The sequence below is a fragment of the Heyndrickxia sp. FW510-T9 genome (assembly GCF_058781025.1).
In genome coordinates this window covers 1-57671 of sequence record NZ_JBYSWK010000002.1, presented here as the reverse complement: position 1 = coordinate 57671, position 57671 = coordinate 1, and the positions used below count along the sequence as shown (strand labels likewise).

Here is a 57671-nt window from a genome sequence, read left to right as displayed (position 1 = left end):
TTTAAAAATAGATGTAGAAAAAAATAAACAAGCGTTACAAGAATTTTTAACAGATAATCCACAATAATATCTACTATTGTATTTGGATTTCGGGTACGACCATCATTCAGTAGGGACTGTTTTCGAATGGATTGTATAAAATCCCAAAGCCGATTTTTACCAATATATGGTTGTTATCTTTAGATTTCGTTTACAAAAGCAACAATGTTTAAGAAAAGAGCCTTAGTAGGAGTTTAACATGAAGACTGAAAATGATTTTTTGAAAAGATTGGATCCAACAATAATTTTTATAATTTTTCTGTTTGCTGTTTTTAGCATAGTTTTTATCCATAGTAGCCAACAAACCGGACAATATGGAAATGATAATTTTGCTTTGAAACAAGGTATTAATTATGTGATAGGCTTCATCCTCTTATTTGCTATTGCATATTTGGATCCAGATCAAATCCAAAGATTAGGTTGGCCACTATATATTATTGGTTTTGCATCGATTGTTATCCTTGCATTGCCTTTGCCGGATTCCATTGCACATCCAATTTTGGGGGCTAAGAGATGGTATCAGATTCCAGTCCTAGGATCTATACAACCATCCGAATTTTTTAAGCTCCCCTTGTTAATTGTAACTGCAAATATTGCGATGAAACATAATTCAAAGTATATTCAAAGAACAATTCTTTCCGACTTATTGTTGATTGGTAAAATTTTCTTAGTGACGATCCCACCATCATTATTTGTATATCAACAGCCTGACACTGGAATGGTGTTCTTGTATCTTGCAAGTATTGCAAGTATCATCTTTCTTGCTGGTTTAAATAAAAAATTGGTTGTAGGATTAATTATTGTCCCATTAATTCTATTGTCTAGTATTATATATATTTATTTTCAACACCCCGATATATTATTTAAAGATTTAATTCCAATGTTAAAGCCCCATCAACAAGAGCGTTTGACTGGATGGCTGGAGCCGGATCAAAATCCTAATCAAGGTTATCAGACGAAAAAGGCAATTCTAGCGGTAGGAAGCGGTGAATTGTACGGAAAAGGCATCGGCCATGGAGATGTTTACATTCCTGAAAAGCATACCGATTTTATTTTTGCTACTGTTGCTGAAGAAGGCGGTTTTCTTATGGCCTCTATAGTGATTTGTCTGTTTTTTCTTCTTATGTATCGATTGATTATTATAGGTAACAAAACGAATACTCCTTTTGGAACTTATTTTTGTATTGGAATTGTTGCAGAACTATCGCTGCAAATCTTTCAAAATATTGGGATGATGGTTGGCTTAATGCCTGTGAAAGGAATTTCCTTACCGTTTTTAACGTATGGAGGAAGCTCGTTATTTTCCAATATGCTATTGTTTGGAGCTGTACTATCCATCCGTAAAATGTATGGGAAATACATGTTTGAGACGAAAAGCTAAAAAAAACACGACCAGATTACCTGGTCGTTTTTTTTTTAGTCTCTATCTAGCTCCAGTGCCTATCGGCTAGTGGATTTCTCCATCTCCTCCTTACTATAAGAGGGAGTCAGGTGAAATTGTGAGTACAAATTTCACTCATTCGTACGCTAGAGCTGCGGCACTTGCGCTTTTCTTATTGAGCGTCAAGAAATTCTCTTACTTGTTCAGGTGATTTTGCGTTAGCGCTGTGTAAATGTGCTAGCTTTTCTCCATTTTGGAATATGAGTAAACTAGGGATGCCCATGACGGAATATTTTTCAGCAAGCTCTGGGAAGTTATCACGATTAATTTCATACCATTCATACTGGTTGTAATCCTTTATGACATCGTTAATAAACATATCCATTCTCGTACAATCTGGACACCAACCAGCGAAAAATTTCATGATGACTGGTTTGTCATTAGCTATTAGCTTTTCGAATGTTTCTAGATTTTTAATTTCTTCCATGAAAAATCCTCCTTATTTAAAAGCCTAGTATTTGGCTTTACATTGTTTTCATTAGTATTGTATTCGTTCTAACTATTTCATTCAAACATTTTGTTTAGCAATGACAATCCACATTTTGTGACTTTGTAACATTGACATCCCCCTGTATAATGTTATTATGACTATACTTGTTAAGAATTGAACAAAAAGTTTTTTGAAATGGTAGGAGACGAAACCGTATGACTTCTCAAACAACTAAAACTTCTCAAACAATTAAAACTTCTAAAATAGATTATGGGCTTGTTCTAACATTAATGCTTATGTGCGTAGCTAGTTTAGTGGCTGTTTATAGTGCACAAAAATCTGGGCAGTATTCCGATAACTTTGTATTAAAACAAGCTATTTGGTATGTAGTTGGAATAGGAATTATTGTGTTTGCCATTCGACTAGATTCTGATCAATTAAAAAAATTATCTTGGTATTCCTATGGATTTGGAATTTTATTGTTATTCCTGCTAGTCATCGCTCCAACCTCAATCGCTCCAGATATTAAAGGCGCAAGAAATTGGTTTAAAGTGCCGTTTCTAGGAACATTTCAACCTTCAGAAATAACAAAAGTGTTTTTTATCCTTGCTTTATCAAGATGCATATTAGATCATCATCAAAAATTTATTGTGAAAACATTGAAAACTGATTTTTGGCTTTTAGTGAAGTTAGGAATTATTACAGCTATTCCATCAGCTTTGATTATGTTAGAGCCGGATCTCGGTACCGTATTAGTTTATCTTGCTATTTTACTCGGGGTTATTTTTACATCTGGAATCACATGGAAGTTGCTGATCCCTATATTCGGAGGATTTTCGACACTAGCTGGCATACTTCTATATTTTGTTATATGGGATCCTCAGTTTTTAAGCAAATATTTACATGTGAAACCTTATCAATTCGGTAGAATTTATTCCTGGTTAGATCCTTATAATTATCAAAGTGATTCTGGCTATCAATTGATCAAGTCACTTTTGGCAATCGGATCTGGAGAAACAGTAGGGAAGGGAATTAACAAAATGGATGTCTATTTGCCCGAGAGTCAAACAGACTTCATTTTCAGTGTGATCGGCGAACAATATGGTTTTATTGGCGCAAGTATTGTTGTTAGTTTATTCTTCATGTTGATTTACCATATTACAAAAATAAGTCTTGAAACAAAAAACGACTTCTATTCTTATATTTGCTCTGGTGTCATTGCAATGATTACTTTCCATGTTTTCCAAAATATCGGAATGACGATTGGTCTTTTGCCAATCACTGGGATTCCTTTACCATTCATTAGTTACGGAGGAAGTTCGCTGATGGGGAATATGCTTGCAATCGGTTTAGTGTTTTCTATGCGATACCATTACAAAAAATATATGTTCTCTACTAAAATTTAAGATCATTAATAAAAACAGCCTGTTAATAAGAATTTTCTTATTAACAGGCTGTTTTCATATAATAGTTTTGATAAATAATATTGTCGGCTGGAAATCAACAATAATCATTAACAAAGCAAATGTAAAAAATAGATTGTTGGTCATTTGCATAAACATGTCATAGTTTTGTGCAATAAAAGCAAAAGAAGAGCTCATGAGACAATATATTACTCTCGAAAGGAGCTCATGATAGTATTATTTACTCAACTGTACCACTTTCTACAATTGTTACTTTTGGAATCACTTTAAAGGTCACATTTTTGTAATTCGAATTCCACCATCTATCCCAGTCGAAATGCCTTGATACGTTTTCAACTCGCTCTCCAACTCCAACAGGGTCAATTTTATGTTTTTGAAAATCCACTAATAAGGCTTTCGTTTCTTTTTTTATTTTTTCATTAAATGCCTTTTCAAATTTATCCATTATTTCATTAGTAATCTTTTCACCAGTATATTCACGAATTATGCCTTCAATATTGATATGAACAATAATTTCGTAAGGATTCTTTTTTTTATTTACTTTAATGGTATTACTAGAATTAATACTTCTAACCACAACTTCTTGATTTTTCATTTTGACTGTTTGGTTTCCTGCACTATGCCTATCAACTAAAAGCTTAAAATAGAACATTTTACTTGGAGGGATATCCATGACAAGCCTTTTGGAATTAAATAGGGCTATCCCATTAATTTCTAGTTCGTTTTTATTTACCTGTTTAATAATAGGTAAATAAGTAGTTCTTCCTTTTTCAAATAGATAGGCACTAAATAAATGTAAGTTTTGCCTTGGAACATCAAGATACTTCATATTGTGATCTAGAAGGTCTTTAATATATATCCCATTCCCCGTACTCCCATACGTCCCCATCAAAAGATCAGAAGTTCTACCATCCACTACAGCTAGATGTATCCGCGAACCAATGTTAGGATCTCTCTGCAAGGAATCGATTAAATGAAAGAATCCACGTTTTGCAATATCCTTTCCGAATAACACGACTTGAAGACTTCCAGTCACTAGCGGTTGATCCGATTTCTTTTCAAGCTTCTCCAAAATATCACGGCTAACCTTAGCATTTGTAATAAGAATATTATTCGTAACACTTTTATCCGGCATATAAGTTGGATAAAGGACAGTTCCTTCAATTTTTCCGTCTGTTAAGTCAAAGCCAACTGCTGTTTCAATATTTTGTTTATCGATGATTTCTTGCTGGACACATCCACTTAAAAAAATACTCATAATAAGGTATAGTATAGAGATTTTTTTCATGAATTTTTTTTCACCTTCCTTACGATTGCTACAAAAAGAAACAGAATCGGTAGATATATGAAATTGATGAGAAATCCTATATTGCCAACGACGTTTTCTAGCATTTCCAAATGTAATCTTGTCTTAAATATAGGACAACAAATAAGGATAATGCCACTTAATACCCAGACACCATATTTTTGTTTCAAATTAATGGTTCTTTTTAACAAGCGACTCGCACTCCAAAGTGATATACAAACATTTGGCAAAATAACTAAGCACCAGTTAGCAATCCCAATATATTCGAAACGTTCCAAGACAGGAAGGTGTACTATTTTAAAAATTGTTAATGTGGACCAAACATCCTTTTGCAACTGCTCTAGTCCGTAAAAGGAAAAGGAAATAATTGTAATATAAAAATAGAAAAGGGTTGTAAATAATAACGCCATTTGTGCACTCTTTTTGGATTTTTTCGGTTCTTTTATATAAGGATAATAAATCATGACGGTTTCATAGCCCGTAAATGTTAAAGACATTGTTTGGGATGCTTGTAATACATCTTTAACAGAATGATTAAAGAGTGGCAAGAAATGTCGAAAGTCAGCAAAAGGGATAGCAAAACCAAAAATATAAATGATATAAAAGGGAAGTACAAAGGAAAAAAAAGCAATCCCTACAACCGTTCGGATACCGCCAGTAATAATATAAATGCATAGTAAAAGATAAAGAAATGCGAACCAAAAGGTACTTAAATCGGGAAACATCCATACTTGAATTACCTCGATATAAGTACGCAGAATGGTTGTAACTAAAATGGAAAAATAAAATATAAAAGACAGATTCAGTATTTTTGTTAGCCATTTGCCAAACACAAATTGATGAATATCATGAAGATCCCCATCGACTACTTCCAATTGCTTATATATGAACCACATCAATATATTAGTTGCAATTCCAGCAAGAATTACTGATTGCCATGAATCATAACCGGCAGTTTGTACAATATTTCTTTGGAAACCAAGAGCCCCAATTCCAATCTGCATGGAAGCAATAGTGAAGAATAAAAAATATGGGGAAAACTTCCTGCTCTCCGGAATGGATTGAGGTTGCATACCATGACCTCCGACTCCTATTAGCTACTCATCAATATCTTTTTTCCGGTTTCCTTCTTTTGGTGGAAAGCGTTCGGTGTCTTGCGTTTGCAAATAAACCGGGCGAAATACTTGCTTATTAAAGCCTAAGCGGACAATTGTATCTTTCAAATCAGGAAAGCGCAAAGGATATAATGGCTCAAGAAATGGCCTTCCTAAAGATGTTAAACGAATCAAATGTGTTAAAAGAATACAAAAACAAAATACAATTCCTAGCAGTCCCCATAACTGTGCAAAAAGTAAAAACGGAAAACGAATGGTACGAATGGTGTTACCAATTTTGTAAACAGGTGTCGTAAAGGATGCTAGTGCTGCTAAGGCTACTAAAATAAGAAGAACATTACTCGTAAATCCTGCATCCACTGAAGCCGTTCCAATAACGATACCGCCCACGATACCGATTGTTTGCCCGATCTTCGTAGGCAGTCGTGCTCCAGCTTCTCGCAAGAGCTCAATCGTTAGTTCGAGAACAAGTGCTTCTAAGATAGGTGGAAAAGGGACTCCTTGGCGTGAACTAATTAACGTCGCCATTAGGTTGGTTGGGATTAAATGATAATGATACGTCAACGCTGCCACATATAAAGGTGTGACCAAAATGGAAAATAGTACGGAAAAGATCCGTAAAAGCCTAAAGAAGGTAGCAATGCCCCAGTTAATATAATAATCTTCGAATGATACAAAAAATTCGACAAGGGTGGTTGGCCCAATTAAGGCATGCGGTGACCCATCTACTATGATGACAGCTTTTCCCTGACTTAATACTCCAGCAGCCCGATCTGGTCTTTCCGTATCCAAAAAGGTCGGAAAGGGTGATGAATGATTATCAGATAAAAGCTGTTCGATAAAGGAACTATCACTAATCGCATCAAAATCAACTGCTTTTAATCTCTGTCTAATAGTCTCAACATTTTCCGAATTTGCCGTTCCATTTATATAAAGCAGGGCTATTTTGGTTTTTGAAAGTGTGCCAACTTTATATTCCTCGACAATAAGATCCTTAATGGGTAATCTTTTTCTTATTAAGTTTAGGTTTTGGTCAATCGATTCAATAAAAGCTTCTTTTGGTCCGATAACACTGAACTCAATTTCAGGTGCACTAACTGCGCGCGTAACTTCCTTTTGTGCAGAAATAAAAGCAAACTTGCTGTCTCTCTCATTCTCTGTTCGAAGTAATACATATCCATTAAATAATTTTTGCTCAATTTGATTTATATCGGTACTTATTTCTATATCCGCTACGGGGATAATTTTATTAATATCATCGATTTTTTCAAACCATTCTTCTAATAAATATGGCAGTACATCTTTTTGCAAAATTTCCTCATCTGTTAAAGTGGAAACAAAATTCAAAGAAAAATGTAAATTTGTTCGAGCGTTAAAATATTTCGCTTCTTTAATATCTTGGGACTTAGGTTGATTATCTTGTGCGTTTTGTTGTTGCTGTTGATTGTTATTCGTTTCTTCTTTCTTTTTTCTTCTTTTTTTAAAAAAGTCCATAACTGTTCACCCGTATTTAATATTGTATGTCACTGAAATATAAGAGAAAATCCAGCCATCCTATCGAACATAGTCTTTACCAATAAAAGGTGTAATATGTAAAAGAAGTGAAAAGAGTAAAAATAGCGGGACTGGAAAAAAAGAATAGTGTCCTTCACAAGGTTCATGAAGGACAAAAAGAAGTGGAGGAAGGATGGAAGTGTCCTTCACAAGGTTCATGAAGGACAAAATGAAGTGGAGGAAAGATAGAAGTGTCCTTCACAAGGTTCATGAAGGACAAAAAGAAGTGAAGGAAGAAAGTGTCCTTCACCAGGATCATGAAGGACAAAAAGAAGTGAAGGAAGGAAGGAAGTGTCCTTCACCAGGATCATGAAGGACAAAAAGAAGTGAAGGAAGGAAGAAAGTGTCCTTCACAAGGTTCATGAAGGACAAAAAGAAGTGGAGGAAGGAAGAAAGTGTCCTTCACAATAATTATGAAGGACAAGATTCTAACAAAAATTAATTAATGCATTTGATTTCCATACGGGAATTGCGAAGAATATTCCTGATGCTTCTGATACGATTGCTGCATTTTTTGCTGGTCAGCTTCTTCAAGCTTATACCAGCCTTTGCGATACATTAGATTATAAATCTCACGCTGTTCATTTTGTGTTTCATTAAAAACGGATAATAGGTCTTGATAGAGGCCTTGGTGGCTAGCTTCATTAAGAGCATTATTATAGGAAGCTGTCATATATTTTTCCATCGATAATAAATCATTCGCAAAATCACGATCATTCATGCGAGGGGTTTTCGGAACCTGTGTTTGCGGATTTATAGCCTTTTGTTGGTTTTGCATTCTATCTCCTCCTGAATTACATCATTTGTTGCTGCTGTTTTCACAATAAATCCAAAAGCCGAGGTTAACCTGTTGTTTTTTATCACTGGTTATTCATTCTAAGTAGTCATGATTTCAGGGCATATTTTTTTACTACATTTTACCCCAAATAAGATTGTACCTAGAATTTCGTATTCAATGGTTTAAGAAAAGAGCCCTTGTTGATTTTGCTGTAATGATTGATTAGCTTGGTTTTGCTGAAAAGCCTGATCTTGATGTTGAAGATGATGCCCGAGATGCCCAAGAATTTGGCTATAGTGGCGTTGGTGCATCTCCCCACATTTTTCACAGGCAGCTTTCATTTCTTGGTCTTGACAGTGCTCAGCTGCAAAATGTGCTTTTTTCATCGCAAGTAAATTCCAAGCTAACATATCATCAATGTAAGACAAATCCTTTGTAGAAATAATGCTTGGTGGCTGATTCATGACTGTTTGCTGATTTTGTTGTTGAAATGGTTGTTGTTCCATAGAAAACCCTCCTTTTTATCGATTTAACCATGTGTATAACTTTTGAAAAGTTGTCTGCGCCTAGCTTCAGGTGAAATTTGTACTTCAATTTCAATAGCGCCTATCGGCTAGTGGATTTCTCCGTCTTCTCCCTACGATAAGTCAACATCAGGTGAAATTGGTACTTCAAATTTCACTCGGTGAAAATGGTAGTTCAATTTTCAATAGCTCGTGAACTACCTCAGCACGGTTTCCTTTATCTCAGTCGATGACTACTCAGGTGAAATTAAACTGCAAATTTCACTCATCCATACGCCGATGGGCAAGGCGCTTACGCATTTGTTTTTTATCGTTTTTTAAATTGGTTATTTTGACTATTCACTTTGCCCCCACCGTCGTTCTCAATCGTAGGGCCAGCGTTACCTTTCACACTGGCAGCACTTACACCAGCTTTGGATGGATTTTTTTTGAGTCTTGCCATTTGTCCTCACCTCCCATATTGATTCTAAAGGTTAGATTCCCCATAACCGATTGAAATATTAGAGAAAAGATAAATAGAAAAATCATTTATTTATAGAAAATGGAAACTGTCTATCATGGGCTAGTCCTGCTTTAGAACTTAAAACCTCAAAATTTTTTGAAAATAAAATATTGATGAAATTTGAATATTCATATATATTAGAAATAGTAAAACTCATTCGTGAGATATTTTTTTGGCAATAAAATGAATGAGTATTCATTCAAAAAAAGTCGTCGAAGGGGGAAATAGCATTGGGTTACAGTATTAAAAAAGCTGCTGTATTAGGTTCCGGTGTCATGGGATCAGGTATTGCTGCGCATTTGGCGAATATTGGGATTCCAACTTTATTGTTGGATATTGTACCGAAAGAACTAACGAATGAAGAAATCACAAAGGGCTTAACATTAGAAGATAAAGTGGTTCGAAATCGTTTGACCAATAATGCGGTCCAAAAATTATTAAAACAAAAACCAGCTCCGTTAACGACAAAGGCAAGCTTAGCATTAATTCAGCCTGGAAATATAGAAGATGACTTAGTGAAGCTTTCAGAAGTAGACTGGGTTATTGAAGTAGTAGTAGAGAACTTGAATATTAAAAAGACTGTTTTCGAACAAGTTGATAAATATCGCAAACCTGGAAGCATTGTAAGCTCCAATACATCAGGAATATCTGTCGAAGCAATGGCAGAAGGTCGTACAAAAGATTTTCAGAAGCATTTCCTAGGTACACACTTCTTTAATCCGCCTAGATACTTAAAATTATTAGAAATCATTCCAACTAAACAAACAGATGAAAATGTTCTTGAGTTTATGAAAACATTTGGTGAAGATGTTCTTGGGAAAGGCGTAGTGCTTGCGAAGGATACGCCGAACTTTATTGGAAACCGGATTGGAACATACGGACTTCTTGTAACCGTTCAAGAGATGCTAAAAGGTGGTTACAGCATTGGCGAAGTTGACTCTGTTACGGGTCCACTGCTTGGTCGTCCGAAGAGTGCAACATTCAGAACGCTAGATGTTGTAGGATTAGATACCTTTATTCATGTAGCTAACAATGTATATGAACAAGTGGAGGGAAAAGAAAAAGAAGTATTCGCCGTTCCTGAGTTCATGAAAAAAATGTTTGAAAATGGCTGGTTAGGAAGTAAATCGGGGCAAGGCTTCTATTTAAAAAAAGGCAAAGAAATATTAGAACTTAATCCAGAAACCTTTGAATATGAAGAACGCAAAAAACTTTCCACACCTTCCATGCAAATGGCGAGCCAACAAAAAGGAACAGCAGCAAAAATGAAAGCGCTTATCTATGCGAAGGATCGAGTAGGCTCCTTACTTTGGAAAACAATCGCTCCAGTTCTTGTCTATTCGGCTGAATTATTGGATGTCATTGCGGACGATATTGTTTCCATCGATAATGCAATGAAATGGGGATTTGGCTGGAAGTTTGGTCCATTTGAAACATGGGATGTAATCGGGGTTGAAAAGTCCGTCCAGCTTATGGAAGAATCCGGATTAACTGTGCCAGCATGGGTAAAAGAAATGCTAGGAAAAGGTATTACTTCCTTCTATAAGGAAGAAGATGGCATCCAATATTATTATCATAATGGTGAGTTCAAAAAGGTTGAACGCAATCCAAAAATAATTGATTTAAGCCAGCTGAAAAAACAAGGTAAGCTGATCAAGAAAAACACAGGTGCCAGCCTCATTGACATAGGTGATGGAGTTGCACTATTAGAATTCCATTCACCAAATAATGCAATCGGTCTCGATATTGTTCAAATGATTAATTTCGCCATTGATGAAGTGGAGAAAAATTACAAAGGACTTGTAATTGGAAATCAAGGTAAAAATTTCTGCGTTGGCGCCAATTTAGCACTTATGCTAATGGAAGCTCAAGATGATAACTTCTTTGAATTAGATATGGTCGTCCGCCAATTTCAAAATGCGATGATGAAAATTAAATATAGTCCAAAGCCAGTTGTAACCGCTCCTTTCCAGATGACCCTCGGCGGCGGAGCAGAAGTTTGTCTTCCTTCTGCACATATTCAAGCAACGATGGAAACATATATGGGGCTTGTAGAAGTAGGTGTTGGTTTACTTCCAGGTGGAGGCGGAAATAAAGAGCTTTACATCAAACATTTGAAAAACATGCCTAATGGTGTTGAGTTCGATTTACAAAAGGTAGCTAATAAAGTATTTGAAACCATTGCAATGGCTAAGGTTTCAACATCTGGTGAAGAAGCGCGCTTGAATAATTTCTTAAGTAAAGTGGACGGAATAAGTGTCAATGCTGATCACCAATTATATGACGCAAAACAAGCTGTTTTAGCACTTCATGCACAAGGCTATAATGCACCTATTCGTATGAAAGTACCAGTAGTAGGAGAAACAGGATATGCAACGCTTTTACTAGGTGCACAAGCAATGCATTTGTCCGGTTATATTTCCGAGCATGACATGAAAATTGCGAAGAAAATAGCTTATGTGCTTGCTGGGGGTAAAGTGCCATACGGAACAGAGGTAGATGAACAATACTTGCTGGATCTAGAAAGAGAAGCATTTCTAAGTCTAATTGCAGAAGGGAAAACACAGCAAAGAATGCAATATATGCTAACAAAAGGAAAACCATTAAGAAATTAAATTTGATTTCTTAAGGATACGACTAAGTGATTTGCAATCATATAGAAAGAAGGGAAGAAAATGCGTGAAGCGGTCATTGTAGCTGGTGCAAGAACACCGGTTGGAAAAGCGAAAAAAGGAACACTTGCCCATGTTCGTCCAGATGATTTAGGTGCTCTAGTCGTAAAAGAAACATTAAAAAGAGCGGGAAACTATGAAGGGAATATCGATGACTTAATAATTGGGTGTGCAATGCCAGAAGCAGAACAGGGATTGAATATGGCTCGTAATATTGGTGCATTAGCTGGCCTTCCGGATACAGTGCCTGCTGTAACCATCAATAGATATTGTTCATCAGGCTTGCAATCGATTGCGTATGGAGCAGAAAGAATTATGCTTGGTTCTTCAGACACAATCATAGCAGGTGGGGCGGAATCTATGAGTCTAGTACCAATGTTTGGGCATACTGTCCGTCCCAATGCAATTTTAGCTGAGACCGCCCCCCAATATTACATGGGGATGGGACATACTGCGGAACAAGTAGCAACCAAGTTTGGGGTTTCACGTGAAGACCAAGATTCCTTTGCAGTTGGAAGTCATCAAAAAGCAGCTAAAGCGATCGCGGAAGGAAAATTCGTGGATGAAATAGTTCCGGTCGATGTAACGCATAGATCAATAGATACCAATAATAAATTAATAGAAAAAAAGGTTTTATTTACAGAAGATGAGGGAGTACGTCCTGAGTCAAATGTAGAGGTTCTAGGAAAGCTTCGCCCATCCTTCTCTGTTACAGGAAGTGTAACAGCAGGTAATTCCTCGCAAACAAGTGATGGGGCGGCAGCTGTACTGTTAATGGATGGGGAGAAAGCAAAATCGTTAGGTTATCAACCAATGGCAAAATTTCGCTCCTTTGCTGTAGCGGGAGTCCCACCTGAAATTATGGGAATCGGTCCAATAGAGGCAATACCAAAAGCTTTAAAAATTGCAGGTCTAGAATTATCGGATATAGGGTTATTCGAATTAAATGAAGCTTTTGCATCACAATCCATTCAAGTAATTCGCAAGCTTGGCTTAAATGAAGAAATCGTTAATGTAAATGGAGGTGCAATTGCTTTAGGACATCCGCTAGGCTGTACTGGAACAAAATTAACGCTTTCATTGATTCATGAAATGAAAAGAAGGGGCGTACAATTTGGTGTAGTAACAATGTGTATTGGTGGTGGAATGGGGGCAGCAGGAATATTCGAACTGATCTCATAAGGGGTCTATATTTTTACAAAATAAATTATGGGAGGAAAAAACAATGTCAAATCAAACAGAGAAATTGATTAAAGGCGGTAGTTTCTTAATAGAAGATATATCGTATGATCGAATTTTCACACCTGAAGATTTTTCTGATGAACAAAAAATGATTGCAAAAACAACCGAGGAATTCATTGATAATGAAGTATTACCACAAGTGGAATACTTGGAAAAACATGAGTTTGATCGTTCTGTCAAATTATTAAAGGAAGCTGGAGAACTTGGCCTACTAGGTGCTGATGTTCCAGAAGAATATGGCGGTCTAGACCTAGATAAAGTTAGTTCTGCACTTATTGCTGAAAAAATGGCAAAGGCAGGTGGTTTTTCTATTTCTCACGGTGCACATGTAGGGATTGGCTCTCTTCCTATTGTTTTATTTGGAAATGAAGCGCAAAAGCAAAAATATTTACCAACACTTGCAACAGGTGAAAAAATCGCTGCCTATGCATTAACAGAACCAAGCTCGGGATCTGATGCTCTTGGTGCAAAAACAGTAGCAAAATTAAATGATGCTGGCACACATTATATTTTAAACGGTGAAAAACAATGGATTACCAATGCAGGCTTCGCAGATGTATTTGTAGTATATGCCAAAATCGATGGGGATAAATTCTCCGCATTTATCGTAGAACGTGAATTTCCAGGGATTTCAACAGGTTCAGAAGAAAAGAAAATGGGCATCAAAAGCTCCTCTACACGTACATTAATTTTAGAGGATGCAGAGGTTCCTGTTGAAAATCTATTAGGAGATATTGGTAAGGGACATAAGATTGCATTTAACATATTAAATATTGGGCGTTATAAACTAGGAGTAGGTACGGTTGGCGGTGCAAAAAGAGCTTTCGAAATTACGGCAAAATACGCTAACGAGCGTAAGCAATTTAAGACACCTATTTCACAGTTCAATTTAACAAAAGAAAAATTGGCAACAATGGCGTCCAAAATCTATGCTTCGGAAAGCTCTGTTTACCGTACAGTCGGTCTCTTCGATGAAAGAATGAGCCAGCTAACGGAAGAGCAATCCAGGAATGGTTTAGAAGTAGCTAATTCTATTGCAGAATATGCGATTGAATGTTCCTTAAACAAAGTATTTGGAACAGAAGTTCTTGACTATGTCGTAGATGAAGGTGTCCAAATTCATGGCGGATACGGTTTCATGGATGAATATGAAATCTCAAGAGCATACCGTGACTCTCGCATCAACCGTATTTTCGAAGGTACAAATGAAATAAATCGTTTGATAGTGCCTGGCACATTCATGAAAAAGGCACTTAAAGGCGAATTGCCACTACTTCAAAAAGCTCAAAGCTTACAAGAAGAGTTAATGATGATGATGCCTGAAGAAGTGAGTGATGCACCATTAGAGCAAGAGAAATATTTAACTCGCCATGCGAAAAAGGTAGCTTTAATGATTGCAGGTCTTGCAGCTCAAAAATTTGGTACGGGTTTAGAACAAGAACAAGAAATTTTAGTTAATATAGCAGACATTGTTTCCCTTGCTTATTCTATGGAATCTGCCGTTCTTCGTACGGAAAAAGCGATTGCGAAGGATGGTGCAGAGAAGAATGCTCAAAAGCTTCTATATACTCAAATATTCTGCCAAGAATCCTTCAATGAAATTGAACTTTTGGCAAAAGAATCATTAGTAGCCATTGAAGAAGGTGACACATTAAGAATGATGTTATCTGCATTACGCAAATTAACACGTCATACACCTATCAATGTTATTGCGAAAAAGCGTAAAGCTTCTGTAAAACTAATTGAAGCGGAAAAATATATTTTATAAGAAATATAAAAGGGCAAACAAATTCCGATTTGTTTGTCTGTTTTTTTGGGAAAATTTTTCATTCTCAACTATAAAAATCAGGACAATCTAATAAGAAAGACTTTTTCTTATTGGGGGCTCTGATGAAATTTACAAACTTGAATCCCATTAGAAGCTTGCAATCAAAAATCTATTTATCGGTGTCTTTTAAGTTTTGGACTAGCCATGCACTAGCACTGCTCTGGATGTTATTCTCCATATATCTTTCCATTCCTTGGATAAGGGACCTTGGCCAGCTGATTACAATACCGATAGCAATTGTCTTAATTTCAGGGATATCCTATATTCCAGGTTATATGAATGCCTTTTTAGTAGTGAGCTTGTTATTTGATCGGCAGCCTCTTTTTAAAGAAGAATATCCTAATACACCAGTTACGATTATTATTGCTGCTTATAATGAAGAAAAAGGGATATATAGCACGTTAAATTATATTAAAAATCAAGATCATAATGGCGATATTCATATAATTGTTGTAAATAATGCATCGAAAGATCGCACCGTTATGGAGGTATTAAGAGCAAAGAAAGAATTGCATTTACATTTAACATTATTAAATGAAGAAAAACCAGGTAAGTTCCACGCTTTGAACAAAGGTCTTCGGTATGTAAAAACAAAAGACGTAATCACCCTAGATGCAGATACAATCATTCATAAATCAGCGGTAAGATATTTAATGGCAAGAATGATAAGCAGCCCACAGGATGTGGTGGCGGTAGCAGGTTCGGTACTTGTTCGCAATAGCAGAGAAAATATTTGGACGATGATTCAAGAGTGGGATTATTTTTTAGGAATTGCCTCTATTAAACGATTACAAGGCTTATATCAGGGTACTTTGGTAGCCCAAGGAGCTTTTAGTTTGTATAAAACAAAATACATTCTAGAAGTTGGGGGATGGCCAGATGCAATCGGAGAAGATATTGTCTTAACTTGGAAGCTATTGGAGAAAAAGAAGAGAGTATTCTTCGAACCATTAGCTGTAGCTTTTACAGATGCACCATCATCCTTGATTCATTTTATACGCCAACGCTCTCGTTGGGCGCGGGGAATGATTGAAGGGTTAAGAGAGATCAAACCGTGGCAGCAGCCCAGAATTTATACAAAGTATTTAACCGGAATTAATTTTGTCATGCCATATTTAGATTTGTGTTACACGCTATTTTGGATTCCAGGTTTGATTTTATCTTTCTTTGGATACTTTTGGATTGTCGGCCCGATGACCCTATTTGTATTACCGTTAACCTTTTTAAGCTTCGGTATTCTGTACTTATATCAAAAAAAGATGGTATTCGGCCCCCTTAATTTGAAAATACGAAAGAATATTATTGGTTTTATTTTATTTATTTTGACCTATCAGATGATTATGTCTCCTGTTTCTACATATGGATATTTGCAAGAATTCTTTCAAGTTAAGCGGAAATGGAAATAGATATAATCATATGATTTGCTTTCTAATTGGAAGGTGAAATAAAATAAATGTCGAATTGCTTCATAGCAACTAGTTTTACTATATATAAGAAAGGTGTGAAACTCAGATGACTTTGACATTTTATTGGTATCCAAAATGCGATACTTGCCGAAAAGCAAAAAAATGGCTAGAGCATCATAGGCTAACGTTTGAAGAAGTACATATTGTCGAATCACCGCCATCAAGACAAGAAATAGAAAAGCTTTACCACATGAGCGGTCTTGACTTGAAAAAGTTCTTTAACACTAGCGGGCAAAAATATCGTGAGCTAGGAATAAAAGATAAAATAAAGTCTGCTACTGAAGAAGAGCTAATAAATATATTAGCATCTGACGGCATGCTAATAAAACGTCCTCTTATTACGGATGGTAATAAAGTAACTGTTGGTTTTAAGGAAGAAGATTTTGAACAAAAATGGCTTTAACATAAAGTATTTTCTTGATTTACATACAGCTTTTATGTAAATATTAACATGATAATGTAATTTGTCATGAGTTCGATGATCGACATTCGTGAGTCAGGTTGGATGGGTACATATTTTTATGGAACTTTCACCTGTAATTTTGAACATTTTGATGGAGGGATTTTTCAATGAGTTTACCAAGTGAACTACGTTATTCAGAAGAACATGAATGGGTGAAAGAAGAGAGCGGCAATGTTCGTATTGGGATTACAGATTTTGCACAATCTGAACTAGGTGACATTGTTTTCGTTGAGCTTCCTGAGGTAGGAGCCGAAATACAAGCAAACGAACCTTTTGGTAGTGTTGAATCCGTTAAAACAGTTTCTGAGCTTTATGCACCAATAAGTGGAAAAGTTGTCGCTGTAAATGAAGATTTAAGTGACAGCCCTGAATTTGTTAACGAATCTCCATATGAAAAGGCATGGATGATCGTGGTTGAACCATCTAATAATGATGAAATCAATGAATTATTAACCGCAGAACAATATCAAGAAATGATTAACGAAGAATAATGAAAAAACACCTTGGGCCACCAGGGTGTTTTTAACATTAGATAGGATGATTGTAAGTGATAGAAATAACGAATGAAGAAATAAGACAGTTGATGGAGAAAAAAGATACATCCTGTGCCCTTTACTTATATACTCCTCTTTGTGGGACATGCCAAATTGCAGGAAGAATTCTTAGTGTAGTCGAAGACCTTTTACCCTCCTATCAAATGTACAAAATGGACTTAAATTACTCTCCAAAGCTTGCAAAGGATTTTCTAATAGAGAGTGTCCCGTGCTTACTTCTCTTTCAAAATGGGAAACTCAAGGAAAAAATCTATGCCTTTCATTCCGTGCCCTTTATTTATGAAAAATTGATTGCTCTTAATAACTAGGATAATAGCAAAATTAGTCAAAAAGTTACATATTTCTCGGGAAATAAGGAGGACAACAGTCATAATTTGATGATTGTTGTTCTTTTTTGTTCTTTGATGCGAAAGTTGTGGATAAATATTAGAAGGAATTTTTCTACATCTACAGTATTTTATTTGTAAATAAAGAACATTTTTGCATTTGTAATCGAGAAACTTATGAATATTTCCTATTAGTTTTAGAATAGATAATCCAAATAAGAAAAAATGCATCGAAACTAAACTATTTACGAAAAGGAACAATTAAAACGAAAATAGCCTAATAAAAAGTTTGGATAGGATGATCTTAATGGAAGTATGTTTAAGTCAATTAAAGTACCATTTTGATTCCCGTAATCATTTACAATCGTTATTACCGAATGAGCCAATTACTTTTTGTATCTGTACGGAAAAGGAAACATGGATAGTAAGTATTTCAAAAAACCAATTTTCATTTGCGAAAAGCGACAAAAAGGAAGATATTTACAGCACGATAACGACTGTAGAATCAGTCGCATTGGTTCTATTAAGTGGCATCATACGTTTATCAACATTAAAAAAACATAATGAAATTGTTTATGAAGGATCATTTCGGAATTTTCTGCTATTAGAATCTATTTTTTGGCTTTGCCGGGACTATAATGAGCATGTTGAGGCTGTAGCCTATTAATGATTCCTCAGAATATAATTTCAAAAGCACCTGTAAAAAAATCTAAGTAGTTCGGTTTTTGTGGAGAAACATTGTAAATAGCATATGTATTAACATACCGTTTATCACAGTAAATTGTATAACCGTTTTCGTTGATATAACAATGTTTTCTAAGAAAATAGACTTAAAATAGCATAGTAAATAGCACCCAAAATAACATATTGACAATAGATATTGTCATCTTGTGAATTAGCGTGCTATTTCACATGTTATTTGGTATGTCAATTTTAGTCTGTTATGAGAAAACACAAGGATTTTTATTATTTGATGGTAAAATAAAGATAGGATTTAGAAAATTTAGTTCTTAAACTAACGGAGGAGCAGGTTACAAAACCAAGATACAAACGAATTATCTCAAAAAAGGAGGGGATTCATTGCATCCAATTGAATTAATTGAATTGATGATAGCCAGTGGAATTTTACTCGTTATTTTATCAGTATCTTTCATTTTGAAAGGAAAATGGAGGAAAATTATTCAGGGATTGGCTGTTGTTTATCTGATTTCTTTTAGTATCTTTTATGTAGTACGTCCATACTGGATTGATTTGCAAATTGAAAATAAAGTAGGTTATTTACAGATGCACTTGGAACAACAGTACCCAGAGGAAACGTGGGTATTTTGGACAGTGCCACATCGTGAGGATGGATATGAAAGTATGATTCCATATACCATTGGTGTAACATTTGATAATGAAGGAGAAGTGGAGTACAAATATTTTGTTCGGAATAAGGATGATATTATTCAAACGGGCTATTCGTCTCAAAACAAATTACAAAGCAACTTATTACATTTAGAAGATGAATAAAAATCTTTTTCAATTGGCATTCCAATGGAACTAAATATTATACTTTATATTCCTATTAACTAATCGATAGCCCCTTAAATTAAATAAGAACAACTCATTAAAACAAAAAGCTTGGGAATATCCCAGGCTTTTTTGCGTGCTAATTATATTGTTGATTCACTTACAATTTAGATTGCAAAATCGTGTGATATTGGGCTGTGTTTTCTGATTTTCTCCACGTTATCTGAACTACTTAAAAAAAATCAAGGTGCTTTTTTTCATACAATCCACCTTTATAGAGCATTTGGAAATATTTCTAAGAATTACTACTATATAATATTGCTTTTAGCGTGGCAGAAGTGCATGTAGTATTTAATGGAACGAAATCGTCTTTGTTATATTATTTTTTTCTTGTTAAGATGAACATCGACAATAAAAAGAAAGGATTGGTTCATTATTAACTCTCTTGAAATCAAGTACACGAATGACATGGAGAAAGCATTGCACAGTGCACATGGTATAGGGTACGAGGTGTACAGACGGGAAGCTCGAGTGAGGATGCAAATCGAGGAGAAAAGAGAGAGAGAGTATATTAACTCTGGGCGTATAATAGCCGATCTTGGACGCAAATTAAATACAGGAATATTTTGACTTCAAAAAGCTGGCGATTTATACGCTGGCTTTTTTGATTACGTCGAAATTAAATGGTAAATTAAATGGTATTAGCAATATACTACAATATTTTTTAATACCGTTCTTGGTTGTTTTTACTTTTAATTTGTTATAAGATTAGAATGAGAATAGATTGAGAATGAGATGTAGAAATTTTTATATACAACGGAGGTATAATCATGGCAGGTTCAACGTTAATTATTAAGGATCTTCATGTTGAAATTGAAGGGAAAGAAATATTAAAAGGTGTTAATTTGGAGATTAAAGGTGGAGACATCCATGCGATCATGGGTCCAAACGGTACTGGTAAATCCACTTTATCTTCTGCGATAATGGGACATCCTAAATATGAAGTAACACAAGGTTCTATCACTTTAGATGGTGAAGATGTATTGGAAATGGAAGTAGATGAGCGTGCACGTGCGGGTCTATTTTTAGCAATGCAATATCCAAGCGAAATTACTGGTGTAACAAATGCTGACTTTTTACGTTCGGCTATCAATGCTAGACGTGAGGAAGGCAATGAAGTTTCATTAATGAAATTTATTCGTGAATTGGATAGCAAGATGGAATTTTTAGAAATGGATCCAGACATGGCACAACGTTATTTGAATGAAGGATTTTCAGGCGGTGAGAAAAAACGCAATGAAATTCTTCAATTAATGATGATTCAACCTAAATTAGCGATTTTAGATGAGATTGACTCTGGTCTAGATATTGATGCCTTGAAGGTTGTTTCAAAAGGAATTAATGAAATGAGAAGTAGCGAATTTGGTTGTTTAATTATCACACACTACCAACGTTTACTTAACTATATTACTCCTGACTTTGTTCATGTTATGATGCAAGGCCGTGTGGTTAAATCTGGTGGTCCTGAGCTAGCACAACGTTTAGAGGCAGAGGGATATGACTGGATCAAGCATGAATTAGGAATTGAAGACGAAACTGTCGGCCAAGAAGCGTAAGATTAGGAGGATTAACATGACTGTAGAGACAAAACTATCCGTGAGTCAGGATTATGTCAGCTCTTTTTCAAAAGAAAAGGGCGAGCCAGAATGGTTTACGAAGCTCCGTGTTGATGCCTTCCAGAAGGCTGAAGAGCTTCCAATGCCAAGACCTGATAAAACAAGAATAACAACTTGGAACTTTACCGGGTTTACTAAGCACGCAGTTGAAAGTGATATGTATACTTCACTAGAATCTTTACCGGAAGATGTCCGTGCTTTAATAGAATTAGAAAACAAGAGCAAGAATCTTTATATTCAACACAATCAAACACCAGCTTATCTTTCTCTTTCCGATGAATTAAAAGAGAAAGGTGTTGTTTTTACAGATATTATCACCGCTGTAAAAGAACATTCCGAATTGGTGCAAAAATACTTCATGCAGGATGCAGTTAAGATTAATGAACATAAATTAACAGCTTTCCATGCAGCCTTAATGAATGGCGGGGTATTTTTATATATTCCAAAAAATGTTGAAATTAAAGAACCAGTACAAACTGTATATGTACATGATCATGACGAAGCTCCACTGTTCAATCATGTTTTAGTTGTGGCGGATGATAATAGTTCTGTAACACTCGTTGAAAATTATGTTTCCACAAATGATAAAGCTAGCGGTATTGTGAATATCATTACCGAATTAGTAGCAAATCCAGGATCAAAAATTTCTTACGGCGCCGTTGATACTCTTGCGGAAGGTGTGACTACTTATGTAAATCGTAGAGGATCGGCAAAACGTGACGCACATATTGAGTGGGCACTTGGAATGATGAACGATGGTAATACGATTTCGGACAATACAACTAACCTTGTCGGTGATGGTGCATTTGCACATGCCAAAACAGTAGTTGTTGGACGGGGTAAGCAAATTCAAAACTTCACGACTCAAATTACTCATTTTGGTAAAAATACAGAAGGTTATATTTTAAAACATGGTGTTATGAAAGATGCTGCATCTTCTATTTTCAATGGAATTGGAAAAATTGAGCATGGTGCATCTAAATCGAATGCTGAACAGGAATCACGCGTTTTAATGCTGAGCGAAAAAGCTCGTGGTGATGCCAACCCTATGCTCCTCATAGATGAGGATGATGTAATGGCAGGACATGCTGCTTCTGTTGGCCGTGTAGATCCAATCCAGTTATATTATTTAATGAGCCGTGGAATCTCACGTAAAGAGGCTGAACGACTAGTTATCCATGGTTTCCTTGCACCTGTTGTTAATCAACTACCAATTGAAGGCGTTAAAAAGCAGCTAACAGAGGTAATTGAAAGGAAAGTAAAATAATGAATGCTAAAGAGATCCGTAAACTGTTTCCAATCCTTAATCAGGAAGTAAACGGACATCCACTAGTCTACTTAGATAGTGCGGCAACATCTCAAAAACCACTTTCCGTTATTGAAGCTGTCAATGAGTATTATCGTCTAGATAACTCGAATGTTCACCGTGGTGTTCATACCCTAGGAACAAGAGCAACGGATAAATATGAAGGCGCTCGTGATAAAGTGCGCAGGTTCATTAATGCAACTTCGAGAGAGGAAATAGTATTCACCCGTGGGACGACTACTTCCATCAACATGATCGCTACAAGCTTTGGAAATGATAATGTCAAAGAAGGCGATGAAATTGTGATCTCCTATATGGAACATCACAGTAATCTCATTCCTTGGCAGCAATTAGCGAAACGAAAAGGCGCCATATTAAAATATGTGCCAATGCAAGAAGATGGTACACTTCGTATGGAAGATATCGAAAAAACGATAACAGACCAAACGAAGATTGTGGCGATTACCCTTGTTTCAAATGTGCTTGGTACGATGAACCCAATTAAAGAAATTGCGAAAGTTGCTCACAGGCATCAAGCTTATATTGTTGTGGATGGTGCACAGGGCGCTCCACATATGAAAGTAGATGTTCAAGATTTAGATTGTGATTTCCTAGCATTTTCAGGTCACAAAATGTGTGGCCCAACAGGTATTGGTGTTATGTATGGCAAGAAACAACTGCTTGAAAACATGGAGCCTGTTGAATTTGGCGGCGAAATGATTGATTTTGTTGATTTATATGATTCAACGTGGAAAGAACTTCCGTGGAAATTTGAAGGTGGAACACCTATAATTGCAGGGGCTATTGGTTTAGGAGCTGCAATTGATTTTCTTGAGGAAATCGGCCTAGATCATATAACAGATCATGAGCACAAGCTAGCAGAATATGCATTGAATAAAATGTCTGAAATAGAAGGTATAGCGATTTATGGACCAAAAGACCCTGCAAAACGTACCGGGCTTATTACCTTTAATATAGAAGTAGTACATCCACATGATGTCGCAACTGTTTTAGATGCAGAGGGGATCGCAGTTCGTGCAGGCCATCATTGCGCCCAACCATTAATGAAATGGTTAAATGTAAGCGCAACTGCACGTGCAAGCTTTTATCTATATAACACCGAAGAAGATATTGACAGACTAGTAGCTGGTCTTGTTAAAACGAAGGAGTATTTTAGCGATGTCCTTTAATAATCTAGATGCATTATATCGAAGAGTTATTATGGATCATTATAAAAATCCAAGAAATAAAGGCAGTTTAGAAAACGGAAATCTTACCATTGATATGAATAATCCAACTTGTGGTGATCGGATTCATTTAACGATGAATGTGGAAAATGGTGTCGTAACAGATGCGAAATTCGACGGAGAAGGATGCTCCATTTCGATGGCATCAGCCTCCATGATGACCCAAATGATTAAAGGAAAAGATGTTGAAACGGCGGAAAAGCTTTCGCATATTTTTTCTGAAATGGTTCAAGGAAAAGAATATGATGATGAGTTTGATTTAGGCGATATGGAAGCACTTCAAGGAGTTTCAAAATTTCCAGCACGCATTAAATGTGCTACATTAGCTTGGAAGGCAATGGAGAGAGGTTTAGGGCAGGAGAATGAGTAAGTAGCTAGAAAAGTGGAAGCGTCTTTCTCATCGGCGTACGGATTTCGTAGTCTTCGACTGAGATAAAGGAAACACGACGAGGGACGAGTCGATGTTGACTTATCGTAGGGAGGAGACGGAGAAATACGCTAGCCGATAGGCGCTGTAGCTAGACAGAGTCAAGGAGGAATGATTGAAATGGCAAAGAAAATGCCTGAAATCGGCGATTACAAGTATGGCTTTCATGATAAGGATGTTTCGGTATTCCGTTCTAAACGCGGTTTGACTCGTGAAATTGTCGAAGAAATATCTAAAATGAAAAACGAACCACAGTGGATGTTGGATTTTCGTCTTAAATCCTTAGAACACTTTTATAATAAACCAATGCCACAATGGGGCGGAGATTTATCAGGTTTAAATTTTGATGAAATTACTTATTATGTAAAACCATCAGAAGCACAAGGCCGTTCATGGGATGAAGTACCGGAAGAAATTAAAAATACTTTTGATAAACTCGGAATTCCAGAAGCGGAGCAAAAGTATTTAGCAGGAGTTTCTGCTCAGTATGAATCTGAAGTTGTTTATCATAGCATGAAAGAAGACCTTGAAAAAATGGGAATCATTTTCAAGGATACGGATTCCGCTTTACGTGAAAATGAAGATATTTTCCGTGAACATTGGGCTACAGTAATTCCGCCTACAGATAACAAATTTTCTGCGTTAAACTCTGCTGTTTGGTCAGGGGGGTCATTTATTTACGTTCCTAAAGGCGTAAAGGTTGAAACTCCGTTGCAAGCATATTTCCGTATTAACTCCGAAAATATGGGACAATTTGAACGTACTTTAATTATAGTGGATGAAGGTGCACATGTTCATTATGTTGAAGGATGTACAGCACCAGTTTATACAACGAATTCCCTGCACAGTGCGGTAGTAGAAATTATCATTAAGAAAGATGCTTATTGCCGTTATACAACGATTCAAAACTGGGCAAATAACGTTTATAACTTAGTGACAAAACGTGCTGTGTGTGAAGAAAATGCGACAATGGAATGGATCGATGGAAATATCGGTTCTAAATTAACGATGAAATATCCTGCCGTTATTCTAAAAGGGGAAGGCGCTCGCGGTATGACCCTTTCTATTGCGATAGCAGGTAAAGGTCAGCACCAAGATGCAGGTGCGAAGATGATGCACTTGGCGCCTAATACATCGTCTACAATCGTATCAAAATCGATTTCAAAGCATGGCGGTAAAGTAACGTATCGTGGTATTGTTCATTTTGGACGTAAAGCAGAAGGTGCTAGAGCAAATATCGAATGTGATACATTAATCATGGATAATCAATCTACATCTGATACAATTCCATATAATGAAATATTAAATGATAATATTTCATTAGAGCACGAAGCAAAAGTATCAAAAGTATCGGAAGAACAACTCTTCTACTTAATGAGTCGTGGAGTATCAGAGCAAGAAGCTACAGAAATGATTGTTATGGGCTTTATCGAGCCATTTACAAAAGAACTTCCAATGGAATATGCGGTAGAAATGAACCGCCTTATCAAGTTCGAAATGGAAGGGTCTATTGGTTAATACAAAAAAGAAACTCGCTTGAACCAATGTTCAAGCGAGTTTTTGTATCCCTTAATATGGTAAAATGAATCGTAAGAAATGCAGGTGATTTTATGATATACATTGGTCTTGCAGGATGGGGAGATCATGATTCCATTTATAAAAATGGTATAACACCAAAAAACAAATTACGAGAGTATGCTGGCCATTTTCCCATTGTTGAAGTAGATGCGTCCTTTTATGCCGTTCAACCTGAAAGAAACGCGGTTAAATGGGTGGAGGATACCCCAGATGCTTTTCAATTTATCGTAAAAGCCTATCAAGGGATGACTGGGCATGAACGTGGTTCCATACCTTATCAATCAAAAGAGGAAATGTTTCAAGCTTTTATACAATCGCTCAGTCCGTATCAACAGTTTAATAAGCTTGCTATGGTTCTTTTTCAATTCCCTCCCTGGTTTCGTTGTACAAAAGATAATGTAAATTATTTGCGTTATTGTAAACAAAAGATGAAGGATATCCCAGTAGCGCTAGAATTTCGTCATCAATCATGGTTTACCACACAATTTAAAGATGGAACTCTTAACTTTATGAAAAAGGAAGGTTGGATCCATAGTATTTGTGATGAACCACAAGCTGGAGAAGGTTCAATACCAACTATTTTAACTGCGAGCCAACTGGATAAAACGCTTATCCGTTTTCATGGAAGAAATGTGTATGGGTGGAAGAAACCAAAGCAGGGAGACTGGCGTGAGGTTCGCTATTTGTACCGGTATAATGAAGAGGAATTATTGGATTGGAAAAAGAAAATTCAGGTGTTAGCGGACCAATCGAAGGATTTGTATATTATTTTTAACAATAACTCCGGTGGAGATGCAGCAGATAATGCAAAGCAATTTATGGATTTATTAGGAGTTGAATACGAGGGATTGGCACCGCGTCAATTAGATTTGTTTTAAGGATTATGTATACATTGTTAGCTGCAACAAGGAAACATGAAAAATATATTGGAGGAATACTTAGAACTTGATGCAAAAGGTATTCCAAAAAGGCTACGTTCTAGGAAAAATGAATGCAACCATTTCTTGTCCTTTACATAGAGATGTTAATAAATACTATTAAACTTTATTCGTAAAGGAGAGAATACATTGGTTACCATTACACCCGTTGAAATTAATGGCTATACCTTTATAGCTACTACTGTCAATCTTCCTAAAACAACTTTATTAACTGTCTCAAATGATAATGGATATATTATGTGTGGCGCATTAGATGTTGCGCTTTTAAATAACCGATTAAAGGATCGAAAAATTATTGCTGGAAGGGCGGTAGGTGTGAAAACCATTGAGGAATTATTAAATGCTCCACTCGAATCCATTACATGGGAAGCAAAGAATCTCGGCATTTGTGTAGGGATGATCGGGAAGGAAGCATTACTTAAGATGATTTAGGGCTTTTTTCTTAACCTTTGTTGCTTTCTGAGAACATTAGGTAGCAACCTTAATGAGGAGAAAATAAATAAATATTATAAGAATAGATGCTCAGAAACCATGCCTGCTTAAAAATTTTAAACAAATGATCAACAGCAACAATTCATGCGGAAACAGCCATCATTTAAATCAGTGATAATTTTATCCCCCAAACAAGCATAAACATAGCTTGTAAGGGGGAATTTATATGGCTAAATTTCGTGCTCGTAAACCCCGGCGAGGTGGTCCTTTACCATTACGGTATGTCCTACTGCTGACATTTGTATTTTTTATTATTTCGACTTGTTTAGGGATATGGATTGTGAATAAAGGACTTGCGCCGACATTAATAAAATATGCAGAAAGTCAAAATCGAAAAATCGCAGAAATAGCAGTTAACTATGCAAAAAAGAAAATTCAAAATGAAATTGACCCAGAAAATATCGTGGTGACAAATAAGAACGGTAATTATTACATTACAAATCCATCGGTTAGCAATAAAATCGAGGCAGATGCCCAAGATATTATTCAATCTGTTTTAAATGGAAGTGAAAAAGGAAGTATTGCGGCATTTTCTGATTTTGGAATTGTTCACGATACAGATGGACTAATTTATAAAATTCCAATTGGGCGGGCAACCGATAATGCCCTGTTAGGTAATATTGGCCCTAATATCCCCATTAAACTTCAAGTAGTTGGGGATGTGGAAGCAGATTTAGTCTCAAATTACAAAGCAGTTGGAATTAACCATATTGCAGCTGATGTGTATATACAATTAACTGTTAATGTTCAGACGATTATTCCATTTGAAACAAAGGCAACAAAATATAAAACAAAAATTACACTATTAAGTGGAGTTATTCCGTGGGATCCACCACAATATTATAATGGTGGTTCATCTTCTAATCCGGCAATTCAATTACCGCCAACAAAATAAAAAGCTTCCTTTTCGAAGCTTTTTATTTTTTCCGATCCAATCGCTCCCAGTGCTTTAACAACGGGTAAGGATCAAATGACCATTCACTATATCCATTATCCTTATACATACCATAATGCAAATGTGGAGGGAATTTTCCAGATGTACCTGGTGGTCCATATCCGGTACTGCCGACACTTCCAATGAGCATCCCAGGCTCTACAATTTGCCCAACATGTAAATCCTTCGCATAACCATTAAGATGTGCAAAATAGTGATATGTATTATTAATATCACGAATTCCGACTCTCCAACCGCCAAACTTATTCCAGCCCTTCATCTCTACAATACCATAACAGGTTGCGCGAACAGGAACACCATAACTTGCAAAAATATCCGTTCCTTCGTGAATTCTTCGACCACCCCAACCGCGGCGATCTCCCCATGTATCGCGATAGCTATAATTGAATCGGAGCGGGATTGGAAAGGTTTTTGCATTTAAATCTAATTTTCCAAAATGCCTGTACAATTTGGCTTTTTCCATAATTAAACCTACTGCTTTATCTCTTTTGTAATAATCCCATAATGCAATTCGAAAATGATCTTCATCTACACCAAATTCTAAAATATGGTTAGCTAAGGAGTAGAGGATATCTTCATCATCATTCATATTTGCTTTCCCATCCCCATTTCCGTCAATTCCGAACCCATCAAAAAGTTCAATAGACATCAGAGATGGATCGGTTTGATTAGGATTGAGCCAGCCGGACCATTTAATTGGATGAATATATATCCCGGTGACTCCGCTTGGCTTTGGAATGTCCTTTCTAACAGATCTAATACTTCTTTCGTAGTGATCAACAGCAGCCATGTAATACCAAGGAATTTGAGTAGTAATTTCTATTCGCTTATATAATTCCATTCTTTTTTGATATGGATCCTCACTAGTCATTTCTTTTGCAAATATTGATTTGGAAGATGCTAAAACAATAAAAAATATAAGAGAACAAGTAAAAATGCGCAACACTTTTGCCTCCTCGTATCTTTTCCTTTGGCTATTTTCGTTTAAATTATTGCTTTTCGTCATTTGTATAAATCCTAACTTAGAATTGGTTTCGGGGCATCTTTTCTTAAAAAGGATACCCATTCTTAAGGCGAAGAAGAAGGGAATAATATTTACTTTTACGAAAGCAACAAAGTTTAAGAAAAGAGCCTTTCCTCATCATATATGTCATTAGTTTGTGTTAGATCCTTTTTTTCATAAACATCAAATAATGGAAGGGTTTCAAATTGGGATAAAAATGGAGTGGTTTACATATTCCCTTGAAGGAAAAAATGTTTAATATAAAAAACTGCGCCTTGTCAGACGCAGTTAATACTTTATAAGTTTCCCTTATCAAACTGTTCGTGGAGATTATCTGTGTCCTCCATATTACCATTATTGATATCTTTTGATTCACCATTTTCATTTTCACCAGTACTCATCTTATGTCCTTGTGGAGAACTTTTTAGCATCATCTTTACCGTTTGATTGATGACCCTCTCCTTATTGGCATCACTGGATTTCATATAAGAAATATTCTCAACATATTGTCTTAGTGTTGGATTATCGGTAACATATACATGATACCAGCGAGGAACAATCGAAAAAGCCGTTTTCTTTACTTGATCGGCTACATTATTTCTGTCCTTTTTTGATTTTGCATCGGTTTTGTACCAGATTAAAACTTCTTCATCTGTTACCAATGTTGCTGCATCATGTACTTTTGCATTTGTTACAGCTATTTTACTTATTGCATCTGCAATTTTTTCCCGATTTATTGTATAAATGTCTTGATATTTAATGTTTTGGCCAGGAATGGGACTTTTGATATGACGAACATATCCAAATTCATTCGATTTTTTGGCGCTCGTTTTTTCCAAACCGGCATTGTACATATCTACACGCTCATATTTATTGACCGTGTTCCCATCTTTTTTATAAACTGCGGGATTTTCGGCGACTTTTTTTCCGATATGATTACTGCTACATGCAGTTAGTAAAGCTACACTTAGCATTGTTGCAGTAACGATTTTTATGCCCAATATTAGCACCCCCTTAATGGTTAGAGTGCGCACGTTTTTTTATTTTTCTCTTAGTAATTGATGGGGAATTAGTTATAATTTATAGTATATAGTAAATGAGGTGATCCATATTGATCTGCGTCAATAATTATTGTTATGAAATCATTAAAGAATATCGTGATGGCTTCAATGAAGAAGCATTTCGGACACGATATAGTGATATTTTGACTAAATACGATTATATAGTAGGTGACTGGGGGTACGGGCAGCTTAGGCTTAAAGGTTTTTTTGCCGATGACAATCCTAAAGCGACATTTGATACAAAAATAAGTGTATTATCAGAGTATCTATACGAATATTGCAATTTTGGTTGTGCGTATTTTGTTGCACAAAGAATTTAATGAAACGCCTCCAGCCAATGGAGGCTATTTTTTATTATGTGTTAGTTATGACAAAATAAATCGTGAAAACCGTTAGTAACGAAATCCTGTCATTATTATGATAAAATAATATTTATGTAATGGAAAAAAGCGGAGGTGTTTGTTGAATGTATTTTGTAGATCGTGAAAAAATTGAAGAAACATTACAATATTTAGAAGATAAAGTACAATTGTTTAAATCAAATGTGAATTGGGATAATGAAATCGAGAAATTAGCATTAGAAAGAATAGCACATACGATGATAGAGTCAATTCTTGATGTAGGAAATGCAATTATTGATGGATTTATTATGCGTGATCCTGGAAGTTATGAGGATATAGTTGACATTTTAACTGATGAAAAAGTAATTACAGATGAAATGTCTAAAAACTTATTAAAAATCATTTTATATCGTAAAGTCCTTGTTCAACAATATGTGAAGGTTGAACATGAGCACTTGTTGGATATTCTTCATGAATGTACAACTTCTTTAGAAAAATTCCCCAACAATGTAAGGGAATACTTAACAAATGAGTTAGGTCCGGTATCTGCTTTTAAAAGTTAGTAAACGCTTTCTTATGGAAAGCGTTTTACTTATGAATAAGGAGATTTCATGATGAAAAATTATAAAGGATATTTAATCGACTTAGATGGAACTATGTATCGCGGAACGGAAAAAATTGAAGCCGCGGCAGCTTTTATTCAAGGATTAAAAACGAATGGAATTCCATATTTATTTGTTACGAATAATTCATCCAGAACACATGAACAAGTGGCGAAAAAACTGAATAATTTTGACATCCCTACATTACCTGAACAAGTATTTACTAGTTCAATGGCAACGGCACAATATATTTTTGATTTAAAACCGCATGCCTCCATCTATGCTATTGGGGAAGAGGGAATTAAAGAAGCTTTGCAGAATAAAGGATTTCATTTTAAGGATGAGCAACCTGATTATGTGGTAGTAGGTATTGATCGTGAAATAACGTATGAAAAATTAGCTATTGCATGTCTTGCAGTCCGAAGCGGGGCAACCTTTATTTCCACAAATGCAGATATCGCAATTCCCACCGAAAGAGGATTTTTACCTGGTAATGGATCTATTACGTCAGTAATATCTGTTTCTACTCAAATAGAACCAATTTTTATCGGAAAACCGGAACCGATTATTATGGAGCAAGCATTGGATTTTCTAGGGACAAAGAAAGAAGAAACCTTGATGGTTGGGGACTTCTATGATACCGACATTTTGGCGGGAATACGTTCCGGCATGGATACATTATTAGTGCATACTGGTGTTACTACAAAGGAACAGTTAAAGGAAAAGCATATTCAGCCTACTTATGCTATAGATACTTTATCCGATTGGAAAATATAATACGAAAAGGCGTGCATGCCACACGCCTTTTTTTATCCTGTTATTAAAGGAATTATAAAATTCAATCCTGTGACTAATTTTTTTACAAATTGTCTTCGTCTAGCTTCAGCGCCTAACGGCTAGCGAATTTGTTCTGCCTCTATTAGTATTTAGCACGATGAGCCAATCGACTTGAGGCTGCCGCAGCTATAGCCCCTACTATATCGTCCAAAAAAGTATGGCATTCTCCACTTGTATGATCATTTAATTTTTGCAAAATACCTGGTTTTAGTTTATCGATATAACCATAATTCGTGAATCCAATAGAACCATATACGTTGACAATAGAGAAAGCAAGTATTTCATCTACCCCATACAGACTTTCATCCACAGCAATAATAGACTGTAATGGTTCATCTAGAAGTCCTTTTTCAGCTAATATATCCAATTGTATACCTGTTAAAATAGCGTTTTGTACTTCCCTCTTAGAAATTACTCTATCGACATTTTCTATACATTCTTCTATTTGTAAATTCGGATGATACTTTTTTTGTAAAAACATAACAAGCTCCGCAATATCTTTTATTTGAACTCCTCGATTTTTAAGCCATTGGCGGGCTGTCGTTTCGGATACATTCATTGCTTGTCTATTTTCCATAATTGTCCACCTTTTTCTTGTTTTATATATTTTTCATTTTTCCCAATACCGATTAATTTACAAGGAAAAAGAAGAATACATTTCTCTTTATTTGCCTTGTAAGTAACGTGATAATTAGTGAGATTACTTCATATATATGATTGAATACTGATTTATGGAATATTCCAAATGGATTTTATTCTCTTTTGAAAGGGGTGCTAGAGTGTCGGTTGAAATTTTGCAGGAATATTTTAACATACAGCCAGAATCTTCTTTTTTAGATGGTGAGTATTTAAGATATTTAAAGGAAGGCAAATTATTTACTCTTTTTCCCGTAACAAACATAAAGGAAGAAGTATTGGTGGAATTATATATTATGGCAGATCATCTATCACAACAAGGTGATCGAAATGTATCGACATTTTACGCTTCAAAAGATCAAAAATTTTTAATAACACATCATGATGAAGATTATGTCCTTTTATTAAATTCATATACAAAAGTTCCCGCTAAAAGAAGTATCGGACGGAAATTAGCAAAATTTCATCAACGCGGCCGTACCATACAAGTACAAATTCAACATACAAGCAGTATCGGACAATGGAAAATTTATTGGGAAAAAAGATTAGAGCAATTGGAAAAGGTATGGTATCAGGTGGTACAAGATAACCCTAATAATGAGTTCGATCATATGTTCGTTGAAACTTTTCCATATTATATGGGGATGTCCGAAAATGCCATTCAATATTTAGTCGATACCGAATTGGATGAGGAAACGTTAGAAATTGATGTGGGAACGGTTTGTCATGAGCGCTTTAATAATGATAGTTGGGGGAACAGAATGTGGATCCGAAATCCATTTGATTGGGTGTTTGACCATGGAAGCAGAGATATTGCTGAATGGATCAGACAACAATACTTTAGAAAAAATAAATCATTTTTGCCTGATGTGCAACGTTTTTTGGAAGATTATCAAGGAGTAACACCTTTTTCCAATTTTTCGTGGAGATTAATATTTGCAAGGCTTTTATTCCCTTTACATTATTTTGAATGTGTTGAACAATATTATTTAACCAATTCGGAAATGCAACATAAACAACTAGAAGATCGTTTGCATAGATATAAGCGGGATTCAATCGAATACGAAAGCTTTTTAGGGAATTTTTATCAGCAAATGGGAAAGGATCCAAGCAAATGGAATATTCCGGAGATTGGTTGGTTTAATGTATCACAATAGAAAAAGCGATTCCTTTGGAATCGCTTTTCTTTGTCTAGCGCAAGCAGCTATCGGGTAGCAGATTGTTAATTTAAAAAACCTGTTCTACTTCTACTACTCCCGGAACTTCCTCAAAAAGAGCACGTTCAATACCAGCTTTTAATGTAATGGTGGAGCTTGGGCATGTTCCGCAAGCACCTAGTAAGCGTAACTTAACAATACCATCTTCAATATCGACTAATTCACAGTCACCGCCATCACGTAATAAAAATGGACGCAATTTATCTAATACTTCTTGAACTTGTTCAAAAATAGTTTCTTCAGACATTTAAAATCGACTCCTTTCCATATTCTTATTATAATAAGTTCAAGTGAAAAAATCTATTATCGAATTCAAATGAATAAAGGCTTTTTTCTAAAACTATGTTGCTTTTGTACAAGATAATCCTATAAACTACTTCATTCTACTTAAAAATAGAAATCCTTTTAAAGAAAATACTCCACGAAACTAAGTTTAATTAAGGATTTATACAAATGACGAAAAGCAATAGGTTAAAATCTGTGTTTGGATTTTAAACAATCGATACGAAAACGATTTTAAATGATTTCATTTTAGTTTTTTAAAATCTTATGTAAAATAGAAAGAGAAGGGGTGAGGAAAAGTGAAGAAACAAGTAAAAATCGTGGTTTATGGTGCGGAACAATTATGTGCTAGTTGTGTAAATTTACCATCATCAAAAGAAACCTTTGAATGGCTTGGTGCTGCTATTTCACGAAAATACCCAAATCAGCCATTTGATATAATACATGTGGATATATTTAATCCTCCAAGTGACGAGGAACTTTCTCAATTCGCAGAAAGAGTGATTTCAGAGGATTTGTTTTATCCTGTCGTTACTTTAGAAGGAAATATCGTTGGAGAAGGAAACCCGCGATTAAAGAGCGTCTATGAAGAATTAGAAAAATACGGATATGTAACAGATTAATAAATTACTTATTTTGGGGATCCAATTATACAAAAAGGGTCCTTTTTTCATATGTTTTAGAATGTAATTGTGGAGTTACACTTCAAATTTCAATCATCCGTACGCCGATGAGCAAGCAGCTTTCGCTTTTGTCACCGTTGACGTTAAAAAAGAAATGGAGTAGGATAATCATTGGTAGAGGTGATTATCTTGAATCCTATAATAGAGTTTTGTGCGAGTAATCTCGCAAGTGGTTCATATAAAGCTTTGGAAATATTAGAAGAAGATCCTAATCTGGATATTGTTGAGTACAGCTGTCTAGATTTTTGTGATATATGTGGTGAAGCCATGTTTGCATTGGTGAATGGTGACTATGTAAAAGGTGATACTGCAGAAGAATTAGTGGAAAATATATATAAATATTTGGAAGAAAATCCAATGTTTTAATCCATCAAAAGGAACAGAAATCTGTTCCTTTTTTATGTTAATTCATTACGCTGCGCATTTCATTCCATTGTTCTCTAGCCATTTCCACAATTGTTCTTTCCGTTACAGATGCCTGTTTTTCAATGACTTTTGAAAAATAGAAAACTGCCTCTTTGTACTGGCCAGTTCTTCGTAATAATTCAGCAATTAAATATAAAATTTTCAATTCGGACATTTGTGAACCTCTAAAATCATCATTAACATAAGAATCTATGTACTCTTGAACAGCCATATTCAGAAAACGCTGTTCTTGGTCATCTTCTATCATTCGATATAGCCAAGCAATTCTTAAGAATATTCCAGCCAAAGTAACTTTTTTCTCACGTTTTATCACACCACAAATGGATGCAAGCTTGTAAGCATTAATCGCTTGTTGAATGGACCGGCTTTTTCCAAAATCCTGGGTTTTCCAATGTTTACTCACTTTTTCTGTTAGCTCACCTTTAACAACAGGTAATATATATTTTGAAAATTCATCTGAAAATGAAAATCCGCAATCTGGGCACACATATGTATTGTAAAGAATCGGATTAATTTCTTTTGATTTATAGTTAGGACAGAAATCCTTGTCATAAAAATCAACTTTAACAAAGCTAGATCTTATTTTTAATGAAGTGAATTTTTCTTTACATAAAGGACATTCAATACTCTTTTCATAGAAAGGTGATAAATGGTCCATGCTAATCAACACCTTACGTTAATTTCTGTGACATTTGTAGCATGTCTATATACCTTATTATAAATGGAAAGTAGAAAAATGGAATAATAATCTATATTAAATGTTGTACAAGAGGCTCTTTTCTCAAACTTTATATTTTTGTAATCGTAATTCTTTCAGTTTTAGAATGTGGAGTCATTTAAAGAAAAGATACCTAAGACTATCGCTTATTAGAAATGTAAACAAAGTACGAAAAGCAACAATGTATACAAGTAGTCTTCAAGCTTGATCGGTTGAGAGATGTAGTAGAAGAGTATATAATAAAGTAAAAGTGGAACAAAACAATGAAGTTATTCTTATTATAAATATCAAAGATAATTTATATTGGAGGTGCGAAAAAATGAGTGAAATAATAATTTTATCTGAATCTGCGGCAGATCAAATAAAAGAAATGATGAAGCATAATGAAGAAGAGGGAGCATTTTTACGAATCTCCATTAATGGGGGAGGCTGTAGTGGTCTTTCTTATGGAATGGGATTTGATCATGATAAAAAAGATGGAGACCAAGAAGACGAACAATTCGGGATTTCCATCCTAGTTGATCATGAAAGTGCTCCTATTTTGAAAGGAACAAAAATTGATTATAAAAACTCCCTAATGGGCGGTGGATTTACGATTGAAAATCCAAATGCACTTGTAACTTGCGGATGCGGTTCTTCATTCAAGACTGCTACTAATACAGGAACACCAGAATCATGCTGAAAAAACGCTGTTGATTTTAAAATCAACAGCGTTTCTTCGTCTAGCTACAGCGCCAATCGGCTAGCGGATTTGTACTTTATGATGGAAACAATGATGTACTATGCATAGGCTGCAAACGTGATTTTGGATCTATGTATGCTTTTGCATTGCTTACAGCAGTAGGCGCTTCACCAAAACCAGTAGCAATTAATTTGATTTTTCCATCGAAAGTACAGATATCTCCAGCAGCATAGATGCCAGGTATATTTGTTTCCATTTTGGAATTAACGACAATGGAGTTTTTTTCTATTTCAATTCCCCAATCTTTAATAGGTCCAAGAGAAGAAACAAATCCATAGTTGACGATAAGGGAATCAAATTCAAGTGTTTCTTTCGTTTCCCCTTTTACCTCTTCTAAAATAATCTGTTTAGCTTCATTTTCATCACCAATTAATTCTACTGGTACAAAAGGTGTTTTTATTTCTACTTTTGAAGCTTGAAGAGTTGCTACGCTATGTTCATGGGCACGGAACTTGTCACGGCGATGTATAAGTGTAACCTTTTCAGCAATTGGTTCTAACATTAATGCCCAATCTACTGCAGAGTCGCCTCCACCAAGAATAGCAACCTTTTGTCCTTCAAATTGTTGCATATCATTGATGAAATAATGAATGTTTTTCCCTTCGTATTGTGTAGCATTCTCTAATTCTAAGCGGCGTGGCTGAAAAGCGCCTACTCCTGCTGTAATAATTATGGTTTTGGAATAATGAATTTCTTTATTTGTTACAAGCTTAAATGTTCCATCTTCAAGCTTTTCTAATTCAGTCACTGCTTGATCCAAGCAAATGGTTGGCGAAAACATTGAAAGCTGTTCCTTTAAATTATCGACTAAATCTTGCGCCTTTACTTTTGGAAAACCGGCAATATCATAAATATATTTTTCAGGATAGAGGGTTGAAAGTTGCCCGCCTAACTGAGGTAAGCTTTCGATAATTTTTACGCTTGTTTGACGCATACCACCATAAAAGGCTGTAAACAATCCAGTTGGCCCTCCCCCAATAATTGTTATATCATAAACTTTTTGATCCTCTTTCAAAAAAACCCCTCCAATAATACAATTATTCCTATATATAATATCACATCCCGTCCATCATAATGTAATCTAAAACAAATGATGTCGAAAGTAGTTTTTTGAATTTTCCTAAGTTTTCTTTTTCCTAAATATATATTGAAAAACATGCGTAAAAGGAATATCATGTAATAGGGAATTATATTAATTTTTTATGACAATTTTTTATGTTTTTTTACATTGATGTGTTGTGATTAGTGAAATTAATCACATAACGAAAAAATTTTTAATAAGTGTACATAAGTGGTGGGAATAATAAAGATACCATCACCAAAAAAATAAAAGGTGGAAGTGATACAAGTGAGAAAGCCAAAGATTGTTGTTTTAGGTGCTGGATACGGCGGATTAATGACAGTAACACGTCTTCAAAAGCTTGTGGGGGCCAATGAAGCAGAAATTGTTCTTGTAAATAAAAATGAGTATCATTATGAAACAACTTGGTTACATGAAGCATCTGCAGGAACTTTACATCATGATCGTGTTCGCTATGATGTTAATAAGGTTATTAACAGCAGCAAGGTCCAATTTATTCATGGTACAGCAGAAGAAATTAATACAGATCAACAAAAAGTTATTCTTGATAATGGAGAAGTTGATTACGATTATTTAGTTATCGCATTAGGTTCTGACTCTGAAACGTTTGGTATTAAAGGCTTAGATAAATACGCCTATGCAATCACAAACGTTAATGCAGCACGTCAAATTCGCGAGCATATTGAACTTCAATTTGCTACTTATCATAATGAAGAAGAGAAAAGCGATGATCAATTAACAATCGTTGTTGGCGGTGCAGGTTTTACAGGAATTGAATTTCTTGGAGAACTTACGAACCGAGTTCCTGAGCTTTGTAAGGAATATGATGTTGACCGTTCTAAAGTTCGTATTGTATGTGTCGAAGCATCTCCAATGGTATTGCCACAATTTGATCGCGATCTTGTTGACTATGCTATTGCTTTACTTGAAAAAAGAGGCGTAGAATTCCATATTGGTACTGCTGTCCAAGAAGCAACAGCTGAAGGAGTATTTATTGGTAAGAAGGATGAAGAACCACAAGAAATTAAAGCAGGAACAGTGATTTGGTCTGCTGGTGTTCGTGGAAATTCTATCATTGATAAATCTGGAATTGAAAACATGCGTGGACGTGTGAAAGTAAATCTTGATTTAAGAATTCCTGAAAAAGAAAATATTTTTGTGGTTGGAGATTGTTCATTAATTATTAATGAAGAAAGTAATCGCCCACTTCCACCAACTGCACAAATTGCAATGCAACAAGGTGAAGTCTGCGCACGTAATCTTGCAAAGCTTGTTCATGGTCAAGACAATCTAGATCATTTTGTTTTTGATGATAAAGGAACTGTATGTTCTCTTGGAGACGATGATGCAATTGGCGTGGTATTTGGCAAAAAAATCAAAGGTTCAAGTGCTTCATTTATGAAGAAGGTTGTCGATAACCGTGCGTTGTTTATGGTTGGGGGAACTTCACTTGTACTCCAAAAAGGTAAATTCAAATTACTTTAATTAGATATTAGCTAGCAGATAAGCTGCTTGCGCTAGTCATCTTTTAAATTTAAGAAGACGGTGGATATATCCATCGTCTTCTTTTTGTGTGTTATTTTTAAAATATTTAGGAATTTGGAGTTTGAGCGTGTGTGAGTGAAAAAAAAGTACTTGTATTCGCTTTCATTAAAGATATACGGTGTTTACTATGAAGTGAAAAGGTGGTATATTATCAGAAAATTTAAAAAGGAGTGTGTGACAATTGCTAAAGAAAACATCAACTCTAGATTCAAAAAATTGTACGTATTGCTCCGGAAAAGGCTATTTTCAACTATTGCTAGGTGGCTCTGAAACATGTCCTTGCTGCAGCGGCACGGGTAAAAAGAGTTAATTATCACTTATTTGTTATTTTAGAGTGCCATGTAGGGTGGCACTCTTTTGTTATTTGATCTCTGTCCAGCTACAGCGCCTATCGGCTAGCGGATTTCTACGTCTCCTCCCTACGATAAGCGGGCATCGACTCGTCCCTCGCCGTGTTTCCTAAATCTTGCGTCGAAGACTACGAAGGTGAAATTACACTTCAAATTTCACTCATCCGTACGCCGATGATCAAGGCGCCTCCGGTTTTATATTTGTTCAAATCTTCTTCATTGACTCATAATACCTCTTTTTAGTACACTTATTCTTAGTGTGTGAACGAGCTCGTAGGAGGTGTTATAGATGCAGCATATGTCTATTCCGGTAATGATTATATCTATGCTCTTATTTTTTGTATTGTTTTTTGGAATCGGTTTTATTTTAAACATGCTTTTACGCATGACATGGTTAATGGCGATAGTATATCCTATCATTGCCTTATTAATCATAGATGATGTACGATTTATTGATTATTTTACAGATACAAACAACGCTTTCCATAAACTTGGAAATAAATTAGTATCTCTCCATGCTTCCGACATTATTATATTAATTAGTGGTTTAATTGGTGCCATTGTTGCTGGCATTACAATGAAAACATTAAGAAAAAAAGGATATCGGATGTTCTAAAGCCTACTCATTGTAAGGCTTTTTTTTGTTTAGTAAGCGAGATCCATTATTCTAATTCGTTGGAATTTTAAGTTTTTTTCACCTTCCATGAATATTTTAAAGGAGATTGGGAAAGTAATAGATTTGGGAGGAGTGAAAAAACAATGAATAATACGCTGAAACGATTATTAATGAGTGTGCTTTTCTGTATTGCGGTATTTACGACCTTTCAAACACTTTCCGGAATCAAAGTAAAGGCAGCTACATTAGATTTAAAAACAACAGCATATGCCTATGATGAACATGGTGATTCAGATGACAACACGACTTATCAGAATAATAGCTATAAATCGTTAGACATTTCTTTAAAATCATTAAATCATATTGATACAATTGCAACTCAAATTTCTTCAAGTACATCGGTAAAAGGAAAACCGCCGAAATTGGAGGATGCATTTAATTGGTCGGAATATCCTAAGATAACTGTAACAGCAACAGGGTATACAGCTGGAGTAGAATCGACAGGAAAATATAAAAATGATCCTGATTATGGTATTACCTATTCTGGAGTAAAGGTAAAAAGAGATTTGTATTCGACAATTGCGGCTGATTTAAAAGTATTTCCGATTGGTACGATCCTTTTTATCCCTGGATACGGATATGGCGTTGTGGCAGATAAGGGTGGAGCAATCCAAGGTAATAAACTGGATTTATATTATGAGACCGTTTCAGATGTGTACAAGCAGTGGGGGAAAAAGACCCTCGAAGTATATGTAGTACAAAAAGGTGATGGCAGGCTGACCGAAAAGGAACTAATTGCTTTAAACGATAATAAAAAGATGCAAGTATTTCGTGGGCAATATGCAAAGATGAAAAAAGAGTAGAAGCGCTAAGGATTACCCCAGCGCTTTTTCTATTTTAACTGTACATGTGGATATAAATCAGGGTGGAGAAGCTTACCTAATCGCTCAATTCCAATTAACAATCTTGGAGACGGACGGCAATATAATGACTCTTCAAGAACAAGTATTTTATTATTTTGTACAGCTTTCATATTTGCCCAATTTGGTCTTTGTTTTACAATTTTCGGATTCACTTTGTTTTGCTGAATACCTACCCAAGCTAAACAAATATAATCCGGATCTCTTTCGAATACGTCATTCCAATCCGTTTGAATACTTGCTAAATCGATATCCGCATAAATATTTTGACCACCCGCATAATGGCTTACTTCAGTTAGCCAATTTATTTTTCCCGGAGTAAAAACAGGTTTTGGCCACCATTCCCAATATAATGTAGGATATAACTCGATTTGTGCAGAAATTTTTTTGTATTTCTCCAGCTGTCCGAGGAACTGATTAGCAGCTTCCTTTCCCCTTTCTGGTTGGCAGATGGCTTCCCCTACTTTTAGTAAATCATCTGCAATATCTTGAAGGCTTTGTGGATTCAACACAATATGAGGTATGTCACGTTTTATTAATTCATCCACATTTTTTTCCATCCCGGGAACACTCAAGGAGGCCAATACTAGGTCAGGCTGGAGCGCTTCTAATTCATCCATTCTTATTGATAAATCAGGACCTAGTCGGGGCAAAGATTGAATACTTGCTGGCCAATCGGAATAATCATCGACCCCAACAAGCATGGAAAGGGAGTCTAAATAGGCTAATAATTCCGTATTACTTGGACAAATAGAAATAATTCTCATCATTCACCTCGGAAAGTATAAGTTATCATCATTTTATCATAATCTCTTGATATTCTAATATGACGTCTTCGAATGGATTATTGTTTTTCGTTATTAGTTAAATTACCTAAGCGGATTTGGTTTTTGGTTATCTTTTCTTATAAAGTTTTTTCATAATTAACCCTAAAAAGCATGTTACTTAAATTTTCGTATTACATAAACAAAATTTAAGAAAAGAGCCTCTGATAAATGAAACAATATATTCGTCATAAGGATAGCGTTCCATTATAATGGAGTGGGGGTGAATAAGGATGTTTCAATATGAAAACAAAAATCCTTTTGAAATTGAACATGAATGTATTATTGTTGGGTTAAAAGATAAGGTAGAAAGATTTTCTGGAATACTGGAAGAATTGGATCTGAAATTTGACAGCCAATTCACGGAGCTTGTGAAATGTGGTGATATTTCCGTCAAGCAGGGAGCGGTATCAAAAATACATACATTAGGAAAAATCGCAACTAAACGAATTTTCTTTGTCGGCTTAGGAAAAGAAAAGAATTTAACTTTTCATGAATTGAAAGAAACATTTGGGAAAACCTTTAAAGAAGTAAATAAATGTGGCGTTAAAGTTCTTGCTGTCGCCCTTGATACGTTTGTAACGGATAATGTTACACATGAAGATGCTGCACACGCATTAAGCGAAGCTTTTGCTTTAGCAACTTATAAATTTGACGGTTATAAGCAAAAGTCAAATGAACCAGAGAAAAAAATAGAAAAATTAAGTATTTATAGCGAATCAGATGAAAATGAAATTGAAGCAGCACTAGCAGTTGGCTTTGCATATGGAAATGCTACTAATTCTGCACGAACATTGGTTAATTTGCCTGGAAACATGCTAACTGCAACGGATTTAGCAAACTATGCAAAGGAATTGGCAAATAAATATGAATTCGAAGTAGAAATTCTTGAAAAAGAGGATATGGAGAAACTTGGGATGGGGGCGCTTTTAGCTGTCAATCAAGGTTCTGTAGAGCCTCCTAAAATGATTGTTCTAAAATACCAAGGCAAAGAAGAATGGACGGATGTAATCGGTCTTGTTGGAAAAGGAATTACCTTTGATACAGGTGGTTATTCACTAAAAACAAAATCCGGTATCGTTGGTATGAAAACTGATATGGGCGGTGCTGCCGCAGTATTAGGTGCGATGGAAGTCATCGGAGAATTACGTCCTGAGCAAAATGTTGTGGCTGTCATTCCATCAACAGACAATATAATTAGCGCTACTGCTTTTAAGCCGGATGATGTGATAACATCCATGAATGGCAAAACCATTGAAGTGTTAAATACGGATGCTGAGGGGCGTTTAGCTTTGGCTGATGCTGTTACATATGCAAAACATCATGGTGCAAATTATTTGGTGGATGTTGCCACTTTAACAGGTGGTGTCATAACTGCTCTTGGCTTAGATAAAACAGGTGCAATGACGAACAATGAAGCATTCTATGAACAAGTATTAGAAGCCTCATTCGAAGCTGGAGAGTTTATTTGGCTGCTTCCTTATACAGAAAATGATAAAAAACGAATCCGAAACAGCAAAATTGCAGATTTAAATAATTCACCTGGTAGTGAAGGGCATGCCATTATGGGCGGAGGATTTGTCGGTGAATTTGCAGAGGATACTCCATGGGTCCATTTAGATATAGCTGGAACAGCTACAATTAAAGGGGAACATGAACTAGGGCCAGCTGGTGCAACCGGTGTGATGGTACGTACATTAGCGTTATTAGTAGAACGATTTGAAACGATATAATGCCGAAAAAAGGAAGTCAATTCACTAGTTGGCTTCCTTTTTTTAATAGCATATATAACACAGCTATATCCCCCTATGCTTGTGCCCAGTCCGAATTTGGTACATTCGCATATAGTGTAGTGATAAGAGAAAGAAGGAGGTTCCTACTTTGAATTATTATCATCCCACGCCACCGCCAGGACCGTATCAAAATAGACAATTCCCTTTTCTATTTGGGGCACCGCTCCTTGGTGGTTTTGTTGGTGGATTAATCGGAAGTGCATTATTGAGGCCGCGCCCGCCATATTATGGTGGATATCCTTACCCAGGAGGAGGAGGCTATCCATATCCTCCATACGGTGGTTATGGGCCATATTATTAAAAAGAATGGCAAGTATTAACCGGAGTTAGAATACTCTGTTTGATACTTGCTTTTTCACATCCATCTTATACGCAGTTCAACATTGCAACAATCGGTAGGGTCATTTTTTCGTGAAAGAATTAAGATAAGCCCAGTTGGATTAATTCGAATCTCAGATTTGCTTTGTATACCAGTTTGTGTGATCATTTTGTTCACATCATTTACTTTTGAATGTTGGGCAGCATCCATTAATTTTTTGGCAAATGATTCTGTTGTAGAAATCTGGCGCATTAATAATTGAGCATCTTTTAAAAGCGGGTCCATATTTTTAGCAGAGTTCATAAACATTTTGGGATCTACTGGAAGGAATTGGCGGTAAGGGTAATAATATCTAGGGAATTGTGGATACGCTTGGTAATAATGGGATGGATACCAACTCATCTCATCATCCCTTTCACTTTGTGAGTCGTCAATTATACATTATGCCCAAAAATCATGCATTATGAAAAGGATTTTTATGCTATATTCTTGAATAGATAGGAATATACAGTGAAGGAGGAAGTTAGATGGAAGTGAAAAATACGTTAATTGAAGCATTAGGAATTGAGATTAAGGAATTAAGTGAAGGAAAAGTGGTTGCAACAATGCCTGTTAATGAAAATACCCGGCAGCCATTTGGATACTTACACGGTGGTGCATCTGTAGCGCTGGCAGAGACAGTTGCAAGTGTCGGAGCCGTACATTTAATAGATTTAGAAAAAGAAATTTGTTTCGGATTAGAAATTAATGCAAATCACATCCGTGCGAAGCAAAGTGGAGTTGTAACCGCTACTGCAGAAGTAATACATAAAGGGAAAAGTACACATGTATGGCAGATTCACATAAGAGATGAGGAAGAAAATTTAATCTGCTTATCAAGATGTACAATGGCAGTTGTTCCTCAGAAAAAGTAAAAAAACAAATGCCAACAATCTAGCGAAACGCTAAAAGATTGTTGGCATTTGTATGGATGAATAACCAATTACCAATTTATAGTGTACATGGCTGTATATTCTTTTTTGATGTTTTCCAGACAATCCATACTTTTACGAGTAAATGGTGTATCTCCCGATTTTAATTCATCAAAAAGTATATTGGCTGCATCCTTTAATGAATCATGGTAAGCAGGAACTTCACCATCAAAATGCTTTACCATTTTTAATGGGATATTTGTTTGCTCCCGAAATGCTAATGCCTTTCTCTCGTGAAAAAATGGTACTTCTGTTTCTTTCGGATGATGTAAATCTCCTTGCATTGGATGTTTTAAGACTGCCAGCGTTTTCACTAAGTAACGATCTGGATAGCAGGCTGTAATTTCCCCAATATATTTTCCGGTTTTATTAAAAAAAGTCACAATTTGACCAGTCTCCATATTAACTCTCACTCGCTTTCCTAATAGAACAATAATAAGGCTGTTTTCGTACAAGTTGTAGTTTTTTCTTCGACAAGAAAATTTTAAAAATAGTACAGAATTGGGCATCTTTTCTTATTTGGTGCTTCATTCATATTCCAATTAAGGATGTTATAAGTTTTTCATTTATAAAAAAGCAACAAAGTTTAAGAAAAGAGCCTTTTATAAATATTATGAAGGATATTCGGAAAAAAGCAAAGAAATGGTCAACAGGCTTGCACTCAATGACAGAATTCTAGTAAAGTAGGAAAGAAGGAAGACATACATATAAAAGGAGAAGAAAAATGACAGAACAAAATACATATCCACAATTAACGAATGAAGTACTAGAAAATGAAAAACTCGTTGAGATGAAGACAAATTTAGGGACAATTAAAATTAAATTGTTTCCTGATTTAGCACCAAAAACAGTTAATAATTTTGTCACACATAGTGAAAATGGCTATTATGAAGGAATTATTTTTCACCGTGTCATTGATGGTTTTATGATCCAAGGTGGAGATCCTTCTGGTAACGGAACGGGCGGCCAAAGTATTTATGGCGAAACATTTGAAGATGAATTTTCTGAACAACTTTTCAATTTACATGGAGCATTGTCAATGGCGAATGCTGGCCCGAATACAAACGGAAGCCAATTTTTTATTGTTCAAAGCAATCAAACAGATCCTAGCATGAAGGGACAATTGGAGCAAGCTGGGTATCCAGAAAAAATCGTTAATGCCTATTTGGAAAATGGCGGAACACCATGGCTTGATTTCCGCCACACTGTATTCGGCCATGTAATCGAAGGTATGGACGTAGTAGACAAAATTGCTTCTGTTCAAAAAAACATGCGTGATAAACCAGAAGAAGATGTCATTATTGAAAAAATTACTGTGTTAAAATAAGTTGAAGCTGCCGTATTGGCAGCTTTTAACTTTGCATAGAAAATGAAAATATACTTTGTAAAAAAGTTGTCATTTCCTGCTGTTGGTTTTCATTATGAGAAATTGTTATAATATAAGAACGGTAATTTTATTTAATTTGATGATATTAGATTCTCTAATTGAAAGGGAGTAATGAAATGTTTAACCCTTTACATGCAATGGTATTAAATATGTTCTTATATTTTCCGGAAGATAAAAAAGAATATATTCCGGCATTTATTTCATTATCTATCTTCGCCATTCTTGCTGTTATCACCTTTATCATAATTTTAAAGGTAAATAAAAAGCAATTAACGAAAGCGGATCAAATCGAAGAACAGATTCAGAAAAACATGGAAAATAAATAAATATCAAAAGGACCAACACAATGTTAATGTAGTGTTGGTCCTTCTTTATGGTACTGAGTCGAGCTTGACACCAAGGAGGGATAGATTGTATTTTTGCGAGATGAATTTTCTTTTGAGGAAGTTATCCCTTTAAATAGTTGTTTAAAAATGGCAAAAACCTTAATAATTATTCAACAGCAAGCATCCATGTGCGCTGTAAAACATTGAATCTTAGCGGATTCAAAAAAAAGGACGAGGCTATTTGTCTCGTCAAAAAAATAAAAATAAAAAGGGGGAATACTAGTGTAGCTTTAGCCCAAGTTCCCCTGAGCCTCTACTAACAGAAAGCCTTGTGGTATAAGGATATCCAAAAATCAATAATATTAAACTTGGCACTATAAAAAAATAAATCCAATGTAAATAATTATTGGCCTTCCTCTGATAAGGCTGATGCTGGAACATCTAAAATAGTGGAAAGCTTAAAGATAGTTTCTGTATTTGGAACTTGTTCTCCTGATTCATATTTTTCAATCACCGCTGTACCTAGTCTAGCTTTCAATGCTAATTCTTCTTGTGTTAAATTTCTTTGCTCACGATAAAATTTAAGATTTTCTGCAAATGATGCCAATTTTCCATTCCTCCTAGTCGAATTCGTATTATTTATATTGTATCACAATAATATATTTGCCATTTATTTATAATTTTGAACTTTTCGTTCCAAATGTTCAGTTTAAAGTGTATAGTCTCTGTCTAACTCCAGGTGAAATTTGTACTTCAATTTCAATAGCGCCTATCGGATTTCTCCGTTTCCTCTCTATGATAAGTCAACCGCATGTGAAATGGAGCACAAATTTCACTCGGTAAAATTAAACTTCAAATTTCACTCGGTAAAATTAAACTTCAAATTTCACTCATCCGTACGCCGATGTGCAAGGCGCTTCAACTTTTCTATTTTGCGTAATATATACGGATATGATATAATTTTTAATTGCGTATATACAGGAGAAAAATAATAACGAAAATAGGAGTGGTTCCATGACAACAAATTATGAAATCGGATCAGTATTAACTGGAAAAGTAGCGGGTATTCAAGCATATGGAGCATTTATTGCACTTGATGACAATACACAAGGGTTAGTTCATATTTCCGAAATTAAGCACGGATTTGTAAAGGATATCAATGAACATTTAAATATTGGAGATGAAGTAAAGGTTAAAGTACTTTCCATTGACGAAGAAAGCGGAAAAATTAGCTTGTCTATCCGTGCAACAGAAGAAGCACCAAAAGCTGCTGCTGCACCATCAAATGCTAAACCTCGCCGCCGTCAAGTGATTGTAAAGACAGAAGAACCAACAGAAGGCTTCAATACTTTAAAAGAAAAATTGCAAGAATGGATTTCCCAATCAGAACGTGAAGATTTAATAAAAAAATAATAAGTAAAAACCCAGTCCTTTGTTGACTGGGTTTTATTTATTATTTTTTAGAAATACCGTACTTCCTCATTCGGTATTGTAAATTTTGGCGGCTCATTTGCAAAGCGTTTGCTGTTTTCGTGATATTAAAATCATGAAATTGTAATGCTTTTTGGATATAATAAATTTGTGCTTCCTGCATGTATTCCTCTAGAGGTTTAATTTCTTTGTCTTTTTGAAATAAAAATTCATTCTCCTCAGCTGTCTTATGGTTAAAATTAGCGGGCAAATGGTGAATATCAATCGACTCTTCATCTTTCATTAATTTCATTGTATTTTCAATTACATGCTCAAATTCCTTGATATTTCCAGGCCAATCATATTCCTCAAGTGCAAAAAGCACTTTTTTTGAAATCGTAGTCACATTCATTTGGAATCTTTCATTATATTTTTTAATTAATGCCTTTACCATTTCAGGTATGTCATTTTTTCGATTTCGCAACGAAGGAATGACAATGGAGGATTGACTAAAAAAATAATAAAGTTCTTTTAACAACTTTCCTTCTGCAATAGCATCGATAGGGTCATCACTTATGCTACCAATGATTCTTACATTGATAGGCCTTTCCTGTTTCTCTCCAATTCGCTGTACACTATCATTTTTCAATGAATGAAGCAATTTGGACTGTAAATCAATTGGCAGAATTTGAACTTCTTCAATTAATACGGTTCCACCATCAGCCATTTCCAGAAGCCCAGCTTGATTATCTTCACCAAATAATAGTTTTTCTAAATAGGAGTTCGAAAGCTCCGTACAATTTTGTGAATAAAATTTTCCTTGCAAGGTACTATTATAGTGAATACATTGGGCAATAATATCTTTATATGATCCATGCTCACCAATAATGAATAATGGTGAAACCATGGAAGATGCTTGTTTTGCTGAGTCAATCACATCTTTTGGAAACCATTTTCCCTGTTCAATTTGTTCAAATGTATAAGCATCAGATTCATTTGCTAATAACTTACTGCCAAGGATTCTTTCCAGCTTTGTTACATCTCGAACAATTTCGACCGAACCTATTGTTACATCTTCTTTTTTTATAGGATACGTGCTATGAACGGTGTTAATCTCCATACCCTTATTGTTAAAATATTTTTGTTTAATATTAAGAATCGGTTCTCCAGACTTTAATATTTGCAGCAGAATACTTTCTTCACCTTGAAAAAAATGAAATACATCGAGAATGTTTTTGTCGAGAACATCCTCTATCGCCATACCTTCGATTTCCATCATTTTTTTATTGTAAATAACTGTTTTCCCATCTCGATCTACGGCATGAACACCCACGTCTAAATAATCAAGTATGATCTTGTAAATTGATAATAAGGTTTCATATTCCATTAGAAACCACCCCTAAAATTTTTATTAAAAAAAGACTTGAAAAATGCAATGTATTTTTGCATTATTATATTGTAAGGGTTTTCTAAATGCAAATATTTTTTGCGGTAGTTAGTATTGTATTTAATAACTACGTTACGATGTAGTAGAAATTCAAGCTAATAAAAGGAGGAAGACAAATGATTCCTTACAGACACGAACCATTTACAGATTATAAAAACGAAGAAAACCAAAAAGCTTTCCAAGAAGGTTTAAAATTGGTGGAAAGTTATTTAGGTAAAGATTACCCACTTGTCATAGGCGGAGAAAGAATTACAACAGATGATAAAATTGTATCCTTTAACCCTGCTGATAAAGATGAAGTAATTGGACGAGTGTCTAAAGCAAATAAAGAACTTGCGGAAAAAGCAATGTCAACTGCCTATGAAACATTCCAAACTTGGCGAAAAGTAAAACCAGAAGTTCGTGCAGATATATTATTTAAAGCTGCAGCTATCGTTCGTCGCCGCAAACATGAATTCTCTGCGCTTTTAGTGAAGGAAGCAGGGAAGCCATGGAACGAAGCTGATGCAGATACTGCTGAAGGCATCGACTTCATGGAATATTATGGTCGTCAAATGTTGATGTTAAAGGATGGAATTCCAGTTGAAAGCCGACCTGGTGAATTTAATCGTTTCGGATACATCCCTCTTGGAGTAGGAATTGTTATTTCACCTTGGAATTTTGCATTCGCTATCATGGCAGGAACAACTGTTGCTGCGCTTGTAACAGGAAATACGGTACTTTTAAAACCAGCATCTACAACACCGATTGTAGCAGCAAAATTTGTTGAGGTATTAGAAGAAGCAGGCCTTCCAAAAGGCGTTCTTAACTTCGTACCTGGTAGCGGTTCTGAAGTTGGAGATTATTTAGTAGATCATCCAAAAACAAGATTCATAAGCTTTACAGGATCTCGTGATGTAGGACTTCGAATTTTTGAACGTGCTTCTAAAGTAAACGATGGACAAATTTGGTTGAAACGTGTCATTGCTGAAATGGGTGGGAAAGATACTATTGTTGTGGATAAAGAAGCGGATCTTGAACTTGCAGCACAATCAATCGTTGCATCTGCATTCGGTTTCTCTGGACAAAAATGCTCCGCATGCTCACGTGCAGTAATCGTAGAAGATGTTTACGATCAAGTACTTAATCGTGCAATTGAATTAACAAAAGAATTAACAGTTGGAAACCCATTTAATCGCAAAAACTTTATGGGTCCTGTTATTGATCAAGCTGCATATAATAAAATCCTAAGCTATGTTGAAATTGGTAGACAAGAAGGCAAGCTTATGATTGGCGGAGAAGGAGACGATTCAAAAGGATTCTTCGTTCAGCCCACTATTTTCGCTGATCTAGAACCTGATTCCCGCATGATGCAAGATGAAATCTTTGGTCCTGTTGTTGCATTTGCAAAAGCAAAAGATTTCACACATGCAATTGAAATTGCGAACAATACTGAATACGGTTTAACAGGTGCAGTTATTACTACTAACAGAGAACATATGGAACAAGCTCGCGTAGACTTCCATGTTGGTAATTTGTACTTTAACAGAGGTTGTACAGGTGCAATCGTAGGTTACCAACCATTTGGCGGGTTCAATATGTCAGGAACAGATTCAAAGGCTGGCGGACCTGACTACTTAGCCCTTCATATGCAAGGTAAAACAACATCTGAAATGTTATAAAAAATTAAAAGCGATCCTTCTTTCTAAGAAGGCTCAACATATAAGAATCTATGTCTAGCTATGGCGCATATCGGCTAGCGGATTTCTACGTCTCCTCCCTGCGGGTAAACATCAACTGTTTCCTGAATCTTGTGTCGAAGACTCCGAAATCCATACGCTAGAGCTGCGGCGCTTATGCTTTTATTTGAATGGGGGATATTTGAATGGAAACAATAACAAAGTCAAAACAGCTAATTGAGCAATCAGAAAATTATGGTGCACATAACTATCATCCACTACCAGTTGTAATTTCTGAGGCAGAAGGTGTTTGGGTCAAGGATCCTGAGGGTACTAAGTATATGGATATGTTAAGTGCATACTCAGCTGTCAATCAAGGACACCGTCATCCAAAAATTATCGATGCTCTAAAAAAACAAGCTGACCGTGTTACTCTAACTTCACGTGCATTTCATAGTGATCAGCTCGGTCCATGGTATGAAAAGGTAGCTAATTTAACAAAAAAAGAAATGGTACTACCGATGAATACCGGAGCGGAAGCAGTTGAAACTGCTATTAAAGCGGCACGTCGTTGGGCTTATGATGTAAAAGGAGTGGCAGAAAATCAAGCTGAAATCATTGGCTGTGAAGGAAACTTTCATGGACGTACGATGACAGCGGTTTCACTTTCTTCTGATGAGGAATATAAAAGAGGCTTTGGACCAATGCTTCCGGGTATCAATTTAATTCCATACGGTGATATTGATGCACTGAAAAAAGCGATTACTCCAAATACAGCAGCATTTTTAATTGAACCGATTCAAGGGGAAGCAGGGATTGTTATTCCTACGCCAGGTTTCTTAAAAGCTGCATATGAATTATGTAAAGAAAATAATGTATTGTTCATTGCTGATGAGATTCAATCAGGATTATGTCGATCAGGTAAATTATTTGCTTGTGACTGGGAAGAAGTTACTCCAGATATGTTTATCTTAGGAAAAGCACTTGGAGGCGGGGTATTTCCTATTTCTTGTGTTGTAGCAAATAAAGACATATTAGGGGTATTTAATCCTGGTTCACATGGTTCAACTTTCGGAGGAAATCCACTTGCATGTGCGGTGTCCATTGCAGCATTGGACGTTTTAATTGACGAAAAACTTGCTGAGCGTTCACTTGAGTTTGGCGAATACTTCATGAGCAAGTTGAAAGAAATTCAAAATCCGATGATAACAGAAGTACGTGGTAGAGGATTATTCATTGGAGTTGTATTAAATGAGCCTGCTCGCAAGTATTGTGAAGCACTTAAACAAGAAGGACTACTATGTAAGGAAACACATGAGAATGTAATCCGTTTTGCCCCTCCTCTAGTTATTTCTAAGGAAGATTTAGATTGGGCAATTGAACGGATTAAAAAAGTATTAGCTTAATGACAGGCTCTTTTCTTAAACTTGTTGCTATAATATACGGAAACTTCCAGTTACAACCGAATAAGGATTAATAATGATTCAACATAGTAAGAAAAGATGCCACGAGGCTAAGTCCAATTTAGGATTTATAATAAATGACGAAAAACAATAATCATTACGAAAACAAACCTATGGTACAATACTAGCGTCACACGATTATTTACAATAAAGAGGCGAAATCGATGGAAGAGAATCTAAATTTATTTACATCAACACAGGTAATTATTAAAGAAGCACTCTCAAAATTAGGTTTTAATGATGAAATGTATGAGCTATTAAAAGAACCATTACGTGTTTTGATGGTTAGAATTCCTGTTAGAATGGACGATGGTACAGTGAAAGTTTTCACAGGCTATCGTTCCCAGCACAATGATGCAGTCGGACCTACAAAAGGTGGGGTTCGTTTTCATCCTGAGGTTAATGAGGACGAAGTAAAGGCTCTATCTATGTGGATGACTTTGAAATGTGGAATTGTTGGTCTACCTTATGGCGGCGGAAAAGGTGGAATAGTGTGTGATCCAAGAACAATGTCAATGAGTGAGATTGAGCGTCTTAGTCGTGGGTATGTACGGGCGATTAGTCAAATTGTTGGTCCAACGAAAGATATACCAGCACCAGATGTCTACACAAACTCTCAAATTATGGCTTGGATGATGGATGAGTATAGCCGCTTACGTGAAAATGATTCTCCTGGGTTCATTACTGGTAAACCACTTGTATTGGGGGGATCAGAAGGACGTGAAAAAGCTACCGCACTAGGTGTAACGATTTGCATTGAAGAGGCTGCCAAAAAAAGGGGAATCGATTTAAAAGACGCACGCATTGTTATTCAAGGCTTTGGAAATGCGGGGAGTTTCTTAGCAAAATTCCTGCATGATTCAGGTGCAAAGGTAATAGGAATTTCTGATGCATACGGCGCTTTACATGATCCTAATGGTTTAGATATCGATTATTTGCTTGATCGTCGTGATAGCTTTGGTACCGTAACGACACTTTTTGAAAATACGATTACGAATAAAGAACTTTTAGAACTAGAATGTGATATTCTTGTTCCTGCAGCCATTTCGAACCAGATTACTGTGGAAAATGCGCATAATATTAAAGCATCCATTATTGTTGAAGCAGCTAATGGTCCTACTACGATGGAAGCTACTAAAATCATAGCTGAAAATGGCATATTATTAGTGCCGGATGTACTTGCAAGCGCTGGCGGTGTGACGGTTTCTTATTTTGAATGGGTGCAAAATAACCAAGGATATTATTGGTCAGAAGAAGAAGTAAATGAAAAGCTTCGAAAAAAACTTGTTGAATCATTCAATAATGTATACATTACTGCAGAAACACGTCGCATAAATATGCGTTTGGCAGCCTATATGGTTGGACTTCGCAATGCAGCAGAAGCTTCTAAATTTAGAGGATGGGTATAAGTAAGTTAAAAAAGCAACTCAACACTTTTAGTGAGAGTTGCTTTTTTTTGTTTTGGAAATGGCAAAACGAAAGGTTATTGAAAATTTTGTAACAATCCCATGGAGATGCAGCGCTTTCGCAATTGTATTATCTAGTTGACCTAGCTTCTGAGCGCTCAAGTTCTGGATTAGGTTTAAACAATAAACCAAGATTAATGAGCCCAGCAATTCCAACAATACCGTATATAATTCGTGTTAATGCACTTGCATGTCCAAAAATTGCAGCTACTAAATCAAATTGAAAAAAACCGATGAGACCCCAGTTAATAGCGCCAATAATGGTAAAGACTAATGCGATTCTTTGTATGGCACTCATCCTTTTTCCTCCTTTTTTTGATGGTTCACTAATAGCTTGTATTACTTCCCAATAAATTATTCATACTAACGAAAATGAAAATAATATGTGCTAATTTAATATCTGAAGCTTGAAAAACAAATTTTCTTTCGTTACAGTGAAAAAGTGAGAGTTCAAAAGGAGGAACATAAAATGTCACATATCCGTTTTGATTATTCAAAAGCACTTACTTTTTTCGGAAAGCATGAACTTACATACTTAAAAGAAGCGGTAAAAACAGCCCATCATTCTTTACACTACAAAACTGGTGCGGGTAATGATTTTTTAGGATGGATTGATTTACCAACGAATTATGATAAAGATGAATTTAAACGCATTCTTAATTCCGCCAAAAAAATAAAAGATGACTCTGATGTTTTACTAGTTATTGGAATAGGCGGTTCCTATTTAGGTGCAAGAGCAGCAATTGATATGCTGAATCATAGCTTCTACAATACTCTTCATGCAGAGAAACGCCAATCACCACAAATCATATTTTTAGGAAATAATATCAGTTCTACCTATATGAGAGATGTTATGGATCTTTTAGTAGACAAAAACTTCTCTATTAATGTTATATCTAAATCGGGAACAACGACTGAGCCAGCCATTGCTTTTAGAATATTTAAGAAGCTTCTTCAAGAAAAATATGGAGAAGAGGAAGCGAAAAAACGTATTTATGCAACAACTGATCAAGCAAAAGGCGCTTTAAAAACACTTGCAAATGAAGAAGGCTATGAAACATTCGTTATTCCTGATGATGTAGGCGGGCGATATTCTGTTTTAACTGCAGTGGGATTATTGCCGATTGCTGTAAGTGGCGCAAACATCGAAGAGATGATGGAGGGAGCGGCTAAAGCTAGAAGTGATTTCGATAATGAAGACCTAGAAAACAATCTTGCGTATCAATACGCCGCAGTCCGAAATATTCTTTATAATAAAGGAAAAACAATTGAAATGCTTATTAATTACGAGCCTGGTTTGCAATACTTTTCAGAATGGTGGAAGCAATTATTTGGTGAAAGTGAAGGGAAAGACCAGAAAGGAATATTCCCATCTTCCGCAAACTTTTCAACTGACTTGCATTCATTAGGTCAGTATATTCAAGAGGGGCGCCGAGATTTATTTGAAACTGTTATTAAGGTATCAAAACCGCGCCATGAGCTCACAATTGAAAAGGAAAACAATGATCTTGATGGCCTGAATTATCTCGCTGGTCAAACCGTTGATTTTGTGAATAATAAAGCCTTTGAAGGAACACTTCTTGCCCATACAGATGGAGGGGTACCAAACTTAATAATTGAAATTCCGAAAATGGATGCTTTTACATTCGGTTATCTTGTGTATTTCTTTGAAAAAGCTTGTGCCATAAGTGGATATTTATTAGGTGTTAATCCATTTGACCAACCGGGAGTAGAAGCATATAAGGTAAATATGTTTGCATTACTTGGCAAACCAGGATTTGAAGAGAAAAAGCTTGAATTAGAAAAGCGACTTAAATAGAATAGGGCTTCTTTGTGAGAATATTAGGCCACACCTTTGGGGAATTTAATTAACAAAGGAGTGGCTTTTTTATGTACAAAATTCCATCTAAAATTGAAGGTAAGCATTGTGAATTATATAAATTAGAACAGATTCTAAAACCAATTGGGTATTCCATTGGTGGCGGATGGGACTATGACCAAGGCTATTTTGACTTTAAAATGGCTGACGATGATGGTTATCAATTTTTAAGAATACCTTTTCGAGCTATCGAAGGCGCATTGGATTCTGACGGCACCATTGTAGAATTGGAAACCCCATTTATTTTAGCGCATGTATACCAAAATGATCTTGATGATTTTACTGGATCCGGAAACGTATCAGCATCCTTTAATCAGTTTTCCGAACCGAAGGATGAAGATGGAGATATTCCCAAAAAGTATATTGATTTTGGAAAAGAGCTTGTTCGAGAACTGGAGCAAGTCCTGCAACAATAGCTTAATTTGAAATGACGAGCAATTTATCTGAATTGGTAAGTGGAAAATGTAAGGGGGGATTAATAATTGTTTCTTCCCCTCTTTTCAATCCGATTAGCAATTTCCTTTCCTTTTTTAAAAGAGTGCTAATATCCTCAAAAGACTTCTCATTCCATTCACGGGCAACCGAAATATATTTTAAGTGGTTTCCTTTAATGTGGTCTAACATCATTAGAATTGTGTCAGACATACCATGAGATAAAAGCGAGTTCATCATGATATAACTTGACTGCGTATTTGTTTGGATCACTTCATCAGCACCCGCACGTTTTGCATTAATGACATTCTCATTCATTAAAATTTCGACCACACAGTAGATATCTGGATGAAACCCCTTTACTGCAAGTAAAATTATTATTGACCCCATATCTGCATGCGATTCATTTTCATTTTGATCGGCGGTAATTAAAATATATTTGGCATTTTGTAACCGAGCTCTTTGTAATGTTTCATCAAGGGATGCTTTTCCTCTTATAAAATGCACTTGATGTGAAGGGTATGGATTTTGCTCCAAAGTATTATCGATTAATACAATCGATTGATGGCGGTCTAAATCCAGCCATTGATCGATGACATTTTTGGAACGTCCATTCCAACCAACAATAATGATATGATTTTTTCCTCTATACATCTTTGTTCCTTTCACCGTAGCATTTTGTATGCGAATGGTGGTTGCCGCAATAGAAGCAAAATAAGCCGAGACAACCCCTGCACCAGTTAACACAAGCAAAATTCCCAAGACTCTGCCCTTAACTGTTACAGGGTAAATATCACCATATCCAACGGTTGCAGTAGTAATAACCGCCCACCAGATTCCTGTAAAGATTGTCGGAAATTGCTTCGGCTCAACATAATGAATAGCAATTCCAAACGAGAAAATTAACCCAAAAATGGTTAAAAGCAGCTTAATGGTAATTGGCCAGCGAAGAAAGCGAATATAAACATGCTGAAACATTTCATCAGCTCCTTCATTCCCATTATTTCCGCATTCGTTATACGCTATAACCAATTCAAAAAATTCCTTGCAGTTTTTGAAAAAATTAATATAATGAAAAGTATAGTTTCATAAGGGGCATTAGCTCAGCTGGGAGAGTGCTTGCATGGCATGCAAGAGGTCAGGGGTTCGATCCCCCTATGCTCCATCAATTTATCGACATTGTTTCTCGTAATAGCGAGGGGCAGTGTCTTTTTTTGTGTACTTCGGAGGGATTTGGGTTTCTGTTTGATGAGGTGGCTGTTGCTCCAATCGGACAGAGGTTCCGCTATCTGTGACAAAAGCAGTGATATTAGGGGTTAAGAGGACAGCAGATCCGTTAATACGGTATTTGTCCGCTATTTTACAGTGATTTTCATCAAATAGCGGAACCAGTGTCCGCAAACATGATGAAAAAGAGGGTTTTCAAGCAAATAGCGGAACG

Annotated in this window: 65 protein-coding genes and 1 tRNA gene (1 of these 66 running past the window's edge); 46 read left to right on the top strand and 20 right to left on the bottom strand. The window is 35.7% G+C overall.

Annotation, left to right across the window (positions count from 1 at the left end; genetic code table 11):
• Both AC3WJF_RS01635 and AC3WJF_RS01630 read left to right on the top strand, forming a co-directional pair.
• Window positions 1-67: the 3' end of an LCP family protein gene (locus AC3WJF_RS01635; RefSeq protein ID WP_492449354.1), read on the top strand. Its footprint begins 878 nt before the window's first position; the window shows 67 of its 945 coding nt (coding positions 879-945); its start codon lies beyond the left edge, outside the window; the stop codon is at window positions 65-67.
• 171 nt (window positions 68-238) lie between these two features.
• Window positions 239-1420, top strand: a complete 1182-nt coding sequence (locus AC3WJF_RS01630) for an FtsW/RodA/SpoVE family cell cycle protein (protein ID WP_492449353.1) — start codon at window positions 239-241, stop codon at window positions 1418-1420.
• A gap of 172 nt (window positions 1421-1592) precedes the next feature.
• Here AC3WJF_RS01630 and AC3WJF_RS01625 read toward each other — a convergent pair whose 3' ends face one another.
• Window positions 1593-1907, bottom strand: a complete 315-nt coding sequence (locus AC3WJF_RS01625) for a thioredoxin family protein (RefSeq protein ID WP_492449352.1) — start codon at window positions 1905-1907, stop codon at window positions 1593-1595.
• A gap of 218 nt (window positions 1908-2125) precedes the next feature.
• Here AC3WJF_RS01625 and AC3WJF_RS01620 point away from each other — a divergent pair, with 218 nt between their 5' ends.
• Window positions 2126-3316 (top strand): FtsW/RodA/SpoVE family cell cycle protein, encoded by a 1191-nt coding sequence (locus AC3WJF_RS01620; RefSeq protein ID WP_492449351.1) that lies wholly within the window; start codon window positions 2126-2128, stop codon window positions 3314-3316.
• 238 nt (window positions 3317-3554) lie between these two features.
• On the opposite strand, the gene AC3WJF_RS01615 is transcribed toward AC3WJF_RS01620, so the two are convergent.
• The 3 genes from AC3WJF_RS01615 to AC3WJF_RS01605 are packed head-to-tail and all read right to left on the bottom strand — an operon-like array spanning window position 3555 to window position 7249.
• Complete coding sequence (locus AC3WJF_RS01615; RefSeq protein WP_492449350.1) at window positions 3555-4622, bottom strand: Ger(x)C family spore germination protein; 1068 nt, start codon at window positions 4620-4622, stop codon at window positions 3555-3557.
• Entirely contained in the window at window positions 4619-5713 is a 1095-nt protein-coding gene (locus AC3WJF_RS01610) for a GerAB/ArcD/ProY family transporter (RefSeq protein WP_492449349.1), read from the bottom strand. The genes AC3WJF_RS01615 and AC3WJF_RS01610 overlap by 4 nt, the downstream gene beginning before the upstream one ends.
• 24 nt (window positions 5714-5737) lie before the next feature.
• Complete coding sequence (locus AC3WJF_RS01605; RefSeq protein WP_492449348.1) at window positions 5738-7249, bottom strand: spore germination protein; 1512 nt, start codon at window positions 7247-7249, stop codon at window positions 5738-5740.
• 229 nt (window positions 7250-7478) lie between these two features.
• On the opposite strand from AC3WJF_RS01605, the gene AC3WJF_RS01600 reads away from it, so the two are divergent.
• Window positions 7479-7622: a hypothetical protein gene (locus AC3WJF_RS01600; protein WP_492449347.1), complete on the top strand. Its 144-nt coding sequence runs from the start codon at window positions 7479-7481 to the stop codon at window positions 7620-7622.
• A gap of 129 nt (window positions 7623-7751) precedes the next feature.
• On the opposite strand, the gene AC3WJF_RS01595 is transcribed toward AC3WJF_RS01600, so the two are convergent.
• From AC3WJF_RS01595 to AC3WJF_RS01585, 3 genes are all read right to left on the bottom strand, one after another.
• Window positions 7752-8087 carry a spore coat protein gene (locus tag AC3WJF_RS01595; protein ID WP_492449346.1) on the bottom strand — a complete coding sequence of 112 codons (336 nt, stop codon included), beginning with the start codon at window positions 8085-8087 and terminating at the stop codon, window positions 7752-7754.
• A 182-nt stretch (window positions 8088-8269) separates the two neighbouring features.
• Window positions 8270-8593: a hypothetical protein gene (locus AC3WJF_RS01590; RefSeq protein ID WP_492449345.1), complete on the bottom strand. Its 324-nt coding sequence runs from the start codon at window positions 8591-8593 to the stop codon at window positions 8270-8272.
• Window positions 8594-8918: 325 nt separating this feature from the next.
• A complete protein-coding gene (locus AC3WJF_RS01585; RefSeq protein ID WP_492449344.1) occupies window positions 8919-9053 on the bottom strand; it encodes a YuzL family protein in 135 nt (44 codons plus the stop codon).
• A gap of 290 nt (window positions 9054-9343) precedes the next feature.
• Between AC3WJF_RS01585 and AC3WJF_RS01580 the strand changes: the two genes are divergently transcribed.
• The 18 genes from AC3WJF_RS01580 to yunB all read left to right on the top strand — a co-directional run bounded on the left by AC3WJF_RS01580 (window position 9344) and on the right by yunB (window position 27735).
• On the top strand, window positions 9344-11728 hold the full coding sequence (locus tag AC3WJF_RS01580; RefSeq protein ID WP_492449343.1) for a 3-hydroxyacyl-CoA dehydrogenase/enoyl-CoA hydratase family protein: 2385 nt from the start codon (window positions 9344-9346) through the stop codon (window positions 11726-11728).
• A gap of 60 nt (window positions 11729-11788) precedes the next feature.
• Window positions 11789-12967, top strand: a complete 1179-nt coding sequence (locus tag AC3WJF_RS01575) for an acetyl-CoA C-acetyltransferase (protein WP_492449342.1) — start codon at window positions 11789-11791, stop codon at window positions 12965-12967.
• A gap of 43 nt (window positions 12968-13010) precedes the next feature.
• On the top strand, window positions 13011-14795 hold the full coding sequence (locus AC3WJF_RS01570) for an acyl-CoA dehydrogenase FadE (RefSeq protein ID WP_492449341.1): 1785 nt from the start codon (window positions 13011-13013) through the stop codon (window positions 14793-14795).
• A gap of 122 nt (window positions 14796-14917) precedes the next feature.
• Complete coding sequence (locus AC3WJF_RS01565) at window positions 14918-16261, top strand: glycosyltransferase family 2 protein (RefSeq protein ID WP_492449340.1); 1344 nt, start codon at window positions 14918-14920, stop codon at window positions 16259-16261.
• 106 nt (window positions 16262-16367) lie between these two features.
• A complete protein-coding gene (locus AC3WJF_RS01560) occupies window positions 16368-16724 on the top strand; it encodes an arsenate reductase family protein (protein WP_492449339.1) in 357 nt (118 codons plus the stop codon).
• A 167-nt stretch (window positions 16725-16891) separates the two neighbouring features.
• Window positions 16892-17275: a glycine cleavage system protein GcvH gene (gene gcvH, locus AC3WJF_RS01555; RefSeq protein WP_492449338.1), complete on the top strand. Its 384-nt coding sequence runs from the start codon at window positions 16892-16894 to the stop codon at window positions 17273-17275.
• Between the two features lie 56 nt (window positions 17276-17331).
• Complete coding sequence (locus tag AC3WJF_RS01550; protein WP_492449337.1) at window positions 17332-17646, top strand: thioredoxin family protein; 315 nt, start codon at window positions 17332-17334, stop codon at window positions 17644-17646.
• 325 nt (window positions 17647-17971) lie between these two features.
• A complete protein-coding gene (locus AC3WJF_RS01545) occupies window positions 17972-18331 on the top strand; it encodes a hypothetical protein (protein ID WP_492449336.1) in 360 nt (119 codons plus the stop codon).
• A gap of 413 nt (window positions 18332-18744) precedes the next feature.
• Entirely contained in the window at window positions 18745-19176 is a 432-nt protein-coding gene (locus tag AC3WJF_RS01540; protein ID WP_492449335.1) for a hypothetical protein, read from the top strand.
• 468 nt (window positions 19177-19644) lie between these two features.
• Window positions 19645-19806 (top strand): YuzK family famiily protein, encoded by a 162-nt coding sequence (locus tag AC3WJF_RS01535; protein ID WP_492449334.1) that lies wholly within the window; start codon window positions 19645-19647, stop codon window positions 19804-19806.
• 200 nt (window positions 19807-20006) lie between these two features.
• Window positions 20007-20792 carry a Fe-S cluster assembly ATPase SufC gene (sufC, locus tag AC3WJF_RS01530; protein ID WP_492449333.1) on the top strand — a complete coding sequence of 262 codons (786 nt, stop codon included), beginning with the start codon at window positions 20007-20009 and terminating at the stop codon, window positions 20790-20792.
• 16 nt (window positions 20793-20808) lie between these two features.
• The gene (gene sufD / locus AC3WJF_RS01525; protein WP_492449332.1) at window positions 20809-22119 is read left to right on the top strand and encodes a Fe-S cluster assembly protein SufD; all 1311 of its coding nucleotides are present in this window, start codon (window positions 20809-20811) and stop codon (window positions 22117-22119) included.
• Window positions 22119-23348: a cysteine desulfurase gene (locus AC3WJF_RS01520; RefSeq protein WP_492449331.1), complete on the top strand. Its 1230-nt coding sequence runs from the start codon at window positions 22119-22121 to the stop codon at window positions 23346-23348. Before sufD ends, AC3WJF_RS01520 begins: the two co-directional genes overlap by 1 nt.
• Window positions 23338-23775, top strand: a complete 438-nt coding sequence (gene sufU / locus AC3WJF_RS01515; RefSeq protein ID WP_492449330.1) for a Fe-S cluster assembly sulfur transfer protein SufU — start codon at window positions 23338-23340, stop codon at window positions 23773-23775. Before AC3WJF_RS01520 ends, sufU begins: the two co-directional genes overlap by 11 nt.
• 177 nt (window positions 23776-23952) lie before the next feature.
• A complete protein-coding gene (sufB, locus tag AC3WJF_RS01510) occupies window positions 23953-25350 on the top strand; it encodes a Fe-S cluster assembly protein SufB (protein ID WP_492449329.1) in 1398 nt (465 codons plus the stop codon).
• A 92-nt stretch (window positions 25351-25442) separates the two neighbouring features.
• The gene (locus tag AC3WJF_RS01505) at window positions 25443-26288 is read left to right on the top strand and encodes a DUF72 domain-containing protein (RefSeq protein WP_492449328.1); all 846 of its coding nucleotides are present in this window, start codon (window positions 25443-25445) and stop codon (window positions 26286-26288) included.
• Window positions 26289-26477: 189 nt separating this feature from the next.
• Window positions 26478-26780: a YunC family protein gene (locus AC3WJF_RS01500; RefSeq protein ID WP_492449327.1), complete on the top strand. Its 303-nt coding sequence runs from the start codon at window positions 26478-26480 to the stop codon at window positions 26778-26780.
• A gap of 226 nt (window positions 26781-27006) precedes the next feature.
• A complete protein-coding gene (yunB, locus tag AC3WJF_RS01495; RefSeq protein WP_492449326.1) occupies window positions 27007-27735 on the top strand; it encodes a sporulation protein YunB in 729 nt (242 codons plus the stop codon).
• Between the two features lie 22 nt (window positions 27736-27757).
• On the opposite strand, the gene AC3WJF_RS01490 is transcribed toward yunB, so the two are convergent.
• Entirely contained in the window at window positions 27758-28666 is a 909-nt protein-coding gene (locus AC3WJF_RS01490; protein ID WP_492449492.1) for a M23 family metallopeptidase, read from the bottom strand.
• Between the two features lie 428 nt (window positions 28667-29094).
• Window positions 29095-29799: a YhcN/YlaJ family sporulation lipoprotein gene (locus AC3WJF_RS01485; protein WP_492449325.1), complete on the bottom strand. Its 705-nt coding sequence runs from the start codon at window positions 29797-29799 to the stop codon at window positions 29095-29097.
• A 110-nt stretch (window positions 29800-29909) separates the two neighbouring features.
• Here AC3WJF_RS01485 and AC3WJF_RS01480 point away from each other — a divergent pair, with 110 nt between their 5' ends.
• The 3 genes from AC3WJF_RS01480 to AC3WJF_RS01470 all read left to right on the top strand — a co-directional run bounded on the left by AC3WJF_RS01480 (window position 29910) and on the right by AC3WJF_RS01470 (window position 31579).
• On the top strand, window positions 29910-30179 hold the full coding sequence (locus tag AC3WJF_RS01480; protein WP_492449324.1) for a YutD family protein: 270 nt from the start codon (window positions 29910-29912) through the stop codon (window positions 30177-30179).
• A gap of 146 nt (window positions 30180-30325) precedes the next feature.
• Window positions 30326-30763 (top strand): DUF86 domain-containing protein, encoded by a 438-nt coding sequence (locus tag AC3WJF_RS01475; RefSeq protein WP_492449323.1) that lies wholly within the window; start codon window positions 30326-30328, stop codon window positions 30761-30763.
• Between the two features lie 51 nt (window positions 30764-30814).
• Entirely contained in the window at window positions 30815-31579 is a 765-nt protein-coding gene (locus AC3WJF_RS01470) for a TIGR01457 family HAD-type hydrolase (protein ID WP_492449491.1), read from the top strand.
• Window positions 31580-31721: 142 nt separating this feature from the next.
• Here the strand turns inward: AC3WJF_RS01470 and AC3WJF_RS01465 are convergent, their stop codons facing one another.
• Window positions 31722-32216 (bottom strand): phosphatidylglycerophosphatase A family protein, encoded by a 495-nt coding sequence (locus tag AC3WJF_RS01465; protein ID WP_492449322.1) that lies wholly within the window; start codon window positions 32214-32216, stop codon window positions 31722-31724.
• A gap of 202 nt (window positions 32217-32418) precedes the next feature.
• Between AC3WJF_RS01465 and yutH the strand changes: the two genes are divergently transcribed.
• Window positions 32419-33432 carry a spore coat putative kinase YutH gene (gene yutH, locus AC3WJF_RS01460; protein ID WP_492449321.1) on the top strand — a complete coding sequence of 338 codons (1014 nt, stop codon included), beginning with the start codon at window positions 32419-32421 and terminating at the stop codon, window positions 33430-33432.
• Window positions 33433-33502: 70 nt separating this feature from the next.
• On the opposite strand, the gene AC3WJF_RS01455 is transcribed toward yutH, so the two are convergent.
• On the bottom strand, window positions 33503-33739 hold the full coding sequence (locus tag AC3WJF_RS01455; protein ID WP_492449320.1) for a NifU family protein: 237 nt from the start codon (window positions 33737-33739) through the stop codon (window positions 33503-33505).
• A gap of 334 nt (window positions 33740-34073) precedes the next feature.
• Here AC3WJF_RS01455 and AC3WJF_RS01450 point away from each other — a divergent pair, with 334 nt between their 5' ends.
• Window positions 34074-34397 (top strand): YuzD family protein, encoded by a 324-nt coding sequence (locus tag AC3WJF_RS01450; protein WP_492449319.1) that lies wholly within the window; start codon window positions 34074-34076, stop codon window positions 34395-34397.
• A 186-nt stretch (window positions 34398-34583) separates the two neighbouring features.
• Window positions 34584-34823 carry a YuzB family protein gene (locus AC3WJF_RS01445; protein WP_492449490.1) on the top strand — a complete coding sequence of 80 codons (240 nt, stop codon included), beginning with the start codon at window positions 34584-34586 and terminating at the stop codon, window positions 34821-34823.
• Window positions 34824-34860: 37 nt separating this feature from the next.
• On the opposite strand, the gene AC3WJF_RS01440 is transcribed toward AC3WJF_RS01445, so the two are convergent.
• The gene (locus tag AC3WJF_RS01440) at window positions 34861-35541 is read right to left on the bottom strand and encodes a DUF2225 domain-containing protein (protein WP_492449318.1); all 681 of its coding nucleotides are present in this window, start codon (window positions 35539-35541) and stop codon (window positions 34861-34863) included.
• A gap of 379 nt (window positions 35542-35920) precedes the next feature.
• Between AC3WJF_RS01440 and AC3WJF_RS01435 the strand changes: the two genes are divergently transcribed.
• Window positions 35921-36283 carry a HesB/IscA family protein gene (locus tag AC3WJF_RS01435; protein WP_492449317.1) on the top strand — a complete coding sequence of 121 codons (363 nt, stop codon included), beginning with the start codon at window positions 35921-35923 and terminating at the stop codon, window positions 36281-36283.
• A gap of 76 nt (window positions 36284-36359) precedes the next feature.
• On the opposite strand, the gene AC3WJF_RS01430 is transcribed toward AC3WJF_RS01435, so the two are convergent.
• Window positions 36360-37358, bottom strand: coding sequence for an NAD(P)/FAD-dependent oxidoreductase (locus AC3WJF_RS01430; RefSeq protein ID WP_492449316.1), 999 nt, complete (start codon window positions 37356-37358; stop codon window positions 36360-36362).
• A gap of 333 nt (window positions 37359-37691) precedes the next feature.
• On the opposite strand from AC3WJF_RS01430, the gene AC3WJF_RS01425 reads away from it, so the two are divergent.
• The 4 genes from AC3WJF_RS01425 to spsC all read left to right on the top strand — a co-directional run bounded on the left by AC3WJF_RS01425 (window position 37692) and on the right by spsC (window position 40798).
• Window positions 37692-38909: an NAD(P)/FAD-dependent oxidoreductase gene (locus tag AC3WJF_RS01425; RefSeq protein WP_492449315.1), complete on the top strand. Its 1218-nt coding sequence runs from the start codon at window positions 37692-37694 to the stop codon at window positions 38907-38909.
• A gap of 241 nt (window positions 38910-39150) precedes the next feature.
• Window positions 39151-39279 carry a YuiA family protein gene (locus tag AC3WJF_RS01420; RefSeq protein ID WP_492449314.1) on the top strand — a complete coding sequence of 43 codons (129 nt, stop codon included), beginning with the start codon at window positions 39151-39153 and terminating at the stop codon, window positions 39277-39279.
• Between the two features lie 338 nt (window positions 39280-39617).
• On the top strand, window positions 39618-39935 hold the full coding sequence (locus tag AC3WJF_RS01415; RefSeq protein ID WP_492449489.1) for a YuiB family protein: 318 nt from the start codon (window positions 39618-39620) through the stop codon (window positions 39933-39935).
• A gap of 143 nt (window positions 39936-40078) precedes the next feature.
• The gene (gene spsC / locus AC3WJF_RS01410; protein WP_492449313.1) at window positions 40079-40798 is read left to right on the top strand and encodes a stationary phase survival protein SpsC; all 720 of its coding nucleotides are present in this window, start codon (window positions 40079-40081) and stop codon (window positions 40796-40798) included.
• Between the two features lie 29 nt (window positions 40799-40827).
• Here spsC and AC3WJF_RS01405 read toward each other — a convergent pair whose 3' ends face one another.
• The gene (locus AC3WJF_RS01405) at window positions 40828-41622 is read right to left on the bottom strand and encodes a cobalamin-binding protein (protein ID WP_492449488.1); all 795 of its coding nucleotides are present in this window, start codon (window positions 41620-41622) and stop codon (window positions 40828-40830) included.
• A 290-nt stretch (window positions 41623-41912) separates the two neighbouring features.
• On the opposite strand from AC3WJF_RS01405, the gene AC3WJF_RS01400 reads away from it, so the two are divergent.
• Window positions 41913-43412 carry a leucyl aminopeptidase gene (locus AC3WJF_RS01400; RefSeq protein ID WP_492449312.1) on the top strand — a complete coding sequence of 500 codons (1500 nt, stop codon included), beginning with the start codon at window positions 41913-41915 and terminating at the stop codon, window positions 43410-43412.
• Between the two features lie 148 nt (window positions 43413-43560).
• Window positions 43561-43773, top strand: a complete 213-nt coding sequence (locus AC3WJF_RS01395) for a hypothetical protein (protein WP_492449311.1) — start codon at window positions 43561-43563, stop codon at window positions 43771-43773.
• A 54-nt stretch (window positions 43774-43827) separates the two neighbouring features.
• Here AC3WJF_RS01395 and AC3WJF_RS01390 read toward each other — a convergent pair whose 3' ends face one another.
• A complete protein-coding gene (locus AC3WJF_RS01390; protein ID WP_492449310.1) occupies window positions 43828-44193 on the bottom strand; it encodes a YuzC family spore coat inner layer protein in 366 nt (121 codons plus the stop codon).
• Between the two features lie 125 nt (window positions 44194-44318).
• On the opposite strand from AC3WJF_RS01390, the gene AC3WJF_RS01385 reads away from it, so the two are divergent.
• Entirely contained in the window at window positions 44319-44705 is a 387-nt protein-coding gene (locus tag AC3WJF_RS01385; protein ID WP_492449309.1) for a PaaI family thioesterase, read from the top strand.
• Between the two features lie 68 nt (window positions 44706-44773).
• Here AC3WJF_RS01385 and kapB read toward each other — a convergent pair whose 3' ends face one another.
• Entirely contained in the window at window positions 44774-45175 is a 402-nt protein-coding gene (kapB, locus tag AC3WJF_RS01380) for a kinase-associated lipoprotein KapB (RefSeq protein WP_492449487.1), read from the bottom strand.
• Between the two features lie 311 nt (window positions 45176-45486).
• On the opposite strand from kapB, the gene AC3WJF_RS01375 reads away from it, so the two are divergent.
• The 3 genes from AC3WJF_RS01375 to AC3WJF_RS01365 all read left to right on the top strand — a co-directional run bounded on the left by AC3WJF_RS01375 (window position 45487) and on the right by AC3WJF_RS01365 (window position 46682).
• Window positions 45487-46089 (top strand): peptidylprolyl isomerase, encoded by a 603-nt coding sequence (locus tag AC3WJF_RS01375; protein WP_492449308.1) that lies wholly within the window; start codon window positions 45487-45489, stop codon window positions 46087-46089.
• A 176-nt stretch (window positions 46090-46265) separates the two neighbouring features.
• On the top strand, window positions 46266-46475 hold the full coding sequence (locus AC3WJF_RS01370; RefSeq protein WP_492449307.1) for a hypothetical protein: 210 nt from the start codon (window positions 46266-46268) through the stop codon (window positions 46473-46475).
• A 93-nt stretch (window positions 46476-46568) separates the two neighbouring features.
• Window positions 46569-46682 (top strand): DUF1871 family protein, encoded by a 114-nt coding sequence (locus tag AC3WJF_RS01365; RefSeq protein WP_492449306.1) that lies wholly within the window; start codon window positions 46569-46571, stop codon window positions 46680-46682.
• A gap of 196 nt (window positions 46683-46878) precedes the next feature.
• Here AC3WJF_RS01365 and AC3WJF_RS01360 read toward each other — a convergent pair whose 3' ends face one another.
• Complete coding sequence (locus tag AC3WJF_RS01360) at window positions 46879-47082, bottom strand: helix-turn-helix domain-containing protein (protein WP_492449305.1); 204 nt, start codon at window positions 47080-47082, stop codon at window positions 46879-46881.
• Between the two features lie 368 nt (window positions 47083-47450).
• On the opposite strand from AC3WJF_RS01360, the gene yugI reads away from it, so the two are divergent.
• Window positions 47451-47888, top strand: coding sequence for a S1 domain-containing post-transcriptional regulator GSP13 (gene yugI / locus AC3WJF_RS01355; protein ID WP_492449486.1), 438 nt, complete (start codon window positions 47451-47453; stop codon window positions 47886-47888).
• A 40-nt stretch (window positions 47889-47928) separates the two neighbouring features.
• On the opposite strand, the gene AC3WJF_RS01350 is transcribed toward yugI, so the two are convergent.
• A complete protein-coding gene (locus tag AC3WJF_RS01350; RefSeq protein ID WP_492449304.1) occupies window positions 47929-49272 on the bottom strand; it encodes a sigma 54-interacting transcriptional regulator in 1344 nt (447 codons plus the stop codon).
• Between the two features lie 176 nt (window positions 49273-49448).
• Here AC3WJF_RS01350 and pruA point away from each other — a divergent pair, with 176 nt between their 5' ends.
• The 3 genes from pruA (at window position 49449) to AC3WJF_RS01335 (ending at window position 53862) form a co-directional block, all read left to right on the top strand.
• Window positions 49449-50993 (top strand): L-glutamate gamma-semialdehyde dehydrogenase, encoded by a 1545-nt coding sequence (pruA, locus tag AC3WJF_RS01345; protein ID WP_492449303.1) that lies wholly within the window; start codon window positions 49449-49451, stop codon window positions 50991-50993.
• A 203-nt stretch (window positions 50994-51196) separates the two neighbouring features.
• Complete coding sequence (locus AC3WJF_RS01340) at window positions 51197-52396, top strand: ornithine--oxo-acid transaminase (protein ID WP_492449302.1); 1200 nt, start codon at window positions 51197-51199, stop codon at window positions 52394-52396.
• Window positions 52397-52617: 221 nt separating this feature from the next.
• On the top strand, window positions 52618-53862 hold the full coding sequence (locus AC3WJF_RS01335) for a Glu/Leu/Phe/Val family dehydrogenase (protein WP_492449301.1): 1245 nt from the start codon (window positions 52618-52620) through the stop codon (window positions 53860-53862).
• 127 nt (window positions 53863-53989) lie between these two features.
• On the opposite strand, the gene AC3WJF_RS01330 is transcribed toward AC3WJF_RS01335, so the two are convergent.
• A complete protein-coding gene (locus AC3WJF_RS01330) occupies window positions 53990-54217 on the bottom strand; it encodes a DUF378 domain-containing protein (RefSeq protein ID WP_492449300.1) in 228 nt (75 codons plus the stop codon).
• A 171-nt stretch (window positions 54218-54388) separates the two neighbouring features.
• Between AC3WJF_RS01330 and AC3WJF_RS01325 the strand changes: the two genes are divergently transcribed.
• Window positions 54389-55738: a glucose-6-phosphate isomerase gene (locus AC3WJF_RS01325; RefSeq protein ID WP_492449299.1), complete on the top strand. Its 1350-nt coding sequence runs from the start codon at window positions 54389-54391 to the stop codon at window positions 55736-55738.
• A 71-nt stretch (window positions 55739-55809) separates the two neighbouring features.
• Entirely contained in the window at window positions 55810-56214 is a 405-nt protein-coding gene (locus tag AC3WJF_RS01320; protein WP_492449298.1) for a YugN-like family protein, read from the top strand.
• A 1-nt stretch (window position 56215) separates the two neighbouring features.
• Here the strand turns inward: AC3WJF_RS01320 and AC3WJF_RS01315 are convergent, their stop codons facing one another.
• Complete coding sequence (locus AC3WJF_RS01315) at window positions 56216-57262, bottom strand: potassium channel family protein (RefSeq protein ID WP_492449297.1); 1047 nt, start codon at window positions 57260-57262, stop codon at window positions 56216-56218.
• A 60-nt stretch (window positions 57263-57322) separates the two neighbouring features.
• Here AC3WJF_RS01315 and AC3WJF_RS01310 point away from each other — a divergent pair.
• Window positions 57323-57395, top strand: a tRNA-Ala gene (locus tag AC3WJF_RS01310).
• Window positions 57396-57671 lie beyond the last annotated feature (276 nt).

Coding starts and splice junctions, on each gene's coding strand:
- AC3WJF_RS01545 (WP_492449336.1), top strand. CDS start 17,972: ATGGAAGTATGTTTAAGTCAATTAAAGTACCATTTTGATTCCCGTAAT.
- AC3WJF_RS01400 (WP_492449312.1), top strand. CDS start 41,913: ATGTTTCAATATGAAAACAAAAATCCTTTTGAAATTGAACATGAATGT.
- AC3WJF_RS01465 (WP_492449322.1), bottom strand. CDS start 32,216: ATGGAAAATAGACAAGCAATGAATGTATCCGAAACGACAGCCCGCCAA.
- AC3WJF_RS01350 (WP_492449304.1), bottom strand. CDS start 49,272: ATGGAATATGAAACCTTATTATCAATTTACAAGATCATACTTGATTAT.
- AC3WJF_RS01390 (WP_492449310.1), bottom strand. CDS start 44,193: ATGAGTTGGTATCCATCCCATTATTACCAAGCGTATCCACAATTCCCT.
- sufD (WP_492449332.1), top strand. CDS start 20,809: ATGACTGTAGAGACAAAACTATCCGTGAGTCAGGATTATGTCAGCTCT.
- yunB (WP_492449326.1), top strand. CDS start 27,007: ATGGCTAAATTTCGTGCTCGTAAACCCCGGCGAGGTGGTCCTTTACCA.
- AC3WJF_RS01320 (WP_492449298.1), top strand. CDS start 55,810: ATGTACAAAATTCCATCTAAAATTGAAGGTAAGCATTGTGAATTATAT.
- AC3WJF_RS01620 (WP_492449351.1), top strand. CDS start 2,126: ATGACTTCTCAAACAACTAAAACTTCTCAAACAATTAAAACTTCTAAA.
- sufB (WP_492449329.1), top strand. CDS start 23,953: ATGGCAAAGAAAATGCCTGAAATCGGCGATTACAAGTATGGCTTTCAT.
- AC3WJF_RS01560 (WP_492449339.1), top strand. CDS start 16,368: ATGACTTTGACATTTTATTGGTATCCAAAATGCGATACTTGCCGAAAA.
- AC3WJF_RS01490 (WP_492449492.1), bottom strand. CDS start 28,666: ATGACTAGTGAGGATCCATATCAAAAAAGAATGGAATTATATAAGCGA.
- AC3WJF_RS01590 (WP_492449345.1), bottom strand. CDS start 8,593: ATGGAACAACAACCATTTCAACAACAAAATCAGCAAACAGTCATGAAT.
- AC3WJF_RS01630 (WP_492449353.1), top strand. CDS start 239: ATGAAGACTGAAAATGATTTTTTGAAAAGATTGGATCCAACAATAATT.
- AC3WJF_RS01570 (WP_492449341.1), top strand. CDS start 13,011: ATGTCAAATCAAACAGAGAAATTGATTAAAGGCGGTAGTTTCTTAATA.
- AC3WJF_RS01435 (WP_492449317.1), top strand. CDS start 35,921: ATGAGTGAAATAATAATTTTATCTGAATCTGCGGCAGATCAAATAAAA.
- AC3WJF_RS01505 (WP_492449328.1), top strand. CDS start 25,443: ATGATATACATTGGTCTTGCAGGATGGGGAGATCATGATTCCATTTAT.
- AC3WJF_RS01605 (WP_492449348.1), bottom strand. CDS start 7,249: ATGGACTTTTTTAAAAAAAGAAGAAAAAAGAAAGAAGAAACGAATAAC.
- AC3WJF_RS01385 (WP_492449309.1), top strand. CDS start 44,319: ATGGAAGTGAAAAATACGTTAATTGAAGCATTAGGAATTGAGATTAAG.
- AC3WJF_RS01625 (WP_492449352.1), bottom strand. CDS start 1,907: ATGGAAGAAATTAAAAATCTAGAAACATTCGAAAAGCTAATAGCTAAT.
- AC3WJF_RS01575 (WP_492449342.1), top strand. CDS start 11,789: ATGCGTGAAGCGGTCATTGTAGCTGGTGCAAGAACACCGGTTGGAAAA.
- AC3WJF_RS01330 (WP_492449300.1), bottom strand. CDS start 54,217: ATGAGTGCCATACAAAGAATCGCATTAGTCTTTACCATTATTGGCGCT.
- spsC (WP_492449313.1), top strand. CDS start 40,079: ATGAATAATACGCTGAAACGATTATTAATGAGTGTGCTTTTCTGTATT.
- AC3WJF_RS01335 (WP_492449301.1), top strand. CDS start 52,618: ATGGAAGAGAATCTAAATTTATTTACATCAACACAGGTAATTATTAAA.
- AC3WJF_RS01415 (WP_492449489.1), top strand. CDS start 39,618: ATGTCTATTCCGGTAATGATTATATCTATGCTCTTATTTTTTGTATTG.
- AC3WJF_RS01375 (WP_492449308.1), top strand. CDS start 45,487: ATGACAGAACAAAATACATATCCACAATTAACGAATGAAGTACTAGAA.
- gcvH (WP_492449338.1), top strand. CDS start 16,892: ATGAGTTTACCAAGTGAACTACGTTATTCAGAAGAACATGAATGGGTG.
- AC3WJF_RS01610 (WP_492449349.1), bottom strand. CDS start 5,713: ATGCAACCTCAATCCATTCCGGAGAGCAGGAAGTTTTCCCCATATTTT.
- AC3WJF_RS01325 (WP_492449299.1), top strand. CDS start 54,389: ATGTCACATATCCGTTTTGATTATTCAAAAGCACTTACTTTTTTCGGA.
- AC3WJF_RS01595 (WP_492449346.1), bottom strand. CDS start 8,087: ATGCAAAACCAACAAAAGGCTATAAATCCGCAAACACAGGTTCCGAAA.
- AC3WJF_RS01615 (WP_492449350.1), bottom strand. CDS start 4,622: ATGAAAAAAATCTCTATACTATACCTTATTATGAGTATTTTTTTAAGT.
- AC3WJF_RS01565 (WP_492449340.1), top strand. CDS start 14,918: ATGAAATTTACAAACTTGAATCCCATTAGAAGCTTGCAATCAAAAATC.
- AC3WJF_RS01600 (WP_492449347.1), top strand. CDS start 7,479: ATGAAGTGGAGGAAAGATAGAAGTGTCCTTCACAAGGTTCATGAAGGA.
- AC3WJF_RS01405 (WP_492449488.1), bottom strand. CDS start 41,622: ATGAGAATTATTTCTATTTGTCCAAGTAATACGGAATTATTAGCCTAT.
- AC3WJF_RS01340 (WP_492449302.1), top strand. CDS start 51,197: ATGGAAACAATAACAAAGTCAAAACAGCTAATTGAGCAATCAGAAAAT.
- pruA (WP_492449303.1), top strand. CDS start 49,449: ATGATTCCTTACAGACACGAACCATTTACAGATTATAAAAACGAAGAA.
- AC3WJF_RS01475 (WP_492449323.1), top strand. CDS start 30,326: ATGTATTTTGTAGATCGTGAAAAAATTGAAGAAACATTACAATATTTA.
- sufU (WP_492449330.1), top strand. CDS start 23,338: ATGTCCTTTAATAATCTAGATGCATTATATCGAAGAGTTATTATGGAT.
- AC3WJF_RS01440 (WP_492449318.1), bottom strand. CDS start 35,541: ATGGACCATTTATCACCTTTCTATGAAAAGAGTATTGAATGTCCTTTA.
- AC3WJF_RS01535 (WP_492449334.1), top strand. CDS start 19,645: ATGGAGAAAGCATTGCACAGTGCACATGGTATAGGGTACGAGGTGTAC.
- sufC (WP_492449333.1), top strand. CDS start 20,007: ATGGCAGGTTCAACGTTAATTATTAAGGATCTTCATGTTGAAATTGAA.
- AC3WJF_RS01585 (WP_492449344.1), bottom strand. CDS start 9,053: ATGGCAAGACTCAAAAAAAATCCATCCAAAGCTGGTGTAAGTGCTGCC.
- AC3WJF_RS01470 (WP_492449491.1), top strand. CDS start 30,815: ATGAAAAATTATAAAGGATATTTAATCGACTTAGATGGAACTATGTAT.
- AC3WJF_RS01520 (WP_492449331.1), top strand. CDS start 22,119: ATGAATGCTAAAGAGATCCGTAAACTGTTTCCAATCCTTAATCAGGAA.
- AC3WJF_RS01455 (WP_492449320.1), bottom strand. CDS start 33,739: ATGTCTGAAGAAACTATTTTTGAACAAGTTCAAGAAGTATTAGATAAA.
- AC3WJF_RS01370 (WP_492449307.1), top strand. CDS start 46,266: ATGTTTAACCCTTTACATGCAATGGTATTAAATATGTTCTTATATTTT.